The sequence below is a fragment of the Psychrobacter sp. T6-6 genome, from assembly GCF_052258185.1.
In the GTDB taxonomy this organism is placed as follows: Bacteria; Pseudomonadota; Gammaproteobacteria; order Pseudomonadales; family Moraxellaceae; genus Psychrobacter.
Window position 1 is genome coordinate 514,924 of the sequence record NZ_JBQQEX010000001.1, and the last position, 57,671, is coordinate 572,594.

At 44.7% G+C, this 57,671-nt stretch carries 55 protein-coding genes and 1 tRNA gene (2 of these 56 only partly in view); 30 read left to right on the forward strand and 26 right to left on the reverse strand.

Annotated elements, in window-relative coordinates; genetic code table 11:
- The 6 genes from coq7 to ACTXGL_RS02205 all read left to right on the forward strand — a co-directional run.
- Positions 1-411, forward strand: partial view of a 2-polyprenyl-3-methyl-6-methoxy-1,4-benzoquinone monooxygenase gene (gene coq7 / locus ACTXGL_RS02180; protein WP_443524840.1) — the 3' portion only. It extends 228 nt beyond the left edge of the window; the window shows 411 of its 639 coding nt (coding positions 229-639); the start codon falls outside the window, past its left edge; the stop codon is at positions 409-411.
- Positions 412-631: 220 nt separating this feature from the next.
- Positions 632-1,813 carry a tetratricopeptide repeat protein gene (locus tag ACTXGL_RS02185; RefSeq protein WP_443524546.1) on the forward strand — a complete coding sequence of 394 codons (1,182 nt, stop codon included), beginning with the start codon at positions 632-634 and terminating at the stop codon, positions 1,811-1,813.
- 324 nt (positions 1,814-2,137) lie between these two features.
- Positions 2,138-4,609: an esterase/lipase family protein gene (locus ACTXGL_RS02190; RefSeq protein WP_443524547.1), complete on the forward strand. Its 2,472-nt coding sequence runs from the start codon at positions 2,138-2,140 to the stop codon at positions 4,607-4,609.
- A gap of 452 nt (positions 4,610-5,061) precedes the next feature.
- Positions 5,062-6,558, forward strand: coding sequence for a cytochrome ubiquinol oxidase subunit I (locus tag ACTXGL_RS02195; protein ID WP_442967625.1), 1,497 nt, complete (start codon positions 5,062-5,064; stop codon positions 6,556-6,558).
- Positions 6,558-7,574 carry a cytochrome d ubiquinol oxidase subunit II gene (gene cydB / locus ACTXGL_RS02200; RefSeq protein WP_443524549.1) on the forward strand — a complete coding sequence of 339 codons (1,017 nt, stop codon included), beginning with the start codon at positions 6,558-6,560 and terminating at the stop codon, positions 7,572-7,574. The genes ACTXGL_RS02195 and cydB overlap by 1 nt, the downstream gene beginning before the upstream one ends.
- Positions 7,575-7,669: 95 nt before the next feature.
- Positions 7,670-7,786 carry a DUF2474 domain-containing protein gene (locus ACTXGL_RS02205; RefSeq protein ID WP_423725573.1) on the forward strand — a complete coding sequence of 39 codons (117 nt, stop codon included), beginning with the start codon at positions 7,670-7,672 and terminating at the stop codon, positions 7,784-7,786.
- 111 nt (positions 7,787-7,897) lie between these two features.
- Here the strand turns inward: ACTXGL_RS02205 and murU are convergent, their stop codons facing one another.
- Both murU and ACTXGL_RS02215 read right to left on the reverse strand, forming a co-directional pair.
- Complete coding sequence (gene murU / locus ACTXGL_RS02210) at positions 7,898-8,644, reverse strand: N-acetylmuramate alpha-1-phosphate uridylyltransferase MurU (RefSeq protein WP_443524551.1); 747 nt, start codon at positions 8,642-8,644, stop codon at positions 7,898-7,900.
- A gap of 96 nt (positions 8,645-8,740) precedes the next feature.
- Positions 8,741-9,856 carry an aminoglycoside phosphotransferase family protein gene (locus tag ACTXGL_RS02215; protein WP_443524552.1) on the reverse strand — a complete coding sequence of 372 codons (1,116 nt, stop codon included), beginning with the start codon at positions 9,854-9,856 and terminating at the stop codon, positions 8,741-8,743.
- Positions 9,857-10,242: 386 nt separating this feature from the next.
- On the opposite strand from ACTXGL_RS02215, the gene ACTXGL_RS02220 reads away from it, so the two are divergent.
- Positions 10,243-13,140, forward strand: a complete 2,898-nt coding sequence (locus ACTXGL_RS02220; RefSeq protein ID WP_443524553.1) for an LPS-assembly protein LptD — start codon at positions 10,243-10,245, stop codon at positions 13,138-13,140.
- Positions 13,141-13,298: 158 nt separating this feature from the next.
- Positions 13,299-14,693 (forward strand): peptidylprolyl isomerase, encoded by a 1,395-nt coding sequence (locus ACTXGL_RS02225; protein WP_443524554.1) that lies wholly within the window; start codon positions 13,299-13,301, stop codon positions 14,691-14,693.
- Between the two features lie 513 nt (positions 14,694-15,206).
- Here the strand turns inward: ACTXGL_RS02225 and ACTXGL_RS02230 are convergent.
- Complete coding sequence (locus ACTXGL_RS02230; protein WP_443524556.1) at positions 15,207-16,337, reverse strand: endonuclease/exonuclease/phosphatase family protein; 1,131 nt, start codon at positions 16,335-16,337, stop codon at positions 15,207-15,209.
- Positions 16,338-16,784: 447 nt separating this feature from the next.
- On the opposite strand from ACTXGL_RS02230, the gene asd reads away from it, so the two are divergent.
- Positions 16,785-17,918 carry an aspartate-semialdehyde dehydrogenase gene (gene asd, locus ACTXGL_RS02235; RefSeq protein WP_443524558.1) on the forward strand — a complete coding sequence of 378 codons (1,134 nt, stop codon included), beginning with the start codon at positions 16,785-16,787 and terminating at the stop codon, positions 17,916-17,918.
- 113 nt (positions 17,919-18,031) lie between these two features.
- On the opposite strand, the gene ACTXGL_RS02240 is transcribed toward asd, so the two are convergent.
- A complete protein-coding gene (locus ACTXGL_RS02240; protein ID WP_443524560.1) occupies positions 18,032-18,688 on the reverse strand; it encodes an SOUL family heme-binding protein in 657 nt (218 codons plus the stop codon).
- A gap of 293 nt (positions 18,689-18,981) precedes the next feature.
- On the opposite strand from ACTXGL_RS02240, the gene tgt reads away from it, so the two are divergent.
- A complete protein-coding gene (gene tgt / locus ACTXGL_RS02245; RefSeq protein ID WP_319050055.1) occupies positions 18,982-20,133 on the forward strand; it encodes a tRNA guanosine(34) transglycosylase Tgt in 1,152 nt (383 codons plus the stop codon).
- Positions 20,134-20,278: 145 nt separating this feature from the next.
- On the opposite strand, the gene ACTXGL_RS02250 is transcribed toward tgt, so the two are convergent.
- The 12 genes from ACTXGL_RS02250 to rimO form a co-directional block, all read right to left on the reverse strand.
- Entirely contained in the window at positions 20,279-21,631 is a 1,353-nt protein-coding gene (locus ACTXGL_RS02250; protein WP_443524561.1) for a sodium-dependent transporter, read from the reverse strand.
- A 308-nt stretch (positions 21,632-21,939) separates the two neighbouring features.
- Positions 21,940-22,719: an acyl-ACP--UDP-N-acetylglucosamine O-acyltransferase gene (gene lpxA / locus ACTXGL_RS02255; protein WP_443524563.1), complete on the reverse strand. Its 780-nt coding sequence runs from the start codon at positions 22,717-22,719 to the stop codon at positions 21,940-21,942.
- 176 nt (positions 22,720-22,895) lie between these two features.
- On the reverse strand, positions 22,896-23,423 hold the full coding sequence (fabZ, locus tag ACTXGL_RS02260) for a 3-hydroxyacyl-ACP dehydratase FabZ (protein WP_443524564.1): 528 nt from the start codon (positions 23,421-23,423) through the stop codon (positions 22,896-22,898).
- A 46-nt stretch (positions 23,424-23,469) separates the two neighbouring features.
- The gene (gene lpxD, locus ACTXGL_RS02265; RefSeq protein ID WP_443524565.1) at positions 23,470-24,486 is read right to left on the reverse strand and encodes a UDP-3-O-(3-hydroxymyristoyl)glucosamine N-acyltransferase; all 1,017 of its coding nucleotides are present in this window, start codon (positions 24,484-24,486) and stop codon (positions 23,470-23,472) included.
- A 138-nt stretch (positions 24,487-24,624) separates the two neighbouring features.
- The gene (gene bamA / locus ACTXGL_RS02270; RefSeq protein WP_443524566.1) at positions 24,625-27,024 is read right to left on the reverse strand and encodes an outer membrane protein assembly factor BamA; all 2,400 of its coding nucleotides are present in this window, start codon (positions 27,022-27,024) and stop codon (positions 24,625-24,627) included.
- A gap of 263 nt (positions 27,025-27,287) precedes the next feature.
- Positions 27,288-28,664 (reverse strand): RIP metalloprotease RseP, encoded by a 1,377-nt coding sequence (rseP, locus tag ACTXGL_RS02275; RefSeq protein ID WP_443524567.1) that lies wholly within the window; start codon positions 28,662-28,664, stop codon positions 27,288-27,290.
- Between the two features lie 102 nt (positions 28,665-28,766).
- Positions 28,767-29,975 carry a 1-deoxy-D-xylulose-5-phosphate reductoisomerase gene (gene ispC, locus ACTXGL_RS02280; RefSeq protein WP_443524569.1) on the reverse strand — a complete coding sequence of 403 codons (1,209 nt, stop codon included), beginning with the start codon at positions 29,973-29,975 and terminating at the stop codon, positions 28,767-28,769.
- Between the two features lie 159 nt (positions 29,976-30,134).
- Complete coding sequence (locus ACTXGL_RS02285) at positions 30,135-30,944, reverse strand: phosphatidate cytidylyltransferase (protein ID WP_443524570.1); 810 nt, start codon at positions 30,942-30,944, stop codon at positions 30,135-30,137.
- Positions 30,945-31,118: 174 nt separating this feature from the next.
- Positions 31,119-31,877 (reverse strand): polyprenyl diphosphate synthase, encoded by a 759-nt coding sequence (uppS, locus tag ACTXGL_RS02290; protein ID WP_443524571.1) that lies wholly within the window; start codon positions 31,875-31,877, stop codon positions 31,119-31,121.
- A 305-nt stretch (positions 31,878-32,182) separates the two neighbouring features.
- Complete coding sequence (gene frr / locus ACTXGL_RS02295) at positions 32,183-32,737, reverse strand: ribosome recycling factor (RefSeq protein ID WP_319050044.1); 555 nt, start codon at positions 32,735-32,737, stop codon at positions 32,183-32,185.
- Positions 32,738-32,835: 98 nt separating this feature from the next.
- Positions 32,836-33,561: a UMP kinase gene (pyrH, locus tag ACTXGL_RS02300; RefSeq protein ID WP_319050043.1), complete on the reverse strand. Its 726-nt coding sequence runs from the start codon at positions 33,559-33,561 to the stop codon at positions 32,836-32,838.
- A gap of 172 nt (positions 33,562-33,733) precedes the next feature.
- Positions 33,734-35,329 carry a 30S ribosomal protein S12 methylthiotransferase RimO gene (gene rimO / locus ACTXGL_RS02305; protein ID WP_443524573.1) on the reverse strand — a complete coding sequence of 532 codons (1,596 nt, stop codon included), beginning with the start codon at positions 35,327-35,329 and terminating at the stop codon, positions 33,734-33,736.
- Positions 35,330-35,463: 134 nt separating this feature from the next.
- Here rimO and ACTXGL_RS02310 point away from each other — a divergent pair, with 134 nt between their 5' ends.
- From ACTXGL_RS02310 to ACTXGL_RS02320, 3 genes are all read left to right on the forward strand, one after another.
- Entirely contained in the window at positions 35,464-36,825 is a 1,362-nt protein-coding gene (locus ACTXGL_RS02310) for a two-component system sensor histidine kinase NtrB (RefSeq protein WP_443524574.1), read from the forward strand.
- An 82-nt stretch (positions 36,826-36,907) separates the two neighbouring features.
- Entirely contained in the window at positions 36,908-38,674 is a 1,767-nt protein-coding gene (locus ACTXGL_RS02315) for a sigma 54-interacting transcriptional regulator (RefSeq protein WP_443524575.1), read from the forward strand.
- 230 nt (positions 38,675-38,904) lie between these two features.
- Positions 38,905-38,989 (forward strand) — tRNA-Leu (locus ACTXGL_RS02320).
- A gap of 158 nt (positions 38,990-39,147) precedes the next feature.
- Here ACTXGL_RS02320 and ACTXGL_RS02325 read toward each other — a convergent pair.
- From ACTXGL_RS02325 to ACTXGL_RS02370, 10 genes are all read right to left on the reverse strand, one after another.
- The gene (locus tag ACTXGL_RS02325) at positions 39,148-40,284 is read right to left on the reverse strand and encodes a tyrosine-type recombinase/integrase (protein ID WP_443524576.1); all 1,137 of its coding nucleotides are present in this window, start codon (positions 40,282-40,284) and stop codon (positions 39,148-39,150) included.
- 289 nt (positions 40,285-40,573) lie between these two features.
- Entirely contained in the window at positions 40,574-41,095 is a 522-nt protein-coding gene (locus ACTXGL_RS02330; RefSeq protein ID WP_443524577.1) for a hypothetical protein, read from the reverse strand.
- Positions 41,095-41,295 (reverse strand): TraR/DksA family transcriptional regulator, encoded by a 201-nt coding sequence (locus tag ACTXGL_RS02335; RefSeq protein WP_427550693.1) that lies wholly within the window; start codon positions 41,293-41,295, stop codon positions 41,095-41,097. The genes ACTXGL_RS02330 and ACTXGL_RS02335 overlap by 1 nt, the downstream gene beginning before the upstream one ends.
- A 205-nt stretch (positions 41,296-41,500) precedes the next feature.
- Complete coding sequence (locus tag ACTXGL_RS02340; RefSeq protein ID WP_443524579.1) at positions 41,501-41,713, reverse strand: hypothetical protein; 213 nt, start codon at positions 41,711-41,713, stop codon at positions 41,501-41,503.
- Positions 41,706-41,957: a hypothetical protein gene (locus ACTXGL_RS02345; protein WP_443524580.1), complete on the reverse strand. Its 252-nt coding sequence runs from the start codon at positions 41,955-41,957 to the stop codon at positions 41,706-41,708. The genes ACTXGL_RS02340 and ACTXGL_RS02345 overlap by 8 nt, the downstream gene beginning before the upstream one ends.
- Positions 41,954-42,481: a hypothetical protein gene (locus ACTXGL_RS02350; protein ID WP_443524581.1), complete on the reverse strand. Its 528-nt coding sequence runs from the start codon at positions 42,479-42,481 to the stop codon at positions 41,954-41,956. Before ACTXGL_RS02350 ends, ACTXGL_RS02345 begins: the two co-directional genes overlap by 4 nt.
- Entirely contained in the window at positions 42,481-42,843 is a 363-nt protein-coding gene (locus tag ACTXGL_RS02355) for a hypothetical protein (RefSeq protein WP_443524582.1), read from the reverse strand. The genes ACTXGL_RS02350 and ACTXGL_RS02355 overlap by 1 nt, the downstream gene beginning before the upstream one ends.
- Positions 42,836-43,795: a hypothetical protein gene (locus tag ACTXGL_RS02360; protein ID WP_443524584.1), complete on the reverse strand. Its 960-nt coding sequence runs from the start codon at positions 43,793-43,795 to the stop codon at positions 42,836-42,838. Before ACTXGL_RS02360 ends, ACTXGL_RS02355 begins: the two co-directional genes overlap by 8 nt.
- A complete protein-coding gene (locus ACTXGL_RS02365) occupies positions 43,792-44,016 on the reverse strand; it encodes a hypothetical protein (protein WP_443524585.1) in 225 nt (74 codons plus the stop codon). Before ACTXGL_RS02365 ends, ACTXGL_RS02360 begins: the two co-directional genes overlap by 4 nt.
- Positions 44,017-44,127: 111 nt before the next feature.
- Positions 44,128-44,811, reverse strand: a complete 684-nt coding sequence (locus ACTXGL_RS02370; protein ID WP_443524587.1) for an XRE family transcriptional regulator — start codon at positions 44,809-44,811, stop codon at positions 44,128-44,130.
- Between the two features lie 217 nt (positions 44,812-45,028).
- Between ACTXGL_RS02370 and ACTXGL_RS02375 the strand changes: the two genes are divergently transcribed.
- From ACTXGL_RS02375 to ACTXGL_RS02455, 17 genes are all read left to right on the forward strand, one after another.
- Entirely contained in the window at positions 45,029-45,325 is a 297-nt protein-coding gene (locus ACTXGL_RS02375) for a hypothetical protein (RefSeq protein ID WP_443524588.1), read from the forward strand.
- 41 nt (positions 45,326-45,366) lie between these two features.
- Positions 45,367-45,867 carry a phage regulatory CII family protein gene (locus tag ACTXGL_RS02380; RefSeq protein ID WP_443524590.1) on the forward strand — a complete coding sequence of 167 codons (501 nt, stop codon included), beginning with the start codon at positions 45,367-45,369 and terminating at the stop codon, positions 45,865-45,867.
- Positions 45,857-46,873 (forward strand): primase-helicase zinc-binding domain-containing protein, encoded by a 1,017-nt coding sequence (locus tag ACTXGL_RS02385; RefSeq protein WP_443524591.1) that lies wholly within the window; start codon positions 45,857-45,859, stop codon positions 46,871-46,873. The genes ACTXGL_RS02380 and ACTXGL_RS02385 overlap by 11 nt, the downstream gene beginning before the upstream one ends.
- Positions 46,873-48,573 carry a primase-helicase family protein gene (locus ACTXGL_RS02390; protein ID WP_443524593.1) on the forward strand — a complete coding sequence of 567 codons (1,701 nt, stop codon included), beginning with the start codon at positions 46,873-46,875 and terminating at the stop codon, positions 48,571-48,573. The genes ACTXGL_RS02385 and ACTXGL_RS02390 overlap by 1 nt, the downstream gene beginning before the upstream one ends.
- A 352-nt stretch (positions 48,574-48,925) precedes the next feature.
- Positions 48,926-49,330: a hypothetical protein gene (locus ACTXGL_RS02395; RefSeq protein WP_443524595.1), complete on the forward strand. Its 405-nt coding sequence runs from the start codon at positions 48,926-48,928 to the stop codon at positions 49,328-49,330.
- Positions 49,331-49,465: 135 nt separating this feature from the next.
- Positions 49,466-49,912: an HNH endonuclease gene (locus ACTXGL_RS02400; protein ID WP_443524597.1), complete on the forward strand. Its 447-nt coding sequence runs from the start codon at positions 49,466-49,468 to the stop codon at positions 49,910-49,912.
- A 104-nt stretch (positions 49,913-50,016) separates the two neighbouring features.
- Positions 50,017-50,490: a phage terminase small subunit P27 family gene (locus tag ACTXGL_RS02405; RefSeq protein WP_443524599.1), complete on the forward strand. Its 474-nt coding sequence runs from the start codon at positions 50,017-50,019 to the stop codon at positions 50,488-50,490.
- Between the two features lie 5 nt (positions 50,491-50,495).
- Positions 50,496-52,241, forward strand: coding sequence for a terminase large subunit (locus ACTXGL_RS02410; RefSeq protein WP_443524601.1), 1,746 nt, complete (start codon positions 50,496-50,498; stop codon positions 52,239-52,241).
- 1 nt (position 52,242) lies between these two features.
- A complete protein-coding gene (locus ACTXGL_RS02415; RefSeq protein WP_443524603.1) occupies positions 52,243-53,478 on the forward strand; it encodes a phage portal protein in 1,236 nt (411 codons plus the stop codon).
- Positions 53,471-54,217, forward strand: a complete 747-nt coding sequence (locus ACTXGL_RS02420) for an HK97 family phage prohead protease (protein WP_443524604.1) — start codon at positions 53,471-53,473, stop codon at positions 54,215-54,217. The genes ACTXGL_RS02415 and ACTXGL_RS02420 overlap by 8 nt, the downstream gene beginning before the upstream one ends.
- 77 nt (positions 54,218-54,294) lie before the next feature.
- Entirely contained in the window at positions 54,295-55,542 is a 1,248-nt protein-coding gene (locus tag ACTXGL_RS02425; RefSeq protein WP_443524606.1) for a phage major capsid protein, read from the forward strand.
- Between the two features lie 94 nt (positions 55,543-55,636).
- Positions 55,637-55,945 (forward strand): head-tail connector protein, encoded by a 309-nt coding sequence (locus tag ACTXGL_RS02430; protein ID WP_443524607.1) that lies wholly within the window; start codon positions 55,637-55,639, stop codon positions 55,943-55,945.
- Between the two features lies 1 nt (position 55,946).
- Entirely contained in the window at positions 55,947-56,279 is a 333-nt protein-coding gene (locus tag ACTXGL_RS02435; protein ID WP_443524608.1) for a phage head closure protein, read from the forward strand.
- Positions 56,272-56,688 carry an HK97-gp10 family putative phage morphogenesis protein gene (locus ACTXGL_RS02440; protein ID WP_443524610.1) on the forward strand — a complete coding sequence of 139 codons (417 nt, stop codon included), beginning with the start codon at positions 56,272-56,274 and terminating at the stop codon, positions 56,686-56,688. Before ACTXGL_RS02435 ends, ACTXGL_RS02440 begins: the two co-directional genes overlap by 8 nt.
- A 17-nt stretch (positions 56,689-56,705) precedes the next feature.
- Positions 56,706-57,065, forward strand: coding sequence for a tail completion protein gp17 (gp17, locus tag ACTXGL_RS02445; protein WP_443524612.1), 360 nt, complete (start codon positions 56,706-56,708; stop codon positions 57,063-57,065).
- 21 nt (positions 57,066-57,086) lie between these two features.
- The gene (locus ACTXGL_RS02450; RefSeq protein ID WP_443524614.1) at positions 57,087-57,509 is read left to right on the forward strand and encodes a hypothetical protein; all 423 of its coding nucleotides are present in this window, start codon (positions 57,087-57,089) and stop codon (positions 57,507-57,509) included.
- Positions 57,510-57,581: 72 nt separating this feature from the next.
- A protein-coding gene (locus ACTXGL_RS02455; protein ID WP_443524616.1) for a hypothetical protein crosses the window boundary here: on the forward strand, positions 57,582-57,671 show its beginning. It continues 276 nt past the right edge of the window; 90 of the gene's 366 nt are visible here — the first part of the coding sequence; the start codon lies at positions 57,582-57,584; its stop codon lies beyond the right edge, outside the window.

The window sequence follows — 57,671 nt, forward strand, 5'->3', positions numbered from 1 at the left end:
GACACAGATGTAAAACAAGCCATGCAAGAGTCTGCTGAAGAAGAAGTCGATCACTTGGTCTGGTGCGAAACGCGCTTAAATGAGCTCGGTAGCCATGCTAGTGTCTTTACACCGCTTTGGTATGGCATGTCTTTTGGGCTGGGTGCAGTCGCAGGGGCGATCTCAAATGAGTTTAGTCTGGGGTTTGTCGCGGAGACAGAAGCGCAGGTCAGCGAGCATCTCCAAGACCATATCGATCAGTTACCACAACATGATCAGCGCTCAAGAGAGATACTGGCACAAATGGATATCGAGGAGCTGCATCATCGCGAATTGGCTCTAGCAAGTGGCGGCGCTGCATTGTCACCACCTGTCCGCCAGACCATGCGCTGGATGGCCAATCGTATGAAAGCCACCGCTTATCATTTGTAGGTATTTGTAGATGAGGGTATCGTTGTTTTTATCACTAGTAAGGTGCGTACTGTTGAGCGCATCCAATACTAGCGATTAACATTCCTACCACAGATAGCGTAAAGCTTAATTTGCTAGGGTATTAAAAATTTGTACGATTTGGTAGTGACGATATATCCTGATGATCAACCGACCAATGAATAAATAACGACTAAATAAATTAAACAAGGTAATGATTTCTATGAAAGCTATCTACTCTAATAATACTGCTGCCAAGTCACCGAACAAGTCACCGAAGCTTGCAACTTTGACCGCCCTAGCTGCAGCCTGTACGATGATGCTATCAGCACCTGTACATGCTGCAGAAGCTGACGCTACAGCTACTTCGGTACCCAGTGCTGTAGACTCGAGCAAGCGTGTGATTCGTCTGGCTCGGCCAGGTGCAGCGGCCAATACCGCCCAAGGTACAACAGAGGCTACTCCTTCTAATAGCACTCAGTCAATTGGTACTCAGCCAATGATGCCGTCAACCAACGCTCAGCCTAACCGTATTCCTTTGAGCACGGCACAGGCAGCGCAGATGATGCAATCAAGCAATACTCAACCAAATCGTGTACCTGTCAGCGCCGCTCAGCCGCCAGCATCACAAATGATGAGTCCAGCTAATGCCCCCGTGATCAGCGGCACCACTCGCGTTTATGAGCCTGGTCCAATGTCTGCTGCCGGTATTGATCTTCGTAGCGGTCAGTTGCCAAATATTCCAACACCGCGAGTACAGCTTTCAGATATGAGCTTTGTTAAGACCGTACTGATTCCACAGCAAACAGGTCTAGGTACTGATAAGCTTGACGTCAGCTTACTTGATGACTTCATCGCAGATGTATCGCCTAATGCTCGTCACTATCCACCAAACTTTCCTAACCGCTCGCAGCGTCATTACACACGCGAAAAAATCAAAGTCTTGACTGACTGGATCGAGCCGTATGCCAAGTCACCAAACGCCTCTTATGATGTCTTGCTCCGTGCAGCCAAGCTAAATGGTATGGGTCGTAATCTAGATTTAGGCTCCGACTATACGGTACGCGGCGGACAGTATGTCGACCGTGCCATCAAAATTCAGCCCAATAGCGGCGAAGCTAATTTCTTATACGGTATGATGTTATCAGAAGGTGGCGGGTTTAAGGAAGGTCAAAAGTATCTAGAGAAAGCGGTTTCTGTTGGCTATACCGAAGCTGAGCAAAGCTTGGCACAATCAGACTTGTTGAGCGATCGCCGCGCTAATGCGTTAGAACGTTTACGCCGTCTTGAGGGACAATACCCTAACAATACGGTTATCCCTCAACAAATCAAACTCGTTGAAGAGGGGAAGTTCTACATTTGGGATATTCCGGCACCTGACATCAATGTCAAACCCGGTGCGTAGATTGAGTCTGCAGGTTTATGACTAAAATGAGTAAACCACAACACTAGCCTGACACAATAGCTCCAAACAAAAAAGCGCCTTTGTTCTATTAATATAACCATTAATACAAACACAGGCGCTTTTTTGTGTCTGTTACAATAATAATTATAGCGCTCTAGTGGTTACCTCAGCTTATTCAGGCAAATACTCTCGTTTTGAAACTTACCACTTAGTCATAGCATCTCAAATAACATAGTCTAATGTCACAAGTTGCGCTACACTCATTATAGCCAAAAGTATTTTAATTGATCTCTTCTCAAAACTACCCTTTTACTGGACTGACCTATGACTCCTGTTAGCCCTAGCAAGCATACGATGATATCCACCAATAAAAAAACGCCGTTTGTTACTTCAGTCGTATTATTGGTAGCGGCTACCCTACTACCAGCATGTAGTGTCGTCTCGGTAGAAAGACAAGCATCAGCTAAGACCATCTCAGCACAGCGCGGCAATATTGTCACTGACAATGAGCTGAGCAGCGATACTGCATCTGCCTTGTTATCTGCAGGTCTAAATGAACAAGCCTGCTTGCAGCAATTTGAGTTGTGTTTGACCCAGCTTACCGACAGTATTTTAAATAAGCACTACCGACCTGCACTGGCTATTTTTGCAGAATTGCACTACGCAAAAGCGCGCCAGCTCGCCGATTCACAAAACTGTCGTAACGCCCTTGCTCGCCCGCCAATTGACCCCTATTATGCCAACGCGCCTTTGAGCGACGCTGATGCAAAAAAACAGCAAGACGCAACCAATCTATGTCTTAACAGCTATCAGGAACGACTATTTGATGCCGTAAAATCCAGCTATACCTATTTATTTTATGACAGCTTGACCCATGACTTTGAGGGTGCCGATAAGAGTTACAGCAGTGCCCACGCACAGACTCGCATCCCAACTGACAATGATATTCAGACCCAAGATATCTACAATGCTGCCAGCAATGATGTCATCACTCAACTGTATCGATCGACAGAAGACGCCGATAAGTTGATGAATGACACAAAGGTCGAATACCTACCTATCCCTGCTGCTAAACGCGATAGTAGCGAGCAAGCAGCCATTGCCAATCGCGCACCGCTACAAGGCAAAGCGGTTGATCAGATCAAGGTCATGAATGTACAGGTAGATGGCTATAACCTTGGTATTTATTTGCCAAATGAAAACAACTATCTGCAAAATGCTCATAAGCAAGACTCTGCACTAGCAGATTTAGTCTCCACTTATGAGCTGCGTTTGTCTGGACTCAACTCTGTCAGTAAACGCCCAGGTTTGGGCATCAGCTTGGTTGCTTCATTGGACGATCGTTATACCACGACGATTCGTCAGTTGCTCACGTCATCTCTATCAGGTCGATTAGCCGATGATGATAAGAATAAAACAGAGAGTGAACCAAGCACTCGCATTTACCCTACAGGTCACCTACTGCTAACAGGCCTGATAAAACCAAGCGGTGATAGCGTATTGGATGTGCTGGGTAGCCGTCAGCTCGACGTTCATTTGTACAACCCTTACCAGACCGAAACTGTCAACGTCCTCAACGATAACTACCCTTTGGCTGCCAACTTTTCAGCAGGCTACGGTATGTGGCTGGCAGAAAACCAATTGGATAGTGTCGGCTACCTGAACTTGATCACGCGTCAGCCGGAGGCAAGACTGCCTAAACTCTTTATGCTTGAGCCTTATGATCCTGATAAGCGTGTCATCATTATGCTGCATGGTCTGGCCTCGAGTCCGGCAACATGGGTTAATCTGACCAACGATATTCTTAATGACGACAAACTGCGTGACAACTACCAAGTTTGGCAGATATTTTATCCAACCAACTTACCTATTTTAGAAAACCGCTATCAAATTCAACAGTTAATCAATAGTACTTATGAGCAGACGGATCCCAATGGGCAAAACCGCGCCAGTCAGAACAGTCTGATTATCAGCCACAGTATGGGAGCACTCATTGCCAGAATGATGCTATCTGATGATGATTTGGTTGATGACTTAGACAGACTAGATGACCAAGAGGTGCTGTCCAATAGCGAAAAACGACAAATTCGTGATGCACTCAAAGCCTCTTTCGGTGAAAAAGAACTCAAAAAAAGGTTTGAGCTACAATCACTGCCACAGGTCGACACCGCTGTGTTTCTGTCCGCACCCTTTCGAGGTACTGACTATGCAGACCGCTGGTTTACACGTGCACTGCGCCGCATTGTCTATTTGCCAGTTGGGTTGGCGAAGACCGTCACTGACAACTTAGCCACCATTGCGACACAAGGCGATCTGGCGCAAAACCCATTGGGGGCCTTATATTTACAAAACGGTGCCAGTCAGTTAAGTAACAAGTCCTCTTTTATTGAACTGACCAAAGACCTGACGATTAATGACCGTGTGACCTATCATTCGATTATTGCCAATAATGATGCCGACATTACCCAAGGGCTGGCACAAACACAGCCAGAGGGTGTCAAAGTCGACCTATCTCAAGCGAGAGAAAAAAATCTCGAAGACGAGAATGCTAGTGTTAGCGTGACAGAAAACACATCTGATCAATCCGCTACGCCAACAGTCGCAGCGGTGACTGTCAATGATGATATTAGCCAAGCACTGACTGAACGCCTGTCAGATGGTATCGTTCCTTATACTAGCGCGCACTTAGATGGCGCTGCTTCTGAAACTATTATTAGCGGTGGTCATAGTATCCAAACCAATCCACAGACTATTTTGACGTTACGAAGAATACTTCATAAACAGTTACAAGAATGATGTATGTTTTTGTTATCTATGGGTATCTGGTAGCGTGGATCACCACACAAAAACAGGGACAGTAGCTTCCTTAAACGATATGGCTAATTTTTAAGTTATTGTTTTTTATAAAATTAATATTATTTTTCAAGGGCGATTAGCAATTATTTCGATGACTGTTAGGTAGGTGACTGGCTACCTACTCGGGTTGCGTGACTATCTAGGGAAGCGCATAATATATCTATAGCACATGACTGTAATATATGAATTTATAGGGACATAAATTATTCAATCCAGCTAAACCGTGACTCGCAAGCTTAGCCACAATTTATGCCTAATGTTGCTAACGTTTGTATCACCAAAAGCCATTGCCCGTAATCATTGTCACCTTGATCTATGTACAGTTACGGACAGTTACTTGAGCGTTGTACGGAAGCCAGCGCTATTCAGCTAACAGATGAGAGTAACCGTTTATGTTCGCTACATTTATGATAGACCAGCTCGATGCGCTGATGCTCGCACGCATTCAGTTTGCTTTTGTTATCTCGTTTCATATTGTCTTTCCTGCCTTCTCTATCGGACTTGCCAGCTGGCTTGCAGTGCTTGAATTTCGCTGGTTGAGAACTGGTAATCCTATCTATGCTGAAGTTTACAAGCATTGGGTCAAGATATTTGCCGTCGTTTTCGGTCTGGGTGTGGTATCTGGCGTGGTGATGTCTTACCAGTTCGGTACCAACTGGGCTGTCTTCTCTGACAAGGCAGGTAACGTTTTAGGCCCACTACTCGCCTATGAAGTATTGACCGCATTTTTCTTAGAAGCTTCTTTTTTGGGTATCATGCTATTTGGCTGGGGACGTGTCAGCAAGCGCATGCACTTTGCCTCGACTGCCATTGTCGCCATCGGTACGCTAATCTCGGGATTTTGGATCCTGTCTGCCAACAGCTTTATGCAAACCCCTCAAGGTTTTATGATGGGTGCAGACGGTTTACTTTATCCAACCGACTGGCTTGAGATCATTTTCAATCCTTCGTTCCCCTACCGCTACGCCCATATGATGACTGCAGCATTCTTAACGACTGCCTTTGTTATCGGTGGTATTGGTGCTTACTATATCCAATCCAAAAAACACGCCGATCACCGTGAGCATGGTCGCGTGATGCTTGGTATGGCGATGATTATGGCTATCTTTGTCGCGCCAGCGCAGGTATTGATTGGAGATGAGCATGGTCTAAATACGCTTGAGCACCAACCAGCCAAAGTGGCTGCAATGGAGGGTATCTGGGAAGATGAGCGCGGTGCCGCTCTACGACTATTTGCGATTCCTGATCAAGAAAACCAGACCAATAAATATGAAGTAAAAATTCCTTATGTGACTGGTTTGATTCTTACCCATTCATTGGATGGTGAAGTCAAAGGTCTGAAGAACTGGGCCCCTGAAGATCAGCCACCGGTCATCATTGTGTTCTGGGCATTTCGTATCATGGTTGGTATCGGTATGCTTATGGTGCTGGTTGGCTTATTTAGTCTCTACAAATACTTTAAGAAACAACAATTCAATTCTGATAGCGTATGGTTCCACCGTGCGTGGATGATGATGACCCCGCTTGGCTTTATTGCTCTATTGTCCGGTTGGTTCGTGACTGAGACAGGACGTCAGCCTTGGACAGTATATGGGGTGATTCGTACTGCTGAAAGTATGTCTCCTCTTGCAGCGCAGCAAGTGGCTACGACACTCATTGGCTTCATTGTGCTCTATATATTTGTTTTTGGTGCCGGTAGTTTTTATATCTTACGCTTGATTGCTCAAGGTCCTAAGCCTTATACAGACCCTGCTGAAGACAACTTCTATGAGCACTCAGTAACAGAAAGCCAAGGTCGCGCATTGAGTGGCGATAGCAATCCTGCCAAAAATACTGAAGAGGACTTAGATGCGCCTGCAGATGACGTCGATGATGGAGGATTACGCTAATGTTTAACTTCGGTGATGTATTAGACTTACCTCTCATTTGGGGCGGATTGATTGCTTTATCTGTCTTTATCTATGTGCTGCTTGATGGGTTTGATTTGGGCTGCGGAATTTTATTCCCATTTGCAGGCTCAGACAAAAATCGCAGTCGTATGATGAATTCTATCGCCCCTTTTTGGGATGGTAACGAGACATGGTTAGTGTTAGGCGGAGGCGGTCTATTTGCCGCATTCCCTGTTGCTTACGGTATTATCATGACAGGTCTCTACCTGCCTGTGACTGCCATGCTGTTCGGTCTTATCATGCGCGGGGTAGCGTTTGAGTTTCGCTTCAAGTCATCGTCGCGTCGACATGTATGGGACACTTTCTTTTTTGTAGGCTCAGTCGTTGCTACCTTTTCTCAGGGCATTATGCTTGGGGCGTTGGTGCAAGGGCTAGAGGCCAGCAACCGTCTCTATACTGGTGGTCCGTTTGATTGGTTTACGCCTTTCTCGATCGTTTGCGGATTTGCCATGATTATTGGTTATGCCTTACTTGGCTCGACATGGCTTATCATAAAAACAGAACATACTCTACAAGTATGGGCGCGTAGAGTCTCAGGCTGGATGCTGAGCGCCTTAGTGGTAGCGATGATTGTTGTCACCGCGTTTATGTACTTCTCGGACATTGATGCGTTAGAAGGATGGTTTGGTTTTCCAGAGCTGCTATATCTTGCCCCTATGCCTGTCATTGCTGTGATTTTGTTCTTTGTCATGCGTAAAGACTTGAAGACCGAGCGTGAATATCGTCCGTTTTTATTGACGGTTGCGCTATTTCTGATGGGTTATATTGGTGTTTGTTTTGCGCTATTCCCATATATCGTACCGTATCAGATGACGATTTATGAGGCAGCGGCGGCGGATACTTCGCTATCATTTATGCTTATTGGCGCGGTTATCATGCTACCGATTATCTTGAGCTATACCGCTTTTGCTTACTATACGTTCAAGGGTAAATCTGATCATAATCCGATGTACTAATTGCTAATAGTGATAAGTAACGGATCAGCTAGAAACGGTGGCTATTGTTGTTGATAGTCGATAGCCACTGTTCATACGCTAATCAGGAGAAAGATATGAAAAAGCTTAGTAAGAAACAATCTCAATGGTTATGGTTTATTGGTCTATATACAGCAGGATTTTTAGTTGTGTTTACGATTGCACAGCTCATCAAACTTGCTATGGGTGTTTAACAAACAGCATCTGGGACTAGAGCTACTGACATTGAAGATGAATGTCGAAGCCCACAAAAAAGCAGCATTGATAATTCAATGCTGCTTTTTTATGGGTTTTTGCTCAATTAGCTAGTCTGCTCTACCCTGATGACCATTCATGTCATGTTGTTCAACAAAGTCATTTACTTGTGTCAGACGCTCAGGGGTGCCCACATCTATCCAGTTATCTGTAATCACTTCAGCAGTAATCTGAAACTTAATCATCGCCTGCTTGAGCAGCGGCGCTAATGCAGCAGGCTGCCCTGGTACTAATCCCTCGACCAATGCGGGTGACATCACACTAATACCTGCAAAGGTATATTTGTCTGCGTCGCCAATCGGGTGCTCACTAGCCAGACCATTATTGATCGCAAAATCGCCACCATTGTTATGCTCTGGGTTATCGATGAGTAACAAATGAGCGCGCTGGTCGGCGCTCAGCACATAGTCTTGTAATTGAGTGAAATTGTAGGTCGTCCAAACATCAGAGTTGACCAAAATAAACGGCTCATCTCGCAGATTTCCTGATTGTAGTGCTTGAAAAATACCACCTGCCGTCTCTAACGGTTCATCGTCTTCTACTGACCAATGCAGCGTGACTCCGTATTGCGACCCATCACCTAAGCTATCCATAAGTTTGTCAGCCAACCAAGAGGCATTGATCGTGATGTCAGTAATACCTGCTGCCTGTAATGCTTTGATGTGCCACACAATAAGCGGCTGACCACCGACCTCGACCAAAGGCTTTGGCGTCTCTAATGTTAATGGACGCAGACGTGTGCCCTTGCCAGCAGCCAAAATCATTGCTTGCGTAATCTTAGACGTAGATGTCGACATGTACGCTCCTTTTTATATTATTATTTGAGTACTCATTATTTAAGTACTTGTTATTTCGGTGCTGAGTTTGACTGATGATTATTGTAGCGACTCATCCTAAGAACGTGAAAGTGACGTAAATTTGTCTTGATATGCAGGCAGGATCGTCTTTTGTAGCCATTGATTGAACGGTCGAACGGCAAGCGCGATGTCGTCACTTCCTTGTTCAGCCAACCAGCTTAATTCAATAATTAGATCACGCATCACCTTAGGAATATCTGCTAGATAGCGATCTTTGCCATCACGCTCAGATAATCGAATAAAAATACCCAATACCTTTAGATGACGCTGTACACCCATAACGTTCACATCGTTTTCAAATTGTGACGCAGTGTCTGCTGTAGATAGTGAGTTTTGCTGTTGTAACTGCCAAAAGTCGTTGATCCATGTAGACACTTGACTCTCTGGCCATTCGACATAGGCATCGCGTACTAGCGACACCAAATCATACGTGTAAGAGCCGATCACGGCGTCTTGAAAATCAATCACACCCAAACGTGATGTGTCCGCTTGGTCTTGCATCAGGTTGCGGCTATGATAGTCACGATGGACAACTACTAGTGGTTGCAACAGGATTGCATTTATCAATGCGGTTTTCAAACTCTCCCATACCGTCTCGTTTAGATCGACGCCGATATAAGGTATAAACCATTCGCTAAATAGGGTCATCTCACGATCTAATAGCGCTGTATCATAATCTGGCAGCTGGTGCCCAGATTTTGCAGTCTCAACGGGTACCGTTTGCAACGCTACTAGTGTCTGCATTGCCAGCTGATAATAGTCGTTGATTTGCGCTGACGCTGCGTCTGTGAGCAAATGCGCAAACTCTGTAGCACCAAAATCTTGTAGTACCAAAAATCCTTTTTCCAAATTTTGTGCGACGAGCGTCGGTACATTGATGACAGGCGACATGAGTTTGGCAACATTGATAAACTGACGCATAGCATCTTGTTCATCAGCAGAGTCCATAACAATATAACGCGTACTTTCTGGCTTATTAGCTTCTGATAGTTGAATCCGATGATAGCGACGCGCGCTCGCATCGCCAGGCAAACTCTCCAAATTAAAAGCTTTACCTGTAAATACTTGCTGCAGCCACTGCTCTAGTTGATGTTGGCGATTGTCGTTATTGTTATCGATCATGTCAGGCTCTATAGTCATTTTATCAGTCATAATGGGTGTCGTTGGTTAAATATAAATCATAAATAATTAAAGTAGTGATAAGTCAGGCAAATACTTGCTAAAATAGCCCTGTCCTGGGCCGCAACATCAGCGCCAGTAGACGTATAAAGATATTACTTAGTATTTGATGCTCAACTGAACGCTCTATCTCGTTCACAATCAGCTTGCTTATATTATAAATTTTGGTAAATAGTGTAGCTGATTTGGTTTTTTTTGACTATGATTAGTCGTCATTATATGTAAATAGCCAAACTCTTGAGACGACGCTACCAATAAGTGATCTTTTAGCCGCTTGTTGACAGTGATGTGTTGTCGAACAGTATGGCTATGCAATTCAGTATCGCAATCCAATAGGCTCTGCAATCATAGGTGTGCCCTTGTTATATTCTCCGCTTTACCAAAGCATTCGTTTGATCTTATTTGGTGCCTTAGGCTTTTCTAGTCTATCTGTCAGTGCAGCTATCAACGATGCTGACACCCAGTCAACTGAGCCATCAATGAGCAGTGCGAGCAGCTACGCCTCTGACGACTCAGACGCTGACTCAGAGCTAAGCATCACAGCAATTAATGAAGCCGATGATACGTCATCTTTACAACCCGTAGATACGATGGACAGTGATCCAAAAATCAATGACACACGGGCCAGCACGACTATTACACCTAACCGCACAGTAACAGATAACCAACAGCTCGATACTAGTGATGAGAGCATTCAAGCCAGCCTCACGCGTTTGGCAGAATTTTATGAGCTCACGCCAGAAACAGACACTTCTGCCTTAAATAATGTCGATGAGGTAACGATCGTCGAATCAGAGGTTACTCAGAGCACCCTAGCACCAGCAGCCCAAACCATTTCAAAAGTTGGTAAAGACTTACGGCTACTTCCAAGTGCGGTAGATAGCGCACAGCGCTGTGAAGGGCAATGGGTCTATCCACAAAGCAACCCTAATTATCAGCGTGCTGTGAATGAGGCTGGTGCTGCAAATGGACAACCCATCGCTGATGTAGATAGCGTACCGAATAACCAAGCGCCCCTGTTTACAGAGTCAGACTATGGTTATTACAATAATATTAACTATGCTGAGCTGTCAGGCAATGTCAAAGTCGATCAAGGCACCCAGCACATTGAAGCAGAAAAGGTTGTTATTGATTTGAGTAATGGCGTTGCCGCTGCACAGGGCAAGGTTATGTTTACTGATCAGGCGACTGGAAAATCAGTCAAAAATACGCCAAACCGCTCTCGAGCGAGCCTCAATGACAGAGCAAGGCAAGGCGGTCTTATTGGCGTCGCAGACAGCTTAAATTACAATACAGAAACTGGACAATCAACGGCCAATGATGTGGCCTTTGCTAGTGTTGAGTTACAGGCACATGGTTATGCTAAGCGCTTAAACAAACCCAATGATAGCGAGTACGAGTTGGACGAGGTGATGTTTAGTACCTGTCCCCCTACCAATCGTAAATGGCAGTTCGATGCCAAAAGTATCGATCTAAACACCGATACTGGACGCGGTGAAGCTTACGACACTACCTTTCGTATTGCTGACGTACCTGTATTTTATCTCCCCTACTTTAACTTTCCGATAGACAGCCGACGTAGCAGTGGGTTTTTGTTACCTAGTGCTAGCGTGAGTAGTGAAAGCGGTGTCGAGATTGATGTGCCTTATTATTTTAATCTAGCACCCAATTATGACGCCACGCTCAATACTACAATATATACCAATCGTAACCCTATGCTATCAGGCGAGTTTCGCTACTTGACCGAAAATTATGGTGAAGGGATCGTTAGCGGCTCTTACTTGCCCAATGACAAAGAATTCAATGATGAAGATCGTAAAAGCTTATTTTATGATCACTATTGGTCATCCAAAGATATTCCACGCTTGAGTGCGGATGCCAAATATAGCTACGTTTCGGATTCAGACTATCTTGATGATTTTGATAATTTAGGTTTATCAGATAACACCATCAACCTACCACGCCGTGCTCGCGTTAATTATTACAATGATTATGTCGACGGTGAGCTAAAGGTTGAAACCTTTCAGACACTAGATGCCTTTACCGATGATGGTGAAGCCCTAGAAGACAAAGACAAGCCGTATTCACGTCTGCCACAGCTCAAGCTTGACTATAGATTACCGTGGGCAAAGAACTTTGACATTACTGGTGTACATGATTCTGCCTACTTCAAAAAGTCTATCGACGATGGTTCTGAAGATGAGAAGAGCGGTGCACGTATCTATAACAAACTGAGCGCTGTCTATCCGATGGAGAGGTCTTGGGGCTATATTAGACCGAAGCTAAGCTTGCAACATCTCTACACCTCATATGATGAGGACAGCTTAGCAGATAATGATATTAGTGAGGAAGATGGTAGCCAATCCGTATTTGTGCCACAAGCCAGTATCGATGCGGCACTGAACTTCTATCAAGCAGGCTCACCTTTCGGTGCTTTTGATGACACGATGGGTGGATACCGCTTGCTCAGTCCACGAGTCAAATACACGTATTCGCCATACAAAAACCAAAACGATATCCCTAACTTTAATACTCGTATTGCCTCTATCAACTATGAGCAGTTGTTTTCGGACAGTTGGTTCTTAGGGCATGATCGCTTGCAGGATTTGCACTCTATTACGCCTGGTGTCAATTATCGTTACATCGATGCAACGGGTGTGACACGTTTTGATGGTAGCATTGCAGAACAGTTCTATATAGATGATGGACGTGTAACGCTTGAGGATGAGCAACGAGTCTTTAACTCCTCGTCTTCGGGCATGGTATGGGATACCAGCACCCAACCTTACAACAATTTTTGGGTTGATGTCAGCGGCGCACTGACTAACGACTATGATTTGAACTATATTACGACTGAGCTACGCTATCAGCCCTCAGACAATAGCTTATTCAATGTGGGCTATGTTAAACGCCAGCGTGACGAAAATACGGATCAGTTGCCACTGTCTGCTTTTACGGCCTCTGCTGTTTTCCCTATCAACAATAGCTGGCGGATATTGGCTCAAGGTCAATATGATTATAATAGTAATAAGATGCTCGACTCACTCATCGGCGTTGATTACGAAGATTGCTGCTTTGGTTTTGCAGTTTATGGTCGTCGTTACTATAATGACTTAAATGTCAAAGACGAACCAACACAGGCGGTTATGGCAGAGATACGATTGAATGGTCTTGGTAGTGGCAGCAGCCGCTTAACACGATTGCTCGCTGACAAAGTATTAGGCTTTGAACCTGTCCAGACAGCATGGAAAGACTAATACGCTTTTTGCTAGCGTGATCTATTATTTAGACGAATATTTGTAAGACATTACTTGAACCCCTATTATGGACAACGCTGTCGAATAATTGACTATTAACAGTATTGGATAGCGTTGACCAACTACCATCCGATGCGATGACATTGATGAGGAGCATCATGAGATTTTTTTCTTTACGTCAAACCAGCCGCGCTGTACTGCTATCTACGGGCGCTAGTCTTGCACTTACCTTAAGTGCTCAAGCAGCCACTGTAAAACCTGCAGCAGCACAAGTATCATCGACTGCTGAACAAAGCACAGCAGCTCGTTTGACACCTGCTACTAGTACAGATGGTATCGTTGCCTTAGTAAACGAAAATGCCATTCTAAAAAGTGAGCTGGTCAATGCTATTACGCAAACTCAAGCGCGTGCACGAGCAGCAGGAGAACCTATTGCCAACTCATCGCAGCTACAGTCTGAGGTGCTAAATGCCCTGATCTTGCGTGAACTGCAATTATCAATGGTAAAACGTGTCGGTGTATCACCTGATGAAGCGGATATCAATCAGCGCTTAGCTCAGATCGCCCAAGCTGAAGGCATCAATAGCATCTCGGGACTGCAGCAACGTCTAGATGCCGCCCGTCCTGGTAGCTACGCTGCGCTGCGTGCTCAGCTTATTGAAGAGGCTTCTATCCAAGCACTGCAGCAGCGTCAAATCAGTCGCCGTGTGCGCATTAGTGAACAAGATATTGATGCCTTTTTGGCATCACCAGAAGCAAAGCGTCTAAACCAAAGTGAATATCAAACCGTACACGTCCGTGTTCCTTATATAGATGACTACAGCCGCTTGTCAGAAGCGCAGCGCGCAGAAGCCTTAGCAGTGGCTCAAAACTTACGTACTCGCCTGCTTGCGCCAAACGTCAGTGTCTCTGAAGCTGTTGCTGCAAGTCAAGGAAGCTACCCTATTCCTATTCAAGGTGGAGATATGGGCTTTCATAAAGCAGCCTCTCTACCTACAGAGTTATCGAGTAAGATAACCAAGCTTGATGTTGGCGCAGTTAGTGAGCCACTATTAACACCTGAAGGTATCGATATCATCAAATTGGCTGATAAAAAGGCCAGCGATACAATGCTCATACCGCAGTGGCATACTCGTCATATCTTGGTGAAAGTAGATGAACTTCAGACTGATGCGCTTGCTGAACAAAAAATCAACGACCTGTACGACCAATTGCGTAGCGGTGCTGACTTTGCTAGTTTAGCGTCGACTTATTCAGATGACCCAGGCTCAGCTGGGCGCGGTGGTGATTTAGACTGGGTCAGTGAAGAAGATATGGTTGGCCCATTCGAAGCCACTATGAAAAACACTGTAGTTGGTGATTACTCTGCACCGTTCAAAACTCAGTTTGGCTGGCACATACTAAAAGTCGATGGCAAGCGTGAGCAAGATGTTAGCGAACAGTATCGCCGTAATATGGCACGTCAAGCGTTGTATCAGCGCCTAGCGCCACAAGCCAAAGAAGACTGGTTACAAGAGCTACGTGCAGGTGCTTACGTCCAAGTGTTGGGCTAAATGCTCATTGTTTGATTACTCGGCAATAAGTAGTAATACCAGTATCAGACAGCTTAACGAAAAAAGGGTATGTGCAGTAGCATGTGCCCTTTTTTGCTACCTAAAAATGGATAACTTATTATTGAATCATAAAGATAGCTGACAACAAACTTATCCAATACAGATGTCTGAATACCGCTAGCTATTTAGCAACCCATTGCCTTTCCAAATAACACACAAAGAAAAGCCCCGAACCTAGGGCGATTGGTTCGGGGCTTTGACGCTTCATATTATTGTTATTATCTCTCTTCCATGTTGACTCATCCTGAGTCATAAACAGTAACATATAAGACAGCGGGCTGACCTGTTCTTTTATTGGTACCGTCTCAACACTGCATCCTTGCGTATCCTTGTGTTGATGGAGGTATTATAGGACAATCAATGTAGTACGAATAGAAGCTAAAGACCTTATTTGACGTAAGCATATGCTTACGTTACGACAGCACCAGTTCCAGCTGCCTGTAATATTGATTATTAAGCAAAATTGCGCTGCTCTTCTCTATGCTCATCTGATACTTTTTTGCCTTCTTTTTTGCCCTCTTCTATCTTATGGTCTGCTTCTTCAACATCCTCTGCTTCGGCAGTAGGTGCATTGCCCTCTTGGTTACTAGTCTCCTCTGGCTCGTATTGCAGAGTGGTCATTACAGGAAAATGATCTGACCCTATAGACGGCATACGCTTGATATCGACGACCGTAAAACAAGCACTGTGAAAGATATGGTCTAAAGCCCAACGCAAAAACGGGTATTTGACATGAAAAGTATTGATAAAATGTCGACCAATACGAGGATCTAGTAGACCCGAGATGCGCTGAAAACGTCGCGTTGTTTTTGACCATGCCACATCGTTGAGATCACCAGCCAATATCGCCGTTTGGTTATTTTCTTTAATGTGTTTGCCAACCATGAGCAACTCAGCATCACGCGTGGTTGATTTATCAGCTTCAGTTGGACTAGGCGGCATGGGATGTAAGCAATATAACCAAATCACCCGTCCGCCCTGCAGACGCAGCTGAGTATGAACAGAAGGTATGTCATCGATCATCAGATACTTAACCTCAGGATCTATCAGCTCAAGCTTAGAATACAGATGCATACCATATAGGTTGTCGAGTGGTACCTTGACCGTATAAGGATAATCAGATTCAATTTGGTGCAATGCTTTTTCCCACTTTTTGTCACTCTCTAAGGTGATTAAAATATCAGGCTGCTTTTGTCCAACCAAATCAACCAGTTTTTGCGTCTCATCATTAGGTGTCAGTACGTTTGATACCATAATTTTTAAGTGATGGACTTTTCCTTCTGGCTTATCTTTTGCTTTTTGGACTTCCTTTTTCCATAGCTTGGTATAAGGCAGGACCATTCTCAGCTGAAAGGCTAAAGTAATGCTAAGTATAACGAACAGTACCCATTGACCCAGCTCCCACTCTGAAGAAAACACAATCATTCCCAGCCAAGCAATAATACCAAGCACCATGATTTGGATACGTGGAAACTCAACACCGCGCACCCACCAGTTATCAAGCGGTATCCAGCCCCAGATTGTGACAAATGCGATGAATCCTGCTAGCCACTGTAGGCCATAATATAATAGTGAGAGATCCATAGTATGTACTAACCGTTTATTGAGAGGATAATAGAGTCCATGATGTCAGGTATCGTTTGTTCAATGACGCAGTGCATCATAGTCTTAATGTGACCGAACTGACGTTAGGTAATGATGCTAGACGCTTACTTTAGCATTTCATAGGATTTTCGCCTACAAGTGAGTCATGATTATGGGGCAACTGTCATAAAAATTTACAATGTCAGACCCCTTAGTATAATGAGTATGTGTAAATGCGCCGACATTCTGAGCATTATTCTACGATACTAGAAACGAGTAGATGTCTCAGTGATTTTGAATAGTGATAACCTAAAGTTATAGTGAGCATATTTAATAGTGTATAGAAAATGACCAAATAATAGCCAAAACGCCTTGCTTTTTTGTGCCATTCACGGCATTGTTATCGGTTGATGACGCAACAAATAATTGTAAATAGGATTGAATTTCATGAGTAATTTAACAGTAGGCTTGGTAGGCTGGCGCGGTATGGTAGGGTCAGTATTGATACAACGTATGCAAGAAGAGAATGACTTCAACGGTATCACGCCTGTGTTTTTTTCGACCAGCAATGCGGGTGGCGATGCACCAAAATTTGATGGTATTGAGACCGGTCAACTAAAAGATGCTCATGATATTGAAGCACTCGCTGCTTGTGACGTGGTTATTACTTGCCAAGGTGGTGACTATACCTCAAAAGTTCATCAACCACTGCGTGATAGCGGTTGGAGTGGCTACTGGATTGATGCGGCAAGTACCCTACGTATGAAAGATGAGAGCATCATCATTCTTGATCCCGTCAATCGCAGTGTTATTGACGATGCCCTAGTTGGTGGCAAAAAAGACTTTATCGGTGGCAACTGTACCGTATCATTGATGCTGATGGCCATCGGTGAGCTGTTCAATAGAGGCTGGGTTGAATGGGTCAGCGCAATGACGTATCAAGCGGCAAGTGGCTCTGGTGCCAATAACATGCGCGAGCTGATTTCAGGCATGGGTGTCTTGCATGACGCTGTACAGGATGAGCTGGCCAATCCTGCGAGCGCTATCCTTGATATTGATAAAAAAATCGCGCAAACTCAGCGCTCAGCCGACTTTCCTACGCAGTACTTCGGTGTACCGCTTGCAGGCAGCTTGATCCCTTATATCGATGTTCAGTTAGAAAACAAACAATCAAAAGAAGAGTGGAAAGGTGGTGTTGAAACCAACAAGATCTTGGGCAATGATGACGCAAGCACCATTCCTATCGATGGTATGTGTGTACGCGTGGGCGCCATGCGCTGCCATGCACAGGGCCTAACCATCAAGCTCAAAAAAGACATCCCACTAGAAGAGATCGAAGCGGCGCTCAAAAACAGTGGCAACGAATGGTTGGACTTAGTCGAAGATGACAAAGAAGCCACTATGAATCGCCTCACCCCAGTGGCAGTAACTGGGACACTAACTGTTGCGCTAGGTCGCCTGCGTAAACTTAATATGGGTCCTGAATATTTGGGCGCATTTACTGTTGGTGATCAGCTACTATGGGGCGCAGCAGAGCCATTACGCCGTATGCTCAACATCATCCGTGAGCAAAACAGCTAAACCAGCTGGCTAAAAATTGAACACAAAAAAGACAGCAATGGCTGTCTTTTTTTGATTAATAATCGAGATAGTACAGGAAACTGGTAGCATTCCTTTAGAGTCCAGTATAACGACTACTTTTGCTCATAGGCAATCATGACTTCGTTGCGACGCAAGAACGGTAATGTCCATGGCTCATCATAGCGTGCTAATTCAGGATCACCTGTAGGCGTTAGATTTTTGCTTTGCATCCAATCCTGTAGCTCTTGTGTCTTTTTATCTACTTTTTCACTTCCAGTAAACCCTGAAAATTTAATCACACCGTACGTTTGTGCAGGTGCTTCTACGATTTCAACATCTGGATTGTTTGGCTTAGGCAGTGTTTGCATCGTATATTTGCTAGGCATTGTAAATTGTACGCGCCACTTCCCGTCATCTTGTTGCATACTGACTGGTGCAGTCATCGCGATTTTTTGTGAGTCACTGTCATCATCGTTATTGGGCTGCATAGTGACAGGCGCTGTCATGCTGATCTTACTACTGCCACCTGTTGGTGCGGTATTGTTACCAAAAATATAGTCTGCGAGTACTTTAAACCCTGCACGACTTGCCGCGCGTTGGTCACCGCTTACCCACGTCTGTGCTACGAGCTGTTCATCATAGCGACGTAGTTCAAAATCGCCTGTTTGTGCCAATAACGTGTACTCAGGCTCTTCTACATCAGCCGCCATCGCCCCTTTCGATATCAACAATAATCCGCCTGCTAATAATAAATACCCTGTCTTTTTCATATTATTTTCCTAGTTTTTTAAAGTATGGTTTCTTAAATTTTAGTTTTTTAACATATAGCCTAATGACGCTAAATGCCTCACCAGTATGATTGATACTTTATCAATGACGACTCGTACTGTTTGTGTCTTTTAAGGCATGGTCTGTGTTTTTTGGTTATGACAAAGTGACCATAGCCAATGTTATTGAGTACCGCGTCCACCGTATATGGATAGCACTCAATATCTATGTCCAAAAAATTAACCAACAATGCTATAATTAGCGCCATTTTCATAGCTTACATAGCGGTTATCATATGCAATTTGTCTTACATAAAACGGCCAGCGGTGACACGCGTGCACGCCGTGGTACGGTTCATCTCAATCATGGCGATGTGCAAACGCCTGCTTTTATGCCTGTTGGTACTTATGGTACGGTCAAAGGTATGCTGCCACGTGACATCGAAGCCATCGGTGCTGATATTATTCTAGGCAATACTTTTCATCTTTGGCTACGTCCGGGTACTGAGGTGATTGATAAATTTGGTGGTTTGCATAAGTTCATGCATTGGGACAAACCTATCTTGACCGATTCTGGCGGTTTTCAGGTATTTAGCTTGGGCGCCATGCGTAAAATCACTGAGGAAGGCGTTAATTTTAAATCGCCTATCGATGGCGCTAAGGTATTTCTTTCTCCAGAAAAATCGATGCAGATTCAGTACAGCCTGAATTCAGATATCGTCATGCAGTTCGATGAATGTACGCCTTACCCAGCGACTCACGAAGAAGCAAAGAAATCTTTAGAGCTATCGCTACGTTGGGGACAGCGCTGTATTGATGAGCATAACAGATTGGGCAGCACCAACGCCTTGTTTGGTATCGTACAGGGCAGTATGTATCCTGATCTACGTCAGCAGTCACTTGAGGGCCTGCTAGAGATTGGCTTTGATGGTTATGCTATCGGCGGTCTATCAGTTGGTGAACCTAAAGAAGAAATGATCGATGTCCTAGACTACCTCCCTGATGATATGCCAGCAGACAAGCCGCGCTATCTTATGGGCGTTGGTAAGCCTGAGGATTTGGTTGAAGGCGTACGCCGCGGCGTAGATATGTTTGACTGCGTTATGCCTACTCGTAACGCGCGTAATGGTCATTACTTTGTGACGGGCGATGCAGACAATGCTGGTGTGGTACGTATCCGTAATAGCCAGTACCGCAATGACGAAGGTCCATTAGATCCTGAATGTGACTGCTATACTTGTCAGAACTTTAGCCGTGCGTATCTGTATCATTTGAATAAGTGCAAAGAGATGCTAGGAGCTCAATTGGCAACTATTCATAACTTGCGCTACTATCAGCGTTTGATGCAAGGGATTAGAGATGCTATTGAACAAGATCAGTTCGATGAGTTCGTGAACGAGTTCTATAGTAAACGTGGACAAACCGTGCCTGAGCTGAACTTACGTTAGTCTGTTGCAAGCCTTACTGATAGCTTTGATTATTGATAGCTTCATTGTTAAACATAGAAAAAGGGCTTAAGAATTATCTTAAGCCCTTTTTGCTGTGCGCTATTTTAACATTAGATGATTTAGTAGTGCTAAATCACTATTAATATTAGCCCATTAGCGACGTTACAAATACCACCACAACAGCGATTGGGGCGATGAATTTTGCAACGATCTGCCAAAGCTGCCATGTGCCATTAGATAAACCAAGCTCTTGCTGGATAGCACGTTGATCCATCTTCCAACCAACGAATAAAATAGCAGCAAGACCAGTCAGAGGTAATAAGAACTTACTGGTAAGCTTATCAAGTGCATCAAAGATACCATTACCCATGATAGTAAAGTCCGACCATAGGTTGAACGATAGCAATGCAGCAATACCTAATAGCCAGATTACCGTACTTGCAACGATAGTCGATACAGTACGACTCATCGAGGTACGCTCTTCTAATAACTCAACGGTTGGCTCAAGTAGTGAGATAGATGAAGTGATAGCAGCAAAGGTGATAAGCAAGAAGAACAATGCACCAACAATAGTACCTGCACTCATGCTACCAAAAGCAATCGGTAGACTAACAAAGATAAGACCAGGACCTGCAGCAGGGTCTAAACCATTACTAAAGATAATTGGGAAGATGGCTAGACCAGCAGCCAACGCAATAACGGTATCTAAAATAACAACCGTACGTGCTGTTTTTAGTAAGTTCACTTCACGGCCTAAGTACGAACCATAAGCAACCATGATACCCATACCAATCGATAGTGTGAAGAACGCATGACCTAGTGCTGCCAGCATAACGTCAGCTGTCAGTTTGCTAAGGTCTGGCGTGAATAGATAAGCCACTGCCTCACCAAAACCACCATTCATCACGTTATAACCAACGATAACGAACAAGATAACACCCAGTAATGGCATTAAGATCTTAGCTGTTTTTTCGATACCACTTGTGACGCCAATACCAACGATGACCGCGGTTAAGATCATAAATACGGTATGCCAAATCGTCAATGTACCCGCTGATGCGAGCATAGCGTCAAAGGTTGCAGCGACAGAATCGCTGTCTTGACCCACAAAGCTACCTGTTGAGATTTTTGTAATATAGTTAAGTGCCCAGCCACCAATGACACTATAAAACGATAGAATCAAAAAGCCACCCAAGATACCAGTAGCACCAACGATGCTCCAGCTACGTGACTTGCCTTCACTAGCAGCGACATCTGCAAAAGTGTTGACTGGGTTTTTTTGTCCACGGCGACCAACTAGCCACTCAGCAACCAGTATAGGAAAACCAACCAGAGCGATACAGAATAAATAAGCAATAACGAAAGCTGAACCACCGCTTTCACCTACCATGTATGGAAACTTCCAAATATTTCCTAGACCTACTGCCGAGCCTACTGCTGCCAATACGAAGCCAAAACTTGAGCTCCACTGTGCATGTTCTTGTTTGTTGATAGCCATTTTTTCCGTCCTCGTGCTCAAATTAATGTCACTGATAATCATCCTTGATCACCACAAATAGCCAGTACCACTACCGAACTATTCAGTAAACACTTCGATGTGAAGCGCCCAGTAACATTAAGAAAGAATTGTTTACAATATCGTAAACGCTCAGTTTCTGCTAAGCGACTAAAAAAGTCAAGTATTCATAAATATAAAAAGCCATAACAATTGGTTATGGCTTTTGGCGCTATTATCTTTTATTAATAACCTTTTGGCAAATTAAAAAATATAAAATGGCATCATAGGTTAGTAGTCATAATACCCTTTTAGCGCACCACACCGCGGCGACTGTTTTGTAGTGAATCGATAAGCAGCTGTATTTTTGGCTCTTTAGGCAGTAGCTCATTGTTAAGCGTTTCGAGCGCTTGTACCGTCGTCAAACCTGACCTAAAAATCACACGGTACGCTTGACGGAGTGCGTTAATAGTCTCTTTCGACCAGCCTTTACGGCGCATTCCCTCAACATTCATACCATGGGTTTTGGCTGGATTACCAGACACCATAGTAAAGGCAGCCACATCTTTTAGAATCAAGCTGGCCCCACCCACTAGACTATAATCATCTACGGTGCAAAACTGGTGGATACCTGAGTTACCACCTATAATTGTGTGATTACCGATGGACACATGACCTGCTACCCCGACGTTATTTGCCAATACATTATGATCACCAATCACGCAGTCATGCGCCACATGAGTATTGACCATCAGTAGATTGTGGCACCCTATTTTAGTCAGCCCGCCATCCTGAGCAGTCCCGCGATGTAAGCTGCACGCTTCGCGAATGGTATTATGATCGCCAATCTCAAGCCAAGTGCGCTCTCCTGCATACTTCAGATCTTGTGGATCTTCGCCAACACTTGCAAACTGATAAAACTGATTGTGCGCACCGATACGTGTTAGCCGAGTCACGACTACGTTGCGATGCAGTACCGTATGTGCACCAATGGACACCTCATCACCAACGATACAATAAGGACCAATAATGGCAGTCTCATCAATCTGCGCAGATGGGGAGATGAGTGCTGTTGGATGAATCTGACTCATAGTGTGAACCCTTGTATCATTTAATACGAGTAAATAGTAAGCCCAATACAACCCATCTAGCCTCATTAATGATATTAATACTAGGCTGTATTGTTAAATATACCTGCTAATTATAATTGTAATGGTCGGTTTGATATCACTTTTTATGCGCTTTTATTGACTACGCACTTTTTCGCTTATGCATTTTTGATTTTTTGCTGCTCTTGGCGTGCAATCATAATTTGCGCACTGGCAGCAAGCTCATCTTCAACATGTACTGTACAATCAAACTTATAAATACCATGACGTTGCATGACTGTTTTTGCACGAATGATGAGTTGATCACCTGGAATGACACGACGCTTAAAGCGCACTTTGTCTACGCCTGCAAACAGGTAAAGATAACCATCTTCTGCGGTCAAACCAGCACTAATAAACCCAAGCACGCCTGAAACCTGTGCCATTGACTCTACCATCAGCACCCCTGGCATGATCGGCTCATCAGGAAAGTGACCATTAAAAAACTCTTCATTGATCGTCACGTTCTTGATACCCGTGATGCACTCACCAGGTGTACAAGCGACAATTCTATCTACCAACATAAAAGGATAACGATGCGGCAAATAATGCTTAATCGTCTGGTACGTTAGTGGTAGCTTAAGACCTTGCTCAGCCAAGCTTTTGATATCTTCATCAGTTGGGATATCTATGTTGTTGCTGCTCATAATGCCGCTTCCTTGCTGTGTTTTGAATATTGATTGATTGTGTAGATTAATTGCGACCAAGCTGACGAAAGCGTACTGCTGCACGTCGCCAATTAGCAGTTGGCATCGCAGCGGTGCCAGAAGAGTATGAACCAGCAGTTTTTATGGATTTAGTGACCATCGTCATACCAGACAACACGACATCGTCTGTAATTTCGATGTGGCCTGTAATACCAACAGCACCGCCAATAATGCAGCGTTTGCCAATGGTAGTACTACCTGCAATACCCGTATGGGCAGCAATAGCTGTACCATCGCCGATACGCACATTATGAGCAACCTGTACTAGGTTATCAATAATAACATGGTTGCCGATGATCGTATCGTCAATGGCGCCGCGATCGATACAAGTCTGGCTACCAATACGCACGTGATCACCAATGACCACACGGCCTAATTGAGCAATACGTTCCCAACCCGAGGTACTAGGATCTGAGGTAGGTGCAAACCCAAAACCTTCAGCACCTACGCTCACCCCTGTATGTAGTCTAACGTGGCTACCAATAACGCAATCATGGCCGATAACGACTTGTGGCTTGATGACACAATCCGTACCGATATCAGTATGTGCTTCGACGACCACATGGGACTCTAGCGAGCTACGTGACCCTACCTGTACATGCTCACCAATCACACAAAAAGGACCGATAGTAACCTCATCGCCAATAATAGCACTATCAGCAATGACAGCACTGGGATGAATTCCTTTGGACGATAGCTTACGAGCAAACAGCTGACTGGCGCTGGCATAAGCCAAGTATGGATTTGATACTACCAATGCTACGGCTGATGCAGGCACTTGATCCCGATACGAGTCTGTAACTAGAACGGCACCTGCTTGGCTAGTAGACAAGCTAGAGATGTAGTTAGGGTCTGCTAGAAAACTGAGCTGTTGCTCACCAGCAGTGGTTAGACTGCCAACGCTGACAAATGGTCGACATAACTGATCAGCATCCAGATCAGCCTTATTGATAATAGGCTGCCGCTGCTCGATCCGAGTGATAAGTTGCTCAATCGTTATCATAATGACTATTAATAGAATATAGGTGTATATAAAACGGTCGTCAAAACACATTGTTATTTTGACGACCTACTGGAAACTAATGACATTCTAACCTATTCACATAAACATAAGCGCGGTTAGATAGATTTTATTAGTAATCTAGAATGTATTACCGATCTGGAACTGAACTTTTTCGGTCTCATCACCTTCTTTGTCATTGAAAGGCACCGCGTAACTGAGTGAGATTGGACCAATTGGCGTATACCACGTCACACCGGCACCAGCACTAAAGCGGAATTCATTGTCTTGCGTTAATAGAGGTACATCTGAATCATTAAAGGTTCTGTCTTCTTTATCAGAGGTATCAAAGACCTGACCACCTTCGGCAAATAGCACTGGACGTACTTGATCTGCCCAATCGCCTTTGAATGGCATCGGTAAAATCAGCTCGCTACCAAAAGTAACTAATGCATTACCACCAACCTCTTCTGCTAAAAAGGTTTGGTCGTCTGGATCAGTGACCGCGTCATAATACACTTGTGATTTAGGCCCTAGAGTAGACGACTCATAACCACGTACTGAGCCGTAGCCGCCTGCGTAGAAGTTCTCGTAGAAAGGCAAATCATTACCATAGCCAAGCTTGGTGTAACCACGTGCGACTACATCTTTATATAGCGGATAATATACGTTGCCGCTATACACAAGTTTTTGATAATTTGCGTCGCCCAAACCGATAGTGGCATCGACACTATGGCTCATACCCTTAGTTGGAAATACTGGACGATCTAGCGTACTGTAGTCCCAACCAAGTAATAAGTTATAGGTTTGATAGTCATTTCTGAATGTCGAAACGCCATCATCGTCTTCGTCAAATGTTTGTGTACCACCATCATCAAGAATTTCTTGAGCATTCGAGATACCTAGGAAGCGACCGCCACGTACTTTTGTGTTGTCAACATTGAGACCTGCACTAACACGCTTGGTTTCATCAACAGGATAGCTATAATTTAGCGTTGCACCATATGAGTCTGTCACATAGTTACTGACGTTGTCATCATCATACTTGGTCTTACGATAGTAGGCACTAACACCCTGCGAGACGCCATTTTCTGTAAAATACGGATCGGTATAGCCCAAGCTATAAGAGTCACGTGTCTCTGAGCGAGAAAGTGCCGCTTTGACGCGGTTACCTGTACCCATAAAGTTATTTTGGGTCAAATCTAACTGGAACGTCACACCGCCACTCTGAGAGTAACCCGCTGCAATCGTTGAGCTACCAGAAGGCTGCTCTTCTACCGTGTAGCTAACATCTACCTGATCTGGCTGATTAGGCACTGGCTTTACATCGACATTGACCGCTTTAAAAAACCCTGTACGCATAAGGCGTGTGCGTGACAATTGGATCTTTTCGCTAGACGCAAGCGCCCCTTCTAGCTGGCGCATTTCACGGCGCAGTACTTCGTCTTGTGTTTTTAAGTTACCTGTAAAGTTAATACGGCGAACATAAATAGGACGTGCAGGATCAATATAGTAGTCTACATCAACCATTTTGGTATCGTCATTGATACGTGGTACTGGTCTGACTTGGGCTAGATAATACCCTTCGTTACCATAGCGTCTTTTGAGCGCGGCAGTAGTGGCATCTAATTTGGCTTGTGAGTACTTTTCGTTAGGTGCAAAAGTAACCAGCTCATTCAATTCATTGTTATCAAAAGTAGGTTTGCCTAAGAAATTGGTCTCACCAAACTGATATTGTTCACCTTCAGTCAGACTGACTTCAATAAACACACTCTGCTTGTCTTCACTGATATTTAGTACCGCATTATCTACTGCAAAACGTACATAACCATCATTCTGGTACAGCGCTTTTAAATTCTCTAAACTGGCGGCCAGTTTTTCTTGTGCATATCGGTCAGACTTTGAGAGTAAACGTGTCCATGACGATTCTTTTACCGCAAAGACATCTTTGATTTCTTCGTCACTAAAGTGTTTGTTACCGATCACATTGATATCGACCACTTTGGCAGGCTTGCCTTCGATAAAACGCACATCAAGTTTGACGCGATTGCCATCGAGTACTGTCTGATCTACTTCGATATTGCTGTTGTAATATCCTTGACTGATATACTGCTGTTGTAACTCATTAGCCACGCCTTGTAGCGTTGACTGCTTTAGTACATCACCAACTGACAAACCAGCATTACCAAGGCCTTGCTCAAGACCTTCTTTTGGAATGAGTTTGTTGCCCTCGAAGTTTACCTCAGCAATGGTTGGACGCTCAACCACGTCGAACCTTAGATTACCGCCTTCGACACGGCTTTGAATATCAGCAAAATTTTCAGTCGCATATAGTGCCTTGATACTGGCAGCCAAGCTACTGTCATTTACCGTATCTCCTACCGTAATAGGTAGGACCGGATAGAGGCTATCAGGGGTTAGGCGTTGCAAACCATTGAAACCGATGTCAGTGACTACAAATTCTGCAGCCTGTACTGGCATACTCATCATTGCTACAACTAACGGCAACCCAGCCGCGCTCATAAATAAAGGCGTACGCATAAACACTATCCGTCAATAAAAAACTTGCTAAAGTTAAGTTAAAAAATATATGTTGTCTAGCCCGTTTTGCATGAAGTTGCAACTCCATACATGGCTGACTCAGAACACTTTATATAAAATGCATCACAAAATAAACTAAAAATTACGATTAGTACAGAGGCTACGACACAAAATATCTTGCGTATCATAGCAACGATCAGTAGATAAGAGTCACTAAACCATTAGTATATCGTGGTTTATCAAATATATTACGAATTAATCGATTAAAACAGCCTACTGATGTCATTACCAATTGCTAACACCATGAAACCTGCCAGTAAGAGTAAGCCGATGTTTAGCCCAACCATTTGCACCCCTTCAGAGAGCGGTTTACCACGAATCAGCTCAATAAAATGATAAACAATATGACCACCATCCAATACGGGAATGGGTAAAAGATTCAATACCGCCAGGCTTAAACTGATGAGTGCGGCAGTCGATAGTACCATCTGCCAACTGATATCGAAGCTTTGTTTAGCAACTTTGGCAATGGTAATCGGACCTGATAGGTTATCTAGACCAATCATTCCTGAGAGCATTTTGCCCATAGAGTCTACTGTCATCACGGCGAGCTGTTCAGTCTTCTCGAACGACTTGACCAAAGACTCACCAGGGCCATAGACCACGGTGGTTTTGTAAGCATCAGGGATCACGATCTCAGTCTGGTCTACCATAGCACCAATTTGTCCATAGTCGTTGCCCATGTTGTCCTTTTTCCCTTGCGGCATGATCTGTAGCTGAACAGTCTTATCATCACGCAACACAGTGAACTCAAGCAATACCTCAGGATTATCACGGATGATACGCGTGGCGCTGATCCAGTCTTTGATTGCTTCGTTATTGATGGCTGTAATACGATCGCCTACTTGTAGACCTTGACGACTGGCGGCGCCATCAGGAGCCAAACCGCCAACAATCGGCGCAATCTGTGGCTGCCATGGCAACATCCCAAAGCTGGTCAACGCATCTTTGCCCTGTGCCTCACCTTGCATAAACTGGGTGACGGGAGCTTGATAGGTTTGGGTCGATTGATTGGCTTGGGTATCCGACTGTAGGGTGATGCTCACATTGTCCGTCTCGCCCATACGCCCTGCAAGACGATAGTTGATACCTTCCCACGTCTGTACCTCATGTCCGTCAATCGCAACAATCTTATCACCGACAGGTAACTGAGCCATTGCCGCAGGTGTGTCTGGCAGTACCTGCCCAATCTTAGTCGCCAACTGCTCAGATGGTGTCATGAATAACACCCAAAAAAGCCCGATGGCAATGATAAAATTCATGATGGGACCGGCGGCAACAATCGCAATTTTTTTGAGTGGATGCTGATGATTAAATGCCAAATGCTGCTCATCTTTTGCGACATTGCCTTCACGCTCATCAAGCATTTTGACATAACCGCCCAGTGGTAAGGCAGAGATACGATAGTCGATACCGCTTTTTTTACTGGTCCAACCAAACAGTTTAGGACCAAAACCGATAGAGTATGTTAATACTTTGACACCGCACATCCGTGCCACAATATAGTGCCCCCACTCGTGCAGAGCGATGAGTGGACCTAAGACAAATATTGCCGCAAGAAGCGTTAGTAAAAACGTCATGATCTTTTCTCAGTAGGGTTCTTAGCATCTTTTATTAACATTGACATATTTTATCAGTACTGCCGTCTCAACCACCTTTTTACTCAGCCATGCTTGGAGTAATTACGCCAGTTTTGCCACAAGTTTGTCAGTCAGGTGACGTGCTATCTTATCAATGGCTAATATATCTTCTATATCAGCAGCGGCATCTAAGGGTGGCAACTGTATGTCATTCAAAGCTTGCTCATTAATATCTGCAATATCAGTCAAGCGTATTTGACCATTCAAAAATGCGGCGACTGCAATTTCATTTGCTGCATTTAAGACAATAGTCGCCTGCGTACCAGTTTGCATGGCTTGACGCGCCAAACGCAGACAGGCAAACTTTTGCAGATCAGGCTCAATAAATTCCAAACCACTGAGTTCAAACAAATCTAAAGGCTGCGAGCCACTATCAATACGATTCGGGTAGCTAAGTGCATGAGCGATTGGGGTTTTCATGTCTGGGCTGCCCAGCTGCGCTAAAAAACTGCCATCACTATATTCTACCATTGAGTGAATGATACTTTGTGGATGAATGACCACATTTATCTTGTCTTCAGGCAAGTCAAACAGATGACAGGCCTCTATCAGCTCAAGTCCTTTGTTCATCATCGTGGCCGAGTCGACAGATATTTTTTGCCCCATTGACCAGTTAGGATGTTTGACCGCTTGGGCCACACTTGCTTGCTGCATCTGCTCAAATGACTGTTGCAAAAATGGACCGCCAGAGGCAGTCAGCCATAGCTTACGGACACCATGGTCTGGCTCATGAATTTGGGTGTTGTCTTGTTGAATAGCAGGCGGTAAACACTGAAAAATAGCATTGTGCTCAGAGTCGAGTGGCAGCAAAGTGGCTTTATGCGTTTTGACTGCATTGATCATGACTTGCCCTGCCATCACTAGGGCCTCTTTGTTGGCAAGCAAAATACGCTTGCCTGCACGCGCTGCGGCTAAAGTAGACGGCAGCCCTGCTGCACCTACAATAGCGGCAACAACAGTATCAGTTTGCGGATCAGTGGCGATATCTACTAGCCCTTCTTCTCCGCCTACGACATCACTATCGATTCCTGCCACTTTAAGCCTTTTAGCAAAATCATCTACCGCTGCCATTGGCACACTGACGCGCTTTGGCAAGAACTGCTGACACAGTGCAAACAGCTTGTCTAAACGGTAGTAGCCTGATAATGCGTAGACTTCGTAGAGATGCGACTGCACAGCCAAAATTGCTAACGTACTATCGCCAATCGAGCCTGTCGCGCCTAATACGGCGATGCGTTGGGTCATAACCATTGATGCCTATGATATTTAGAAAGTAAAAGAAGAATAAACAAGATATGAAAAACTATAAAATGATGTAATCGTGAATAATGCTATGTATGAGGCGCTCGCCAAGACAATCACTTAGCTTGAGTATTATACTCATACAACCAGCTAAGCGACCCTGTCATTTTATACCACTATTAAACCCAGCTGCTGTATCAGCCAAAAACCAAGGGCAAATATAGGCGTGGCGGATAACAATGAATCAATGCGATCTAATATACCGCCATGACCTGGCAAAATAGTTCCAGAGTCTTTGACATCAGCACGACGTTTGAGCATTGATTCAAACAAATCACCAAGTACAGAGGCAAGAATAGTGATTGCAGATAGTGCGGCAAAAGCAATTAGCGCAAGTCCTGTCAGCTGTAGCTGGAACACACTGATCGCAACCACTACCAGTAAACCGGTAACCAAGCCACCAGCTAAGCCCTCCATACTTTTATTGGGTGAGACATTGGGTGCCATCTTTCGGCGACCAAGCTTACGGCCAACGAAGTAAGCCCCACTGTCAGCGCACCATACCAATAGGAACACGTAAAGGAGCCACCATGCTGATAGCTGCCACAGATAAAACATCGCTGTGATTGACGCTGTCAAAATGACCACACCCATCAATGCTAGTTGTTTACCATACCATTTGGTCTGCGTGGGGAATACTTTGACCCAAGATAACGCCATCAGCCATATGACTAGTGACGCCACCCACCAAGATAGCCAAGTCACCTTGAACATAAGCGACAATACAGTAATGACGAATACCAATAACACAAATACAATCGGCTGACGCCATTTCGGCATTAGCTTTGCCCACTCGTGAGCCGCAATAACCACGCCAACCGCTAGCAGAGGCGCAAATAAAACAGGTGTTTGGCTCGCAAACATTGCAATACCAACGATAATAACGAGAATAATTGCCGTCTTAATTCGTTGCCACATACTTATCGAGCCTTATAATGATGATGAAAATACAGCCAAGAGATGTATTGTAGTTGCTAGTCGATTATCGCCCAATAACAGCAGTGACACTAATTAAAGCGGTTTATCATTTCACAAGCAAGCGATATTGACCACTTATAGGGTACTAATTGAATTTTTATGACGACAAACACTTCAGTGGCTTTGCTGCTCTGTCACAACCTGCTCGCTAGTTTTGCCAAAGCGGCGTTGACGCTGTGCAAACTCGGCAATCATCGAAGCAAGTTCTTGTGGGACAAAATCTGGCCATAAAGTTGGCGTAAAAAACAACTCTGCATAGGCCGCTTGCCACAACAAGAAATTAGATATCCGGTAGTCACCGCCTGTACGCACCAGCATGTCTACTGCTGGTACGTCGGCCAATTGTACCTGCTCACCAAGCCTCTCAGCATTGATATCTTCAGGATTGAGATCACCTGACTGCACCTGATGTGCCAGTTGTTTTGCGGCATGGGCGATATCCCATTGTCCACCATAACTAATGGCAATCACCAATGTCATTGCCTCAAAGTTCGCGGTCTTTTGCTCAGCATCTAGCATTAATGCTTGCAGCTCTTCACTAAGCTGACTGCGATCACCAATGAAACGCAAACGAATGCGGTATTTATGCATACGCGGCATTTGCTCATTGATGGTTGATGCCAATAGTTGCATCAATAGTGCCACCTCACTAGGTGGACGTTGCCAATTTTCACTAGAAAACGCAAATACGGTCAGCACTTCGATACCAACATCGACACAATACTCAACCAAAGGATCTAGCGCATTTTTACCAGCAATATGACCTTGGCCCTTGCCCAATTTATTGGCTTTACCGTAGCGATTATTGCCATCCATAATGATAGCGATATGATGAGGAAGAACAGTAGGTGCAATAGCGGCTGGAGAGGACATAGGCAAACTTGCTTATTATTAAGGTGAAATAATGATAACGTGTGCAGCAGCGATTAAAAAGCGTCATGTAAATAATTCACAAACTTATCGTCATTGAGAGATAAAATCCCTTAATAGATTGTAAACTAAACCATCTAATCTATAGTCTGCCATGTTGTGGGCAAACACTACAAAGTTATGGATAGATCAATAAATGCATATCGATATATCCAAGAATAAACAGCCAATAGTTATCACGTATTGGCTGTCACATTATAAATAGTCGATTGAATTGAGCATTGCTATAAATAGCAAGTATATCAATATCAGACTTCCATCAGGTCGCTTTCTTTTTTGCTTAAGCGGCTATCGATAGTTTCGATATACTTGTCAGTGATTTTTTGAATATCATCATTGGCGCGGCGCTCGTCATCTTCTGAGATTTCTTTTTCTTTTGCCAAATCTTTGATGTCATTCATCATATCACGGCGGATATTACGGATAGACACACGGCTGCTCTCCGCTTCTCCGCGTGCAAGTTTTTGCATGTCGCGGCGAGTGTCTTCTGTCAATGCTGGCATTGGCACACGAATCACATCAGCAGTCATTGGGTTTAGACCCAAGTCCGCTTCACGAATAGCCTTATCTACTGCTTGAACCATGGTACGGTCAAACGGCTGAACCAGTAAGGTGCGTGAGTCTTCAACGTTGACGCTTGCAACTTGGTTTAGCGGTGTATCAGAACCGTAGTAGCTGACCATGACACCTGACAACATGCCTGGATGGGCACGTCCAGTACGGACTTTACTAAAAGTGCTCTCAAGCGCTTCTAGTGTTTTTTGCATGCGTGATTCGCCGTCTTGCTTAATCTCTTTAATCATTATGTGTCCTTATTTATCGCTATCGACAAATTTTTTATTTACTATTAGGGTGTTAATTATGTACTGCTTGCTAAACTCTGCGTTCAGTGCCACATCAATTAATGAAAAACGCGTGTCCCTTCGTTTTCGCCCATGATGACGTTCAACAGGGCATTGGGTTTGGTCATGTCAAAGACTTGTAGCGGTACATTATGCTCACGGCACAACGCAATAGCCGTCAAATCCATCACGCCAAGTTTTTGCTCTAGCACTTCATCAAAAGTGAGACCATCGTATTTTTTGGCATCAGCGTGTAGACTTGGGTCTTTGTCATAAACCCCATCAACCTTAGTTGCTTTTAGGATCAAGCCCGCTTCGATCTCGATACCACGCAGGCATGCCGCTGTATCAGTCGTAAAGAATGGATTGCCCGTCCCTGCAACGAAGATACAAACTTCACCATTTTTGAGATAACGAATCGCATTACGACTGCTATAACTTTCGGTAACCTCACCAATTGGCAATGCAGACATCAGACGCGTTTTGATATTACGACGCTCAAGAGCATCACGCATCGCCAGACCATTCATTACCGTCGCTAGCATACCCATCTGATCACCAGTGACACGGCCAACCAAGCCTTCTTTTTGTAACTGTGCACCGCGATATAAGTTACCACCGCCGACCACGATACCGACCTGAACCCCTAATCCGCGCAAGTGAGCGATAGATAGGCTCATTTTATCAAGCACTTCGGTATCAATACCCATGTCTTTGCTACCAGCCAAGGCTTCGCCAGAGAGTTTTAGCAAGATACGAGCGTAACGCGGGTTTTTGTCAGACATGAGGTCACCTTATTATCATGAAATTATAAAGAAAATTATGGGTAAAACACAAATCAAGTTTGGTCGCAACGCTGCACTTAAAGTTAAGCGTATTAAACAGGCTAAATTGCGCTAATTGTAGCAAAAACTGCCCGCCATTGGGCAATTTTCACTCGTATATCTTGTCGAACACCTAACCTTGATAACTGGCAAATAGATCGTATTCGCTAGCATCATCAATCGTCACGGTCAAGAACTGCCCAACTTTGACTTGATCATTGATCTCATCGACATAGACATGACCATCGATCTCAGGGGCATCCGCATAGCTGCGGCAAATAGCAATATCCTCATCGCTATCAATCTCATCGACCAATACCATTAAGGTTTTACCTACTTTTTCTTGCAGTTTTTGTGCTGAGATGTCTTGTTGCAGCGCCATCAAGCGCTCATAGCGAGACTGCTTAATCTCTTCAGGCACGTGATCTGGCAAATCATTGGCAACTGCGCCTTCGACTTCTGAATACGTAAAGGCACCCACGCGATCTAGGCGCGCCTCTACTAACCAATCAAGCAAGCACTGAAAGTCTTCTTCGGTCTCACCAGGGAAACCAACCACGAAGGTCGAACGAATCACAATATCAGGACAGATATCACGCCATGCTTTGATACGCGCTAAGGTGTTTTCGCTGTGCGCAGGACGTTTCATTGCTTTTAGGATACGATGACTGGCATGCTGAAACGGAATATCGAGATAAGGTAACAGTTTCTTTTCGCCCATAAGTTCGACGACTTTGTCTACGTGTGGATACGGATAGACATAATGCAAGCGCACCCAAATCCCTAAATCATTCAATGCTTGGCACATGTCATAAAATTTAGACTTGAGCGGCATACCATTCCAAAAACTGGTCTTATACTTTAGATCAAGGCCATAGGCTGAGGTGTCTTGCGAAATGATAAGCAGCTCTTTTACGCCTGCTTTTTTGAGCGCCATGGCTTCATTCATAACATTGTCAATCGGACGCGATGCCAAATCACCACGTAGACTTGGAATAATACAGAACGTACAGCGATGATTACAGCCTTCTGATATCTTTAGATACGCATAATGACTTGGGGTGAGTTTGATGCCCGCTTCATCAATCAGATTTATTTTTGGATCGTAGTTGGCGTCCAAGCTGCGATTTGGTCTTGGCACATGCTGTGCAACTGCCGTAATTACTTCATCATAAGCATGCGCGCCCGTCACTGCGAGTACAGCGGGATGCATTTCACGGATCTTGTCCGCCTCTTTACCCAGACAACCCGTGACAATCACCTTGCCGTTTTTGCTAATGGCCTCGCCGATCGCGTCAAGTGACTCTTGAACCGCTGACTCAATAAAGCCGCAGGTATTGACCACGACCAAATCAGCACCATCGTAGTCGCTGGCAACTTGATAGCCATCACGGCTCAGCTCAGTGATGATACGCTCACTATCTACCAATGCTTTTGGGCACCCTAGTGACACAAACCCAATCTTTGGTGCAGCGCTGACTGGCATCGTAGCCGTGGCATTCGCTGTCGAGGCTGAAGTGGCGTGGCTACTTTGGGTAATATTGCGGTTTTGATTGTGGTTGGCTTTATGATGGTAAGGCTGGTCAGCATTTTCTTGACTGACATCGGTCTGGCTCTGCTCTTTTGCTATGGCTGGCTTAGCAGGATTAAAGACGGTGGCAGTATCTTTTACGGCTGACGTAGGGATTGTCGTTGTCGTATTCACTGACTCGGTAGAAATTTTGGACATGGCTGACCTTGCTAGAGATAAATTGGCTGAGCGCATTGTACGTTTTTTTTGCAAAAATCACCAGTTTTGCCGCTCTATAGTCTTGATTTGTGGTTAAATATTCAATCAAACATCCTATTTTTTGGGTAACATCCATGACCGCTGATTTTATCACTACCAAAACCACACCTGATTTAGCATTTGTATCACAGCATCTATTTACTGCTATTTTATGGGTTAATGACCAGTTATCGATTACACGTTTAAATGCACAAGCAGAGCAATTGCTGGCTATTAGCAGTGGAAGGTTAATCAATCAGTCTATCTTAACGCTATTGGCACCTGAAGAATTAAAACCCAAAGAAAGCACCACTTTGGGCAATAGCGACAGTAGTGAGAATGGGCATCTGGACGAGCCTATCTGCTCTTTAAGAGAGCGTTTTAGTCAAGCGCAAGATTACCAGCAACCGTTTATTGACCATGATCACCTCATCAAGACGCCATTAAATGGCAACCTACTACTCTCTGTTGACTATAGCGTGACGCCTGTGATCTATGAGCAGCAGTCATACTTCATCATTGAGATGTGGGGTAAAGATCGTCAAAGCCGTATATCAGAGGAGCAGCGCCAGCAGCAACAATATGCCGTTGCCCGTCATATGCTGCGGTCAGTCGCTCACGAGATCAAAAACCCACTCGCAGGTATCCGCGGTGCCGCGCAATTATTGCAGCGACAATTTATCAAATTCAGTGATGTCACGACCACCAACAAGGATGCTACCGCTAGCAGTACTTCATCGAGTGTCAGCGCTGATACAAATGATGATCTGCAAAAAATGAATAAAAAACTGCGCAACTATACCGATATCATCATCTCAGAGACCGATCGCTTGACACATCTGATTGGGCAGTTGCTTGGCTCCAACCAACTACCAAACTGGCAGACACTGAATGTCCATGAACCCCTAGAGCATGTGCTGACTTTAGTCGTCAGCCAGTATCCAAAAATAGCCATACAGCGAGATTATGATTTGTCATTACCTGAGTTGTGCGCTGATAAAGATCAGTTAATTCAGGTATTTTTGAACATTATCAATAATGCTTGTGAATCTATGACTGAGTTTGAGCAAACGCTGCAACAAAACAAACTCTCTGACGCTGAGGGTGCATCATCCGCTGACCTGCAAGCCAATATAAATTCTGATTATCAGCCAACTCTGCACATTCAGACTCGCGTTGCCTTTCAGCACACCATTATAGGACAGCAGCACAAGCAAGTCTTGCAAATCACCATTACCGATAATGGTTCAGGCATTGATCCTGCACTCATTGGACAGATATTTTTCCCAATGGTGACTAGCCGTGCTGCAGGCACTGGTCTTGGGCTATCAATCGTGCAAGATATCATCAGCCACCACCATGGTATGATTGATGTGAGTTCTACAAAAGAAGCCAGTGACAATCAAACACGTTTTACTCTATATCTGCCCTTTACCCAGCCTATCGCTGAAACGTAGAACACATTATGCTCTAAAACTGCTAAATTATAAGACGCTCAATCCCAAACCAACAATAACAATTGCTCATTAGGCCCGATACATGACCGAATATAGTGATAACCACAAACCTAAAAGCGATGCCAAATCCCCAATAGTAACCGTTAATAATATCCCTAGCGACCACCCTGCTACGCTATGGTTGATCGATGATGATGCTGCACTGCGTATGGTTTTGGCAGATACGTTTGAAGATGCAGGACTGACGGTAATCAGTTTTACCCAAGCGCAAGCAGCATGGACTCGTCTCAACGATTCGTTAAAACAACCAGAATCAGACGCTCAGCTACCAGATGTCATATTAACTGATATTCGTATGCCAATGATGGATGGTCTGTCATTTAGCGACTGGGTACATCAGCATTTCCCTGATATGCCCATTGTTATTATGACAGCACATTCAGACCTCACTTCTGCTATCAATAGCTATCAGACAGGTGCCTTTGAATACTTGCCCAAGCCTTTTGATTTAGATGATGCAGTGGCCACTATCTACAAAGCCATCAACTACCAACCAAACATGGCTGCAGTTGACTATCCAAGCGAACCTGACAGTCAGGTCACCACCACTGACACCTCTGAGAGTGATGGACAACCTATAGCAACCAGCTCACCTACCAAAAACGCTAAAAATGACGCTGAAGTGATCCCTGATCCAAAAAACAATGGTAATCCTAGCGGCATAGTGGGTCAGTCACAGGCTATGCAAACGGTGTTTCGCGCCATTGGTCGATTGGCACAGTCCCCTATTTCTGTGTTGATCACAGGAGAGTCTGGCACAGGTAAAGAATTGGTCGCCAGCGCCCTGCACCAACACTCACCGCGTAAGCAGCAGCCCTTTATTGCGCTTAATATGGCAGCGATACCTCATGATTTGATTGAATCTGAGTTATTTGGTCATGAAAAAGGCGCATTTACTGGTGCAACGACAACCCGGCAAGGTCGCTTTGAGCAGGCTGATGGTGGGACGTTGTTTTTGGATGAAATTGGTGACATGCCTTTTAGCACTCAAACGCGCTTACTGCGCGTACTGGCTAATGGCGAGTTTTACCGCGTTGGTGGACAGCAGCCGATCCAAGTCGACGTACGCATCATCGCGGCTACTCACCAAAATTTAGAAGAGCTGGTCACCCAAAATCGATTTCGTGAAGACTTATTTTATCGACTCAATGTCATCCGTCTACCACTACCACCACTGCGCAAACGTCCCGAAGATATTCCAGCATTAGCGGCTCACTTTATGCAGTCTGCCGCTGAGCAGATGAACACGGCCGCCAAGCATTTACATCCTGCTGCCGTACAGATCATGCAAGCCTTTGACTGGCGAGGTAATGTCCGTCAACTTGAAAACGTCTGCTTATGGCTCACAGTAATGGCGACTGGTGATACCGTGACGGCGGCAGACTTGCCACCTGAGCTGCTCGAAAACATCCCAGCAGATGCAGAGCTGTACCAAGAGCATGGTCTATCACCGCAAGAAATAACTCAAACTCCTGCACTACAAAACAGCGACGCTGCCATAAATAATGCTCAAGACAGTCCAAACACCAAAACCAGTCACACTCTTACAAACCCGAGTTGGCAGCAAGTACTTGCTATTTGGGCCGAGCAATCTCTCAACACAGGCGAGACTGATATTTTACAAACCGCAACGCCTGAGTTCGAACGGGTCTTATTGACGGCAGCACTCAATCATAGCGGCGGTAAAAAGATAGAAGCGGCAAGTTTGCTCGGTTGGGGACGCAATACCTTAACCCGTAAATTACAGCAACTAGATATCTCTGCACCAAGAGTACCCTCCAAGGATTAATTAATGGTTAATTAATCATCAAAAACGCGAAATTTAAATGCTATTAAAATCAGATATTTATAGAAATAACGAAAAATAATTGCGAAATAGTTAAAAATAAATGCAAATAGGGGTTGACCAAAAATTCAAACTCTATATAATAGCCAACCACTGAGACGCACTACCGAATCAGTTAACTGTCTAGATAGCGTTTGAATTTAATCGCTTTTGATGATAGAGTAACGGAAAATGGGGCTGTGGCGGAATTGGTAGACGCACCAGATTTAGGTTCTGGCGCCGCAAGGTGTGAGAGTTCGAGTCTCTCCAGCCCCACCATTTTCGGATAGTGAATAAATTGTCTCAAACCTATACTAAACCTGCCTTCGGGCAGGTTTTTTTATTGCCTAAAATTTGATAAATAAAAACCGCGTCAATTTCTGACACGGTTTTGACGCAGTAACTTGGTACCCTCATCAATGATCGCCAGGCTGAACTCAATCGCTATAATCTAGCTTCATCATCTCTTTGCTCATACGTTCGCTGTTTATCCATTTGGCATAGATAGTTTTAAATGTTTGTATGTCGTGGCCCATTTGATAAGCGGCTGCTGAAGGCTCGATCATACTATTGAGCATCGTCGTTGCATAAGTATGGCGACAGTTATATGCCGGTCGTACTCGCATGTCAGTACCAGACAGCGCTTCAGCAAACTTTTCAGACAGTTTCTGATCACGTGTCCATGCCTCATCAGTATGCAAACTGATAAAAACCCGCGCCTGGTGGCCTGTGAGCTGCTTTAATCTGAGTAAAACATCTTTGGCCACGTCGTTTATATGGATATTACGCATGTGATAGGTCTTAGTTGCGTGACTAACCTTGCCACCAGTCAGGGTTTTGCTGATTTTGACTGTGTTATGTGACCAATCTACATCATGCCAATCAATGGCCAATGTCTCACTGGGGCGACAGCCCGTCCAAAACTGCCATTTATAGTACAAATACCAGATTTCTTTTTTACCAGTCCAGTTGGATTTCATCCAATCTAGTATTGCAGCGCGCTCAGCTGGGAGAAATGGATCAGGATCATCGCGCTGCACTTTCTTATTACGTATGCGCTTAGTCGGCATATCATCTATTTCGCCATCCAAAAATGCAAGATCAAACACCCCACGCAATGGTATAAGTGCATCGTTATAGGTACGCGGTGCATTAAAACTAATAGAGTTCAGCGCACTGCGCACCATTGCTGCATTAATATCGGCAATGGGCACAGCCGCAAAAAAAGGCATCCAATGCTTAGTTAGGATGCCTTTATATTTTCGTCTGGTACCAGTGTTATCACTGCTAAGATTGTCTAAATATGTTTGTGCATAGTCTGCAAATAACGCCCTATTATCATCTATTATATTAGTCTTTACATTGCACGCTGCATCAACATCAGCTTGCGTCAGCGTGCCCCACTTTGCCGCCTTTTTTAAGTAAGCTCGTAATTTACCCGCTTCGCTGATGCCTTTCGGCGTTGGCGGCTGCGGGATAGTGACGTATTTACGCGTCCCACTGATTGGGATATTAATTTGGACGCTGTCGCCTCGTACTCGGACGCCCGTTGGATACTTTGTTGGTCCAGCCACTGATTCCACCCCCGCAGGCTAAAATATAACTTGTTATCAATCTTTTGCCACACCACACCTTCAGGCCATTTATCTTTGGCGATGTATAGACGTGTGTGCGGTAGACCGATAAGTTTAGCAAATTGGGGAAGCGTTACCCAGTCTAACGGCACATTTGATTTGATAATTTCAATAACGTCCATCTTAGTCACTCCCTTTGTTCAATTCAATCGACAACAACCAAATCACTGCGACAATGAGCATGCCCAGTAAGATAGCAGTGCCGGTGATTACTAAAAGCTGTTCATTATTAGTTAACATCACCAACCCCTTGCTCAACGCTGCACTGATAGTTGTCAGCGATACATAATGATTTTCCATACTTAGCCAAAACACCATCCATTACTGACACCCAGTAGCCTGCTTTATCTAACACTGGTCTACGCTCGAAGTAAGCAACTGTTCCAGCCTTATCTATCGCCCGCCAAGCCATATCAGGATACTCCCAACGCACCTCCTTGATAGATTTAGGTAATTGAATACCATTTCTTGACGTTGGAGGCTGTAAAAATATATCTGGCTGGACACTCCCAAAACGCTCTTCAAAATATTGAATCAACTCTTCAGGTTCAGCATTTAAGTCGACTGGATCAGGTAAGTGATGCTTTGCGCCATTGAGCGTCAGCAGATCATTTTTGATTGTAAAGCGCTGTGCGTGCTTACGCTTGATACTGCCAGTATTGGTCACATCGTCGAATACAGCGAACATTCGGACCGTAACACCGCCATTGATTGATTCTCGAACTACTGAGCTGTTATTTAGTCTTAACATCACCGTCCCCTTTTCTCAAACACGCTTTGGCAGTCTACACAGAGCGTTACCCCACCCATTGCTTGACGTTTAGCGGGGATATCCTCGCCACATTCCAAGCACTCAGCCAGTGACGGCTTGTCAAATTTTGGCGCTCGACTCAGATACTGAGTCATTGTTAAATCAACATAGTCATTTGCGCGATCTGCATCATCAGCCATTATCTACCCCATCTTCTCAACAGTCGCATTGATGGCCGTGTAGGTTGACCCAGTGCGATATTCAATTTTATTGCCACGGTCAGCCAAGCGACATGCTCGGCCCACCAGGTGACGCCCTTCCCCGCACGCGCCGACAATCTCCCAGCTGTGCATATTTACATCAAGCCACCGCAATCCGTAATTATTACGTGCAAACGTGACTCGTTTAATCTGCTTTGACATTACCGCTCTCACTTTCTTTGATCATCTTGTCGATCCAATCACGGATCTCTTTCAAGCGCTCTAACCCAAACTTTTTGATAATGTAGTAATCGTCACGTTTTGGGTCTCTTTGGTTTTCCCGTTGTAGCTTTATAAATAGCTGACCGTCCTTGACGAATAGATGTGTGCGGCGACTAAGTGATAATGTTTTACTCATCGCTATCTAACTCCTTAAACTCAAGCTGAATTTGGAATTGCAACTCGCACTCCCAACCAGATAAAGCCTGCTTAACCTCTTCCGAGCCTAGAGAATCATAATTACAGTCAAAATCAGCTTTACTTACTTGATTAATAGCAAAACCCTGCACTTCCATATCAAAGTTATGCTCTAGAACGCGAATACGGTCTTCCACCACCTGCTTAATATTTTGATTAGCATTCAATACGAACGAGACCCTCATTTCAGCAGCTCCCGTAATATCAAGCTCTTAAGCGTACCTGCTGCATATAGATGTCCATGTTTGCCGTCTATATCCAACACATGATGGTTTGGTGTGCCGTAGTGCTCTTTTATGCATGACAGATACGCGTCGTGATGTCCTAGTGCTGTACGCTTATCTTCATTAGACTTGATAAAGCGCTTATACACGGTTCCATGACAGCTAAGCAGCACGCTAAGACTCGGCATTACGCTGTCTTCTTGCCAAGCCCAAAGCGGCTGCTGTAACCGACGCTTGATAGCAGACGCTGTATAGTGATGACGGTCTAACAAGATGACATCTAAATGCTTGTATTTATCAAGTATGTAGTCATCTTCAAATTCAACAGCTTCAATGCCTCTGCGGACATTGATCACTTCGGTACTGATTGCTTGAGCGTTAAGACACATAGCGACACGTTGGCACGCAGTTGTCACGCCGATATGGGCTGCCCCATTGATGTTGACTAATAAAGGATGTTTTTTTGCTGATTGAGTCAATGACATTACGCCACCTCGCTGTGGTTGGCATCAGTGTTCGCAGCCACGACTGGTACTGGGCGTGGCTCAAAGTTGATGTTGTTGATGATGCCGACATTGAGCGCAGCGTTTAACTTTAGCAATTCAGTCCAAACCAGCGGGTTAATGCGACATATACGGTTGGTTACTTGTGTCACGATCAGGCTGATATTGCGATTGATAGCGACCAAATCGGTTTGGTTACGCTCATAGTCATACTTGGCTTGATGCTCTGACCATGTATTGATGGCGTCAGTTAGCGCTTGACGGCTTACGCTATTGCTCAATTGCGCTTTAGATTGAATAATCGCGAGCTGTGCAGTGACATTGAAGGATTGAATTTTACGCATAGCAAGCCTCCAACGCAGCGCGAAATGCTGGCAGCTCGGCTTCGGTTATGGCGCGATAGGTATCGTTAGTTTCATGATAGATGGTAGCCCACCCACCAATCTTAGTAGATTCCTCACATACATTGGCTTTGCTTAATATCAGCACGTCAAAATGATCGTGCTGCGGTGAAGATAATTTCTTTCTTTTGCCAGTCACAATGGCAAACTCATCTTGACGATCTTGTTCAGATGCATCTTCGACATCGGCAAACTGTTGCCCTATGACAATATCCCACGGCATCAAATTGTTGCAGCCAATCGCATAGTCATCTTCACTAAAGCGGTCCATGCTGTGCATGCGTTGAATTAAAACTTCGGATAGGTTTTTGATAAAGATAAGCTGCATGTCTTTATCCGTGATTTGAGGAACTACTGCGTGAAGGCAATTTGAATTGGATGAATAATTGCGACCGACTTCATCAATGATAATGTCGCAGGCGTCTATGCCTTGCATTTCAGGTGTAGTTTCGCTTAGATAATCGACATCGTTGACGGTTTCGCGGTTGATAGCAGAACTTTGCCAATTTTCATTAGACCCAAGATCGCAAAGGAATCTAGCTTTTGAACCATCTTGTGCATACCACAATAGGTATCTGTCATTTTCGTTCCTTGCCAAACCTTTTACTGGTACTTGGAAAAGCCAAACTTCATTATCGGCATCTTTGGCGGCGCTTACCCACTTAGGGTCTTGACCTTCAAACACCCACTGACCCAGCTCCAAAAGCTCAGGTGTATCATTAGCTGCTTCGCCCATAGCGACTAGCAGCCCACCGTTTGGATTGGTACTGCCAAGCAATGCCGACGGTACACCTAGTGATCCTGTTATAGCATCTAGCTTGTTTTCTAGTTCGCTCAATACAGCTTTGGTTTCGTCATCAAAGCATATTTGGAGAGTACTGATTAATTTACTCATGCAGCACCTCCCCAAGACAAAACAACAATCAACAAAACGCAAAAAGCCATAAGCATACGAGTGTTTTTACACGCATGCTTATAGCTAATCTGAGAGTTGGTCAGTTGTTGTTCGACAGTTTGGAGTTGCTGATTGCGCTCAGCAAGCAAGTTTTTGAGACGCTGGTTCTCGTAGAGAGAACGCTGCGTTTGTACGCCATCGGTGGTTTGAATATCTGACATGACAATATACCCGTTTTGTTGATTACGGGTATAATTAAAACATTTGTTTTATTTGGCGTCAATACATTTGTTATATTTTAGATAAATAAATATAACAATAGAAGTTATAAACTACCATTTTTCATTAGGTGGCCAATGAAAAACCCAGCCGATGATCTCGATATACTCTCTAAAATCACTATTACTCATGACCTCATCTCTATATATGTCGTTATCTGACTGAATCGTAATATCACCTTTTGCAGACTTAAAAAATCTTTTGACTTTCAATTCGCCGTTCACCCTAAAAACGTATATCTTGCCGTCTCTAATAGGTAGGTCAGCTTTACTAGTATCTATTATTATAGGCGACTTATCCATAATCGTCGGCTCCATACTATTACCTGTTACCAAGGCTTGGATAACACAATCAGGTTGTGCTCCTGCTGCCCTTATATTATCAGTAAGCATGTAAGAGTATCCTGTGGCTTGCTCAACATCTGGTGGGCATGAGCCTGCTCCTGCGCTCAGCGCCACATCGTCAAATATAGGTATCACTGTATAACCATCCTCATTTTTATGATTTATGATTACAGCCTCATTCCCTGATTTTGTCATCTGTCCATCGCCAGTGCTTAACCATCCCAGGTCAACATTTAGCGCAGCAGCAATATCAGCTGTGTGACTGCACGTTTTGCTGTCTCTTCTTTCAACATTGCCTATTGCGCCTTGTTCCCAATTGATGGCATCAGCTAACTGCTGCTGAGTCATATTGCGAGCTTGGCGTGCAAGCTTGATGCGTGCTCCTAAAGCCATGATGATAATCCCTACCCTAGTGGTTTTTATAAAAGCAACTGATGGTTAGACAGTTGGATTTCTTTTAAGTAACTGTTGGTTAGACAGTCTAGTTGTTCGACAAATATTATTATATAAACAAATGTTATTGTTGTATAACTTCAAATGATGCATTACTTATTGCAATTTAATAAAACAAATGTTTTAATAAATACAAATGTTATTAAGAGTGATCAAAATGTTAAAACATAAAAATCTTATTACTAAAGCAATCAAAGATGCTGGCAGCCTTGCTGAGTTAGTTCGTCTAATCAACAACAGAGTTGACGTTATTAATAAAAACCTCCCTGTAGACATGCAAATCCGTCATACCTATTCAACTCAAGTTAGCAACTGGGTAAATCGTGACGCTGGTGTTGCCCCGACTCATGTATTAGCACTTAGCCAAGTCGCTGGTTGTAGTTGTCATGATCTACGTCCAGATGTTTTTCCACCAGCAGCCAACGATCCAAGTAATCAACAACACCTAGCATAGCAACACGACCGAAATAAAAGAACGACAATAACGGGGGCAATATGTCGAAATCAATCTACACTGCTACTGAGCGTGCTGCGCGTTGCGTCTTGACGCTAGAGCAAGCTGTCTACCAAGCGTGCAAAACACGCCGTGGTGCACTGGGTCAAATAGCTGAAGTCTACGGCGTGAATTACAACACCTTAGCGCTACAAGTCAATCCAAACCGCACTTGTCATACGCTTGCGCCTGAGACCATTGAGCTAGTACTTGAGCACACTCAATCGCCGCGTATTATGGATGCTATTTGCGCCGCTCATGGTAATGCCGGGTGGTTTTTGCTGCCTGATGACAACAACCAATGTGACGAGATGGTTGATATTGCATTGCTTGGTCAAAAGTTCGCGGATCTTAATAGCACCTCATTGGACGCTTATGCTGACAAAGTCATTGAGCCTGACGAATATGCAAGCATGCAAAAAGACGGTCACGCATTGATTAGTCATATTCAAACCATCTTAAAAAATGCTGAACGCAATATGGAGAGACACAATGACAGATAAACGCACACCGCTTGATTTTGACGGCATTCGCGCCGCTGCTGTCGGCAACTATGTCTCAACTATATTCCCTGCTGCGGGCATTAGCTTCACTAAAGCTGCCCATCAGCATCAAGCATGCCCGATGTGCGGCGGCTCTGATAGATTCCGTTGTGATGACAAACGTGGTGAGGGTACTTGGATATGCTCACAATGTGGCGCTGGTAATGGCTTCATGCTCGTGCAGCAATACACTGGGCTTGATGTCTATGAAACCAATAAACTGATTGCAGGCGCCATCGGGCTTGATACGACTAGCGAAGTGACAGATGAGCAGCGCGCACAGTGGCAATCACAGCAAGTCGAGCGTGAAGCCGTAGAAAAAGCTGAAAAGCGCCAAGCTCGTATCGACGCCGCAGCGCGGGCTACTAGCATTTGGGATAACGCAAAACCTGCTACAAATGATCATCCATATCTGCTACGCAAAAATATCGCGTCTATCAATCTGCGCCAAGACGCTAATGACAATCTAGTCATTCCTATGAATTACTATAATAAAGACACTAAAGTTGTGACGTTAGTTAATATTCAGACCATAGCGCCTGATAGCGAAAAGCTATTCTTAAAGGGTGGATTGGTGAATGGCGCTTACCATCTGATTGGCAATACTACGATGTTCGGCGGTGGTATTGTTCTTATATGCGAAGGTTACGCCACAGGCGCTACCATATTTGATGCGATGAGCTATAGCTTGCCGGTGATTGTTGCTTTTAATGCAAGCAATCTAATCCCAGTCGCACAGTCGATACGTGCTCAATACCCTGATCATCGCATCATCATCTGCGCAGATAACGATAGCGCTACAGCAGTCAAGATGCGCGATAAGGACATATCAGAGGGCAAAGAACCAAAACCGCTTATCGAGTACAACGCTGGACTCTACAAGGCCAAACAAGCAGCGGTTACCGTTGGCGGCGAGATGGTCACGCCAAGCTTCGACATATTAGACATAGATAAGGATGCAGCGTAATGCAAGGCAAACAACACACAGATTTTAACGACCTTGCAGCAGCTGCAGGACTCAACGAAGTAGCACGTCAAATCAAGTACGCACTGGCAAACCAATCAATCGTGACTCAAGCTGCCAATGATGATCACAGTACTATTGACGCGCCTATCGCGCAGCACAACGGCAATGTACCCGCTGATGTCGAACAAGAGATGCGCTTGGCTAATATGCTCAAGCGTTACGCTCAAATCACTGATATTGGTAAAGTGACGAATAAAGTCTACGACACAGAGCAAAAGATTGAATATACGAAGACTCAATTCGCTAATGAAATTGGCAATAAGAAGTTAGCCGTACGTTGGTGGGAAACGAAGCATCGTAAGATTACAAAATCAGAAGTCGCTAAAGACTTAGACGTTATGATGGCGGTCGAAGCCCAGTCGATGTTTGACCGTTACTTCCTCATCTACGGTACCAAAGAAGTATGGGATGACGTTGAGCGTATTCGCTTGCCTGTCGATACCATTAAACTTGCAAGGCCTAACGAGTATGATATTTGGCTCAAATCAGACTCTCGTATTACGGTAAAATCAGACAATATCTGGTTTGACCCTACTCGCACCAAAGAACCTAAGAACCCAAATGATATTGCTATCAATACATTTGACGGTTTACCACTCAAGCCTGTTGAAATCGAAGTAGACGAAGCCGCGGCTATGTGCAAGCCTATTACTGATTTGCTTTTACATTTATGCGAAGGCGATCAGACAATCTATGATTGGGTTATTAGATGGCTTGCGATACCACTGCAACGCCCTGGCACCAAACTTGATACGGCGCTAATATTTCATGGCGAAGTACAAGGTGCTGGTAAATCGTTATTCTTTGACCGCATTATGACGCGCATCTATGGTGACTATGGCGTGATACTAGGTCAAGGTCAGCTTGAGTCTCAGTATAACGACTGGGTATCAAATAAACTCTATGCACTTTTTGAAGAGATATTTAGTGGCTCTGATAGATACTCTCAAATGGGTATGGTCAAGCAATTGATTACAGGTAACACCATCTATATCAACCAGAAATTCATGAGTGGTTGGAAGCAGGACAACTACGTCAATGCGATATTCTTATCTAACAACATGATGCCGTTGTCACTTGAGCAGAACGATAGACGACATGTGGTCTGCTATCCAAAGCAAAAGATTCCCGCCCCCCTTTTAAAGGAAGTCGCAGATGCCTTAGATAGCACTAATAACAATATGCTGCGGGCTTTCTACACTTATCTCATGAAAATAGAACTTAATGGCCAAACATCACACACACCAGCAATCATGACCAACAGCAAGCGTCAGCTTATTCGCCTAAGCCAGCCAAATTGGGAGGTTTTCTATGACGATTGGGTGATAGGTGAAGCTGGTATACCTTATTGCAGCTGCTTAACTGACGATCTTTACGACTATTATCAGTACTGGTGCCGTAAAGGTGGTGAACGTGGCACTACTAAAACCAAATTAATGACATATATTGGTAGACGTGAGCATAAAGAGCGGCTAAGATACCAACTACCTAATAACAGCAAACCTGTCCAGTCCACGATTATTGCTGTTAAGATGCCAACAAACTACCCAACACCCACAGCTGCCAACCAACAAATATGGCTTGGCAAAGAAATACAGCTTATGAAGAACGCTATCGGTCAGAAACTCGAACCCAAATAGCCAACCATGTGCATAGTGTGCACCCCATGTGCATAGTTTAAAATACAACTATGCACGTCTACAGACCTTACCCAATATAGCTTATAGAGACCCTGTGCATAGTGTGCAGGGTTTTTTCGTATGCGCGCGCGGGAAATAATTTATTTTTATTATCAACCTAAGATAACAACAAAATATTTTTATCCTCGTGCGTAAATATAACTATGCACACTATGCACACTATGAACATCAGTCTTATAAGCCAGTGATACCAAAGGGTTCAGACGTGCATAGTTTAAAATCAACTATGCACATCTTGACGTAACTATGCACACGCTCCTATATTGAGTCTAAATAACGGGGGATATTTATCATGCGTCAAGAATACTTAAGAGCTGCTGCTGAAGCCTATGCAAACATCACACCAATGCAAGCTGATTGCTATCACTATTTAAACGATGGTTTTAATACAATAATTCAAGAGCGTCTGTCTGCAACCTATACATCTCAACTGGCTACTAAAGCTATAAGAATCAGATATATCGATAAGGTTGTTCGCACAGCATTGGCTGAATGTCAGTATCCAATCAATGAAACAACTGGCTATGCTTGGAATGATATCGAACGCTCAGCATTTGCTGGTATTGCAAAACAAACTTGGTCGGACAACAAACTATCAGATCATGTTAATTTTATGCTAAATGATATGGCGCAGAACGCAAACATAGTAAGGGCTGAGATAAGATTACAATTGCTAGGCTACTCAGAGGCTTCTTGATTTTTCGGACAGATTACCCTAAGATTTCTCATATTCGAAGTTCCTGCCTAATCGTAAAGCACACGGCAGCATCAACCAAACATTACCAGTTAAGCCCATTGCCCCCGCAGTGGGCTTTCTTTTTGAGCAATCCTTATGCCATCGATGCCTACCACACTTTGCAGCCATACAGGTTGCAACGCCAGTGCTGGTGCCAATGGCGTTTGCAGGATACATAAGCCCAAACCTAAACGCCAAGCAGAACCCCAAGTCAAGCAAGCCGAACCTACAAAGCTTAAGCGTATCGACCACAGAATATCCGCCTCCCAACGTGGTTATGATGCCCGATGGCGCTCAGCTCGTTTACTATTTCTAAATGATAATCCGCTATGCAAACATTGCAAAGCTAATGACATCATCAAGGGCGCTGACGTAGTCGATCACATCCTACCGCATCGCGGCAATCAGGAATTGTTTTGGGATCAGTCGAACTGGCAACCACTGTGCTACTCATGTCACTCAATCAAAACAACGACAGTCGATAATAAATTATCTGACTACGATATCGCCCAGCTCAGGCAGGGAGGGTGGGGTAAAAAGTAAATAAAATTTCCCACAGAGACCACCGCCCCAAAGAGAATTTTCGCATGGTCAAAACTCTGTAGGGGGTATACCCCATCAATCAATAACTATTCTCAGGTGACACTATGTCTCGTCCACGTAAACCGACGCAGCTCAAAGTGTTGCAAGGTAGCCGTGTCCGTAGCGACCGTGAAGCTGCCAGCAACGCTGCTCAACCAACACTGGCTATACCACCCTGCCCTGACTGGCTCGACGCCAAATCACGCAAGCAATGGGACAAGATAGCCCCACAATTGGTCGCTCTTGGATTGTTATCAGTTATTGATGGCGACCTGTTTGGTGCGTATGCCGAGACCTCTGCGCGTTATGGCGATGTATGCGCCAAGCTCGAAGATGTTGATACCTGGATTGGAACAACACCAAACGGGTTCCAAGTACAAACAGCTCTGGTCAGTATCCGTAACACATTACAAAAACAGCTAATATCATTAGGCCGCGAATTTGGTCTATCCCCTGCCGCCCGCTCCAGTATCAAAGTCGACACTACCCAGCCTGGGCTATTTGGCGCTGATGAGTTTGGAGAGTTCAACCAAGGTTAAAAAATATGTCAGATGCTATTGCCTACGCTAATATCGCGACGCAATACGCAACAGATGTAGTCGATGGCACTATCGATGCGTGCGTCTATGTACGCCAAGCATGCCAACGCCACCTGACAGACCTCAAGCGCGCTGACAATGAATCAGGGTTTGAGTTTGAATTTAACAGTCAGCTTGCTGCAAAAGCTTGTCGTTTTATAGAGCTACTGCCACACGTTAAGGGCGAGCTGGCAAACAAGCGTGAATTAATACTGCTTGAGCCTTGGCAAATATTTATTATCGCCAACTTATTTGGTTGGGTCGATTTCGATGGTAAACGGCGCTATCGCTATGCGTACGTCGAAGTACCTCGTAAAAATGCTAAATCAACATTGGCTGCTGGTATCGGCTTATACCTATGCTTTGCTGATGGGGAGATGGGCGCGGAAGTTTATTCGGCGGCCACCACTCGTGACCAGGCACGCATTGTATTTGAAACCGCACAAAGTATGGTGCGAAAACGTCCTGATATGCAAAAGGCTATGCGCATAGAAGTGACTGCACACGCTGTCAGCTCTATTGCCACCACATCAACATTCAAAGCCGTCAGTCGTGATTACGGGGGCAACTTGGACGGTCTGAACGTGCAAGGCGCTATCATTGACGAACTGCATGCGCATAAATCAAACGACACGTACGAAGTCATGGCAACAGGCATGGGTGCTCGTGAGCAGCCCTTGCTATTCGCAATCACCACAGCTGGGTTTATCTTAGATGGTGTTTGCTACGAGCAACGCACTTTGGTCGCCAAGGTTTTATCTGGTCTTGAATCACATGACCGTTACTTTGGCATTATCTACACGATTGACGATGCTGATGATTGGCGCGACCCAAAGAGTTGGCGCAAAGCAAACCCAAACTACGGTGTTTCGGTTTATAAAGCCGCGCTCGAAGCTGAATACCAACGCGCTGCTGTTAGTCCTGATGCTCAAGCTGACTTTTTAACCAAGCATTTATGCGTTTGGGTTGCTGCTCGCAGCGGTTGGCTCAACATGCAAGACTGGGACGATGCTACCGACAAAACATTGAAAACCGAACAGTTTAAAAACTACCCATGTTTTGGTGGTCTTGATCTGGCATCCAAAGTTGATTTAGCATCGCGCGTTAAGTTATTTGTCAAAAAGATAGACGGCGAATCATATTATTACTTGTTTGCAAATTTTTATATCAACCGTGCACAGCTTGACAACCCTAACAATCCAAATCAAAAACGATTTATCGAATGGGAACGCCAAGGGTGGTTAACTGTCACTGATGGAAATATCACAGACTTTGAGCGCATTGAGCGCGACATTGTTGATGACGCAGCAAATTATGATATGCAAGAAACGGGCTATGACCCTTTTAATGCCACGTATTTAGCAATGCGGCTTAATGAACAAGGCATCAACATGGTTGAGGTGCCGCAGCGCGTTGCTTACCTTAGCGAACCTATGAAGCATTTACAGGCTCTCTTAACGTCAAAGCGTGTGCACCACGATGGCAATCCAATCTTACGATGGTGTATGGGCAACGTCACTGTCAAAAAAGACGCAAACGATAACATATTCCCTCGCAAGGAATCAGACGCCAGTAAAATCGACGGTGCGGTGGCTGCAATCATTGCCACCAACCGTGCTCAGTACTACGACGAAACTGGCGACTTGCCAAGCCAAGATTTTGAGACACAACTATCTGACTACTTAACCGATTTTGTAAGCTTCAGGGGATAACATGGCACTCATACAAACCGTCGCCGCATGGTTTGGTTACGCGCCGCGTGACCCCGTGGACGGCAATCAAAACACTACTCGCACTGTCACAAAAACCGCTAAGCCAGTCACCTTTGATACAGCCATGACCGTTACAGCGGTCTTTGCATCAATCAGACTGCTCGCTGAAACCATTGCTAGTATGCCTATTGATTTATATAGCAAAGACAAGGATGGGTATTTAGACGCCAAAGCAGATCATGACGTTATGAAACTGCTGAGATATAAACCCAACAAACGGCAAAACCGCATTGAGTTTATGGAACAACTGATGCTCAACTTGGTCAGTGACGGCAACGCCTACGTCAGAATTACACGCGTAGGAGATAAAAACACTCGCATTCTTAGTCTAGATATTATCAACTCATCGAATATGACGGTCATCTTGAAAGATGACGTTCTCACTTACCGGCACCAGATCACATCAGCTTTCAGCCGTGATTTTAAAGAGTCTGATATTTGGCATGTCAAGCTATTCGGTAACGGCGTAAAAGGACTATCTCCGCTGCAACATGCTGCCAAAGCCGTTGCTGTGGCAGATGCCTCAGACGACAAAGTAACCTCACTCATGCGTAATGGGGCTAAGCCAACTGGCGTACTAATGACCAAAGGCAGCCCTGATGCAAAACAACGCCAAACACTTCGCGATGAAATGGGCGAACTAACCAGTGGTGATGAAACCTTTATGCCAGTGTTACCACTTGATATGAAGTTTGAAGCCATTAGTTTGACGCCTAGTGACATTGAATTGTTGGCCACACGCAGATTTAGCTTAGAAGAGATTGCGCGTATGTTCGGTGTGCCTAGTATTTTGATTAACGACAGTACGCAGTCTAGCAACTGGGGCAGCGGCATCTCAGCAATCATTGAAGCGTTTCATAAATTCAACTTGCGACCCTACCTTGAGCGCCTTGAATTATCAATGTTGACCACACTAATACCGCGTAAAGACTGGGAAAAATACCAGTTTGAAATTGACGCTGATGCTATTTTGCGATCAAGTCGAAAAGAGCGTGTCGAGATGTATAACACCGAGATTACATCTGGTCAGCGGACGCCCAACGAGATACGCCGTGCTGAAGGCTGGAAGCCACAAGAAGGTGGCGACGAACTCTATATGCAGCTGGGCTTTGCGCCTCTTAATGTTGTCGCTAAACAATCTTCACTAGACCAAACTAAGGATACCAGCAATGAATAAACACTCACTGCAAACGCTGCACTGTCGCGATGGCCGCAGTGAGCTGCTGCAATCTGTTAGTACGCGCCGTATGCCCATCATCGATACAAAGATACGGTTTGCTGAACCTGACAAAGACGGCGTTGCTACTTATACATTTGAAGGCTACGCGGTTAAGTGGGATAGCATCAACTTACATGGCGAAAAATTCGCCCGTGGTGCCTTCGCTGATATGATCAGCGCTGTCAACAACAGCGAAAAAACCGTGCATATGTACTACAACCACGGTTGGCGCAACATGTTTGATACCAATGCAGCCATGCGTGTTGGTCGATGGGTAGAGTTTGAAGAGGATGATATCGGCTTACGTGTCAAAGGCGAACTCACTCAAGGATTACCGTTGGCTGCTGCCGTCGCCGCAATGATGCGCCACCTTACTGTTGATGGCTTATCTATTTGCTTTTATAACCCTACTGAAATGGATCGTGAGGAGCAAGACGGGCACCTCTTAATCAAACGCGCAGATTTATTTGAAATCAGTGTCGTTGATGAGCCAAGTGACCGCAGTGCTCGCATCAACCGCCAAGCAGAAACAATTAATAACTTAGCTGATGAGCGCGACGCATGCGACATGCTGACCAAGCTAGGACTTGATCAAGCCGACGCACGCCACTTTATTACCAAACTCGACAGCATCATGGGCACCAGCGCTGATGATACTAGCAAAGACGATGATCCCTTTGCATTTTTAGACAAGTAATCCATCTTCTCAACCTCAATCAAACCCTAAACAATGCTACCAATCGGTAGCTATTTTTTTGCCTAAAGGAAAATATTATGCGTGATTTTAAAACTGCTGCAATCGCTGGTGCTATGTCTGGCATGGGTGTTATGACCCGTGATGCTAGCGGCACGTCTAAAGATGAATATGAAAAACTCGCTGGTCAGCTTAGAACTCGCTTGGCCACACTCGATGATCTGATTGAAAAAAAGCAAAAAATACTGGATGAAAACAAAGACGATCCTGAAACGCGCGATGCTATCGCTGAACTCCAAAAATCAGCTGAAAGCGTTAATGATTTGTCAGCCCGCTTTGAAGAGTTCGAACAAAAGATGGTACGCGGTGTCCAAGACGGTGAGCTTGATGCCAATAGCATCGGTGGCCTACTCTCTCGCAATGAAGGCTTATCGCAAGAGATTAAGGCAATCAAGCAGTCACGCGGTAAAGTGCAAATTGATGGCGTCTCAACCCGTAACACAGTAATGCTAGGTAGTATCAATACCGCAGGTGATATCAACGATTCAAAAATGGTCGGGGCTACTGAAAACCCGCTGACCATCGTTAATATGATTAATTGGATACCAACTACTGTACCGCTTATCCCTTATGTCCGCGAAAGCGCTGTTGATTTTATGGCAGATATCGTCGCTGAGGGCGAATTAAAGCCTGAATCAACGCTTGCGTTTGGTCCTGATTCATTAGAAATTGACGTTATCGCGCATTGGATACGTGTCAGTAACCAAGTGCTAGCCGATGCTCCTGCACTGGCTGCGTATATCGAAGGTCGTATGTCTTACGGCTTGCGCTTAAAACTTGAATATTTGGTCATCAACGGCGATACCAAAAGCTTCAAAGGCTTGATGAAAGCTGGTAATAGCTTGACTATTGTCGCCAATGACAACGCTATCGATACTATCAGTACTGCTAAAGCAAAAGCTTACGCTAACTTTTTGCCACCTGAGACCGTCATTCTAAACCCAGAAGACTGGGCGGCCATCGAACAGGTCAAAGGCGACGACGGTCATTATATCTTTGGTTCGCCAGGCTCTGCGGTACAGCCGATCCTTTGGGGTCTCAAAGTTATGCAATCACCAGCTATGCCAGCTGGTAAATTCTGGTCAGGCAATATCACGATGGCAACTGAAGGCTATATTCGCCAAGACGCTACTGTTGAGCTATCTACTGAAGATGGTGACAACTTCCGTAAAAACTTAGTAACTATTCGCGCTGAGATGCGCGCTGCATTCGGTGTTGTCATGCCTGATGCTGCTGTGACAGGCGACCTAGTTAACGTCGGACCGTAAGATTAGATAATTATTAGTTAAAACGTTTCTCCTAGCTGCTGGTGGCGCGTCTACCAGCGGTCTTTTTTATCCTAACTCAATATAGGCATCATCTATGATCACTGCATCTATCACGCTTGAACAAGCCAAATCGCACCTGCGCGTCACACATGAGATAGATGATACGTATATTGCGGGGCTTATCCCTACATCATTTCAATTAATCGCTGATGAGCTGGACCGAGAGCTGACCGAGGATATCTGTTTGACACCATCTGGCCAGTTATCTGAATCATTACGTCACGCCGCGCTTCTTGTCATTGGTGATTTGTACCAAAACCGCGAGGCGCAGCAAAATGAGCAGCTGCACATGAACCACGCGCTCGATAGATTGCTGAATAAATATCGCAAGATGGGAGTGTGACATGGCAAAAGTCAGCCGAGGCAAACTTGATACACCCATCGGAATATTAAGAGCGACTACCACTCAAGACGACTATGGCGCTGTGATCTCCACCTTTGCTCAAGTCAGTCAAACCTTTTGTGAATGGCTGCCACTATCTGCAAATGCTGTTATCCAAGCGCATACAGAGGGCATGACGATCACTGCCAAATTACATGTGGATTTACAGACGGATATTAACCAGACCGACAAAATAGAAAATCTGAATGATAGCCAAATCTTTGATGTCATTACGGTAATGCCCGTCCCTACTGACAATAAGAAGATCATTATATGTAAGGTGTCTAATGTCTGATGATTTAATGAACGTTGAGTTTGAAGTGCTCGGGCTCAGTGAGCTAGATGACGCTTTGGCAGAATTGACCCTAATCGCGCAGAAAAAGACGCTCGAAGGCGCTTTGATGAAAGGTGCACTGCCAATCATGAAAGATGCCAAGAAACGCGCACCCAAAGATGAAGGCGATTTGATAAAAGCAATTGGGCGACAGCGCATTAAAAATGCAGATATGCCGTCAGTCACCGTCAAGATTAAGAAATCCCGCAAAAACCCTTATCCATTCTATTGGCATTTTAAAGAATACGGCACCAGCAAAATGGCAGCGACTCCCTATCTACGACCCGCTTTTGAACAGAACGTCGAGCTCGCTATCAAATTATTCAGCGAAGAGCTGACCAAACGCATCGATAAACTGACTCAAGACTAATGATATGAGCGACAAACATGGACGCATCCAAACTCATCAGATCAGTACTAAACCCTTTGGTCGACGGCCGCGTTTACCCATTGAAAGTCCCAGAAGCCGCCGCCGAAACAGTAAAGGGCAAGCCTTATATTATTTATACACCAATAACTTCTATCGATGTGACCACCAACGAGGGGCACACTGGACACGAGCGTGTGCCTATCCAAATCGACGTGTACGCACCTACTTATGGTGAAGCCGACGACACTATGAAGCTGGCACTAAAGAAAATAAGCGATGAGATAGAAGGCGCGGCTTTTGGTGGCCGTGGCCCATTCCCTGACCCCAACCTGTACCGCCAGACTACTGATATCCGTATCTGGGGCACTATATTTTAATCAAACAAAAGGAATACCGTTATGGCCAAAGAAGACATCGTTGATAGCTTCTATCGATTGAATATCGACTTAGATGGTACCGGCACTACATTCACCAAGATTTCACTCTTGCAAGAGTGTGCGCCGCCAACCGCTGAGAAGACCAGCGATACGATCACCGCAACTGACGACCAAGAAGAGGTCGAAGTCGTTGTAGATTTTAAGAAAAACTCACAGATTGATTTTGAAATCGTCTATGACCCAACCGACCCTACTCACCAAAAGCTTGATGAGATGTGGGAAAGCAACAGTTATGCAGATTTTGAGTACGAGTTTGTCAAACTCATGCGCACGAAAGCTTTTACCGGACAGCTTATGAAATGGAAAGAGATGACCGATAAAGAGAAAAAACTGCGCATGCAAGGCACACTGACCGTCTCAAATATCATCGCAACCACCGTATAAGCATCGATAAATGAAGCTGACAGCACTGTTGGCTTCACTCTCCCTACCCACTGAACATTTTAGGATAAAAACATGTCAAAGCAACTAACCGCGGCTCTCATCTCTGCCAGTGTCGCAGAGCTACCGTCTGGCTATATCACTATGCCCCACCCGCATCTGGAT

Bases quoted from the DNA above. Each gene is read 5' to 3' on its own strand.
- ACTXGL_RS02380 (WP_443524590.1), top strand. From the start codon at position 45,367: ATGTCGAAATCAATCTACACTGCTACTGAGCGTGCTGCGCGTTGCGTC.
- ACTXGL_RS02345 (WP_443524580.1), bottom strand. From the start codon at position 41,957: ATGAGGGTCTCGTTCGTATTGAATGCTAATCAAAATATTAAGCAGGTG.
- ACTXGL_RS02450 (WP_443524614.1), top strand. From the start codon at position 57,087: ATGGCCAAAGAAGACATCGTTGATAGCTTCTATCGATTGAATATCGAC.
- ACTXGL_RS02375 (WP_443524588.1), top strand. From the start codon at position 45,029: ATGTTAAAACATAAAAATCTTATTACTAAAGCAATCAAAGATGCTGGC.
- ACTXGL_RS02230 (WP_443524556.1), bottom strand. From the start codon at position 16,337: ATGGATCTCTCACTATTATATTATGGCCTACAGTGGCTAGCAGGATTC.
- ACTXGL_RS02355 (WP_443524582.1), bottom strand. From the start codon at position 42,843: ATGCGTAAAATTCAATCCTTCAATGTCACTGCACAGCTCGCGATTATT.
- asd (WP_443524558.1), top strand. From the start codon at position 16,785: ATGAGTAATTTAACAGTAGGCTTGGTAGGCTGGCGCGGTATGGTAGGG.
- ACTXGL_RS02190 (WP_443524547.1), top strand. From the start codon at position 2,138: ATGACTCCTGTTAGCCCTAGCAAGCATACGATGATATCCACCAATAAA.
- ispC (WP_443524569.1), bottom strand. From the start codon at position 29,975: ATGGTTATGACCCAACGCATCGCCGTATTAGGCGCGACAGGCTCGATT.
- lpxD (WP_443524565.1), bottom strand. From the start codon at position 24,486: ATGATAACGATTGAGCAACTTATCACTCGGATCGAGCAGCGGCAGCCT.
- ACTXGL_RS02350 (WP_443524581.1), bottom strand. From the start codon at position 42,481: ATGTCATTGACTCAATCAGCAAAAAAACATCCTTTATTAGTCAACATC.
- ACTXGL_RS02360 (WP_443524584.1), bottom strand. From the start codon at position 43,795: ATGAGTAAATTAATCAGTACTCTCCAAATATGCTTTGATGACGAAACC.
- ACTXGL_RS02340 (WP_443524579.1), bottom strand. From the start codon at position 41,713: ATGAGTAAAACATTATCACTTAGTCGCCGCACACATCTATTCGTCAAG.
- ACTXGL_RS02390 (WP_443524593.1), top strand. From the start codon at position 46,873: ATGCAAGGCAAACAACACACAGATTTTAACGACCTTGCAGCAGCTGCA.
- ACTXGL_RS02195 (WP_442967625.1), top strand. From the start codon at position 5,062: ATGTTCGCTACATTTATGATAGACCAGCTCGATGCGCTGATGCTCGCA.
- ACTXGL_RS02365 (WP_443524585.1), bottom strand. From the start codon at position 44,016: ATGTCAGATATTCAAACCACCGATGGCGTACAAACGCAGCGTTCTCTC.
- rimO (WP_443524573.1), bottom strand. From the start codon at position 35,329: ATGTCCAAAATTTCTACCGAGTCAGTGAATACGACAACGACAATCCCT.
- uppS (WP_443524571.1), bottom strand. From the start codon at position 31,877: ATGTCCTCTCCAGCCGCTATTGCACCTACTGTTCTTCCTCATCATATC.
- rseP (WP_443524567.1), bottom strand. From the start codon at position 28,664: ATGACGTTTTTACTAACGCTTCTTGCGGCAATATTTGTCTTAGGTCCA.
- ACTXGL_RS02420 (WP_443524604.1), top strand. From the start codon at position 53,471: ATGAATAAACACTCACTGCAAACGCTGCACTGTCGCGATGGCCGCAGT.
- ACTXGL_RS02410 (WP_443524601.1), top strand. From the start codon at position 50,496: ATGTCAGATGCTATTGCCTACGCTAATATCGCGACGCAATACGCAACA.
- frr (WP_319050044.1), bottom strand. From the start codon at position 32,737: ATGATTAAAGAGATTAAGCAAGACGGCGAATCACGCATGCAAAAAACA.
- lpxA (WP_443524563.1), bottom strand. From the start codon at position 22,719: ATGAGTCAGATTCATCCAACAGCACTCATCTCCCCATCTGCGCAGATT.
- ACTXGL_RS02240 (WP_443524560.1), bottom strand. From the start codon at position 18,688: ATGAAAAAGACAGGGTATTTATTATTAGCAGGCGGATTATTGTTGATA.
- ACTXGL_RS02415 (WP_443524603.1), top strand. From the start codon at position 52,243: ATGGCACTCATACAAACCGTCGCCGCATGGTTTGGTTACGCGCCGCGT.
- ACTXGL_RS02440 (WP_443524610.1), top strand. From the start codon at position 56,272: ATGTCTGATGATTTAATGAACGTTGAGTTTGAAGTGCTCGGGCTCAGT.
- ACTXGL_RS02185 (WP_443524546.1), top strand. From the start codon at position 632: ATGAAAGCTATCTACTCTAATAATACTGCTGCCAAGTCACCGAACAAG.
- ACTXGL_RS02330 (WP_443524577.1), bottom strand. From the start codon at position 41,095: ATGTTAAGACTAAATAACAGCTCAGTAGTTCGAGAATCAATCAATGGC.
- ACTXGL_RS02425 (WP_443524606.1), top strand. From the start codon at position 54,295: ATGCGTGATTTTAAAACTGCTGCAATCGCTGGTGCTATGTCTGGCATG.
- gp17 (WP_443524612.1), top strand. From the start codon at position 56,706: ATGGACGCATCCAAACTCATCAGATCAGTACTAAACCCTTTGGTCGAC.
- ACTXGL_RS02285 (WP_443524570.1), bottom strand. From the start codon at position 30,944: ATGTGGCAACGAATTAAGACGGCAATTATTCTCGTTATTATCGTTGGT.
- ACTXGL_RS02225 (WP_443524554.1), top strand. From the start codon at position 13,299: ATGAGATTTTTTTCTTTACGTCAAACCAGCCGCGCTGTACTGCTATCT.
- ACTXGL_RS02395 (WP_443524595.1), top strand. From the start codon at position 48,926: ATGCGTCAAGAATACTTAAGAGCTGCTGCTGAAGCCTATGCAAACATC.
- ACTXGL_RS02335 (WP_427550693.1), bottom strand. From the start codon at position 41,295: ATGGCTGATGATGCAGATCGCGCAAATGACTATGTTGATTTAACAATG.
- pyrH (WP_319050043.1), bottom strand. From the start codon at position 33,561: ATGTCTGACAAAAACCCGCGTTACGCTCGTATCTTGCTAAAACTCTCT.
- ACTXGL_RS02385 (WP_443524591.1), top strand. From the start codon at position 45,857: ATGACAGATAAACGCACACCGCTTGATTTTGACGGCATTCGCGCCGCT.
- ACTXGL_RS02205 (WP_423725573.1), top strand. From the start codon at position 7,670: ATGAAAAAGCTTAGTAAGAAACAATCTCAATGGTTATGGTTTATTGGT.
- ACTXGL_RS02310 (WP_443524574.1), top strand. From the start codon at position 35,464: ATGACCGCTGATTTTATCACTACCAAAACCACACCTGATTTAGCATTT.
- ACTXGL_RS02405 (WP_443524599.1), top strand. From the start codon at position 50,017: ATGTCTCGTCCACGTAAACCGACGCAGCTCAAAGTGTTGCAAGGTAGC.
- murU (WP_443524551.1), bottom strand. From the start codon at position 8,644: ATGTCGACATCTACGTCTAAGATTACGCAAGCAATGATTTTGGCTGCT.
- ACTXGL_RS02250 (WP_443524561.1), bottom strand. From the start codon at position 21,631: ATGGCTATCAACAAACAAGAACATGCACAGTGGAGCTCAAGTTTTGGC.
- ACTXGL_RS02370 (WP_443524587.1), bottom strand. From the start codon at position 44,811: ATGGCTTTAGGAGCACGCATCAAGCTTGCACGCCAAGCTCGCAATATG.
- tgt (WP_319050055.1), top strand. From the start codon at position 18,982: ATGCAATTTGTCTTACATAAAACGGCCAGCGGTGACACGCGTGCACGC.
- ACTXGL_RS02435 (WP_443524608.1), top strand. From the start codon at position 55,947: ATGGCAAAAGTCAGCCGAGGCAAACTTGATACACCCATCGGAATATTA.
- cydB (WP_443524549.1), top strand. From the start codon at position 6,558: ATGTTTAACTTCGGTGATGTATTAGACTTACCTCTCATTTGGGGCGGA.
- ACTXGL_RS02315 (WP_443524575.1), top strand. From the start codon at position 36,908: ATGACCGAATATAGTGATAACCACAAACCTAAAAGCGATGCCAAATCC.
- bamA (WP_443524566.1), bottom strand. From the start codon at position 27,024: ATGCGTACGCCTTTATTTATGAGCGCGGCTGGGTTGCCGTTAGTTGTA.
- ACTXGL_RS02430 (WP_443524607.1), top strand. From the start codon at position 55,637: ATGATCACTGCATCTATCACGCTTGAACAAGCCAAATCGCACCTGCGC.
- ACTXGL_RS02215 (WP_443524552.1), bottom strand. From the start codon at position 9,856: ATGACTGATAAAATGACTATAGAGCCTGACATGATCGATAACAATAAC.
- fabZ (WP_443524564.1), bottom strand. From the start codon at position 23,423: ATGAGCAGCAACAACATAGATATCCCAACTGATGAAGATATCAAAAGC.
- ACTXGL_RS02400 (WP_443524597.1), top strand. From the start codon at position 49,466: ATGCCATCGATGCCTACCACACTTTGCAGCCATACAGGTTGCAACGCC.